Origin of the sequence: Massilia arenae, from assembly GCF_008014745.1 — a bacterium.
GTDB lineage: Bacteria > Pseudomonadota > Gammaproteobacteria > Burkholderiales > Burkholderiaceae_D > Telluria > Telluria arenae.
Map to the genome: position 1 here is coordinate 1 of NZ_VPFD01000019.1, position 57,671 is coordinate 57,671.

General features: G+C 65.1%; 41 protein-coding genes and 1 other RNA gene (1 of these 42 running past the window's edge). 16 read left to right on the forward strand and 26 right to left on the reverse strand.

From position 1 onward, the window contains the following. Nucleotides 1–582 precede the first annotated feature (582 nt). Nucleotides 583–891, reverse strand: coding sequence for a c-type cytochrome (locus tag FVD38_RS17380; RefSeq protein ID WP_123071839.1), 309 nt, complete (start codon nt 889–891; stop codon nt 583–585). 182 nt (nt 892–1,073) lie between these two features. On the opposite strand from FVD38_RS17380, the gene FVD38_RS17385 reads away from it, so the two are divergent. From FVD38_RS17385 to FVD38_RS17410, 6 genes are all read left to right on the forward strand, one after another. Continuing rightward, nucleotides 1,074–1,298 carry a TIGR04438 family Trp-rich protein gene (locus FVD38_RS17385; RefSeq protein WP_123071843.1) on the forward strand — a complete coding sequence of 75 codons (225 nt, stop codon included), beginning with the start codon at nt 1,074–1,076 and terminating at the stop codon, nt 1,296–1,298. Between the two features lie 50 nt (nt 1,299–1,348). Beyond that, on the forward strand, nt 1,349–2,251 hold the full coding sequence (locus FVD38_RS17390) for a LysR family transcriptional regulator (protein ID WP_147935981.1): 903 nt from the start codon (nt 1,349–1,351) through the stop codon (nt 2,249–2,251). A gap of 13 nt (nt 2,252–2,264) precedes the next feature. Then, nucleotides 2,265–3,074 (forward strand): prolipoprotein diacylglyceryl transferase, encoded by an 810-nt coding sequence (gene lgt / locus FVD38_RS17395; RefSeq protein WP_147935982.1) that lies wholly within the window; start codon nt 2,265–2,267, stop codon nt 3,072–3,074. Nucleotides 3,075–3,151: 77 nt separating this feature from the next. Next, complete coding sequence (locus tag FVD38_RS17400; protein WP_147935983.1) at nt 3,152–4,450, forward strand: c-type cytochrome; 1,299 nt, start codon at nt 3,152–3,154, stop codon at nt 4,448–4,450. Beyond that, nucleotides 4,447–4,926 (forward strand): (2Fe-2S)-binding protein, encoded by a 480-nt coding sequence (locus tag FVD38_RS17405; RefSeq protein WP_147935984.1) that lies wholly within the window; start codon nt 4,447–4,449, stop codon nt 4,924–4,926. Before FVD38_RS17400 ends, FVD38_RS17405 begins: the two co-directional genes overlap by 4 nt. Continuing rightward, nucleotides 4,923–7,106, forward strand: coding sequence for a xanthine dehydrogenase family protein molybdopterin-binding subunit (locus tag FVD38_RS17410; RefSeq protein WP_147935985.1), 2,184 nt, complete (start codon nt 4,923–4,925; stop codon nt 7,104–7,106). The genes FVD38_RS17405 and FVD38_RS17410 overlap by 4 nt, the downstream gene beginning before the upstream one ends. Here FVD38_RS17410 and FVD38_RS17415 read toward each other — a convergent pair. The 5 genes from FVD38_RS17415 to FVD38_RS17435 all read right to left on the reverse strand — a co-directional run bounded on the left by FVD38_RS17415 (nt 7,103) and on the right by FVD38_RS17435 (nt 9,299). Beyond that, a complete protein-coding gene (locus FVD38_RS17415) occupies nt 7,103–7,906 on the reverse strand; it encodes a sulfite exporter TauE/SafE family protein (protein ID WP_147935986.1) in 804 nt (267 codons plus the stop codon). The genes FVD38_RS17410 and FVD38_RS17415 overlap by 4 nt on opposite strands. Further along, a complete protein-coding gene (locus tag FVD38_RS17420; protein WP_147935987.1) occupies nt 7,907–8,377 on the reverse strand; it encodes an EVE domain-containing protein in 471 nt (156 codons plus the stop codon). Between the two features lie 89 nt (nt 8,378–8,466). After that, nucleotides 8,467–8,648, reverse strand: a non-coding RNA gene (gene ssrS, locus FVD38_RS17425) — 6S RNA. A 46-nt stretch (nt 8,649–8,694) separates the two neighbouring features. Then, nucleotides 8,695–9,006, reverse strand: a complete 312-nt coding sequence (locus FVD38_RS17430; protein WP_123071851.1) for a cell division protein ZapA — start codon at nt 9,004–9,006, stop codon at nt 8,695–8,697. Continuing rightward, entirely contained in the window at nt 9,003–9,299 is a 297-nt protein-coding gene (locus tag FVD38_RS17435; RefSeq protein WP_147935988.1) for a hypothetical protein, read from the reverse strand. Before FVD38_RS17435 ends, FVD38_RS17430 begins: the two co-directional genes overlap by 4 nt. Nucleotides 9,300–9,688: 389 nt before the next feature. Here FVD38_RS17435 and groES point away from each other — a divergent pair, with 389 nt between their 5' ends. Together groES and groL are read left to right on the forward strand one after the other, a co-directional pair. Next, a complete protein-coding gene (gene groES, locus FVD38_RS17440; RefSeq protein WP_147935989.1) occupies nt 9,689–9,979 on the forward strand; it encodes a co-chaperone GroES in 291 nt (96 codons plus the stop codon). A gap of 40 nt (nt 9,980–10,019) precedes the next feature. After that, nucleotides 10,020–11,666, forward strand: coding sequence for a chaperonin GroEL (groL, locus tag FVD38_RS17445; protein ID WP_147935990.1), 1,647 nt, complete (start codon nt 10,020–10,022; stop codon nt 11,664–11,666). Between the two features lie 114 nt (nt 11,667–11,780). Here groL and FVD38_RS17450 read toward each other — a convergent pair whose 3' ends face one another. Beyond that, entirely contained in the window at nt 11,781–13,064 is a 1,284-nt protein-coding gene (locus tag FVD38_RS17450) for a PEP-CTERM sorting domain-containing protein (protein ID WP_147935991.1), read from the reverse strand. 304 nt (nt 13,065–13,368) lie between these two features. Here FVD38_RS17450 and FVD38_RS17455 point away from each other — a divergent pair, with 304 nt between their 5' ends. Then, nucleotides 13,369–13,839 carry a hypothetical protein gene (locus tag FVD38_RS17455; protein ID WP_147935992.1) on the forward strand — a complete coding sequence of 157 codons (471 nt, stop codon included), beginning with the start codon at nt 13,369–13,371 and terminating at the stop codon, nt 13,837–13,839. Nucleotides 13,840–13,869: 30 nt separating this feature from the next. Here FVD38_RS17455 and FVD38_RS17460 read toward each other — a convergent pair whose 3' ends face one another. Both FVD38_RS17460 and FVD38_RS17465 read right to left on the reverse strand, forming a co-directional pair. Continuing rightward, nucleotides 13,870–15,720 (reverse strand): glucokinase, encoded by a 1,851-nt coding sequence (locus FVD38_RS17460; RefSeq protein ID WP_147935993.1) that lies wholly within the window; start codon nt 15,718–15,720, stop codon nt 13,870–13,872. Further along, nucleotides 15,720–17,360, reverse strand: a complete 1,641-nt coding sequence (locus tag FVD38_RS17465) for an alpha-glucosidase family protein (RefSeq protein ID WP_147935994.1) — start codon at nt 17,358–17,360, stop codon at nt 15,720–15,722. The genes FVD38_RS17460 and FVD38_RS17465 overlap by 1 nt, the downstream gene beginning before the upstream one ends. Before the next feature lie 257 nt (nt 17,361–17,617). Between FVD38_RS17465 and FVD38_RS17470 the strand changes: the two genes are divergently transcribed. The 3 genes from FVD38_RS17470 to FVD38_RS17480 all read left to right on the forward strand — a co-directional run bounded on the left by FVD38_RS17470 (nt 17,618) and on the right by FVD38_RS17480 (nt 22,410). After that, nucleotides 17,618–19,198: a POT-type proton-dependent oligopeptide transporter gene (locus FVD38_RS17470; protein WP_147935995.1), complete on the forward strand. Its 1,581-nt coding sequence runs from the start codon at nt 17,618–17,620 to the stop codon at nt 19,196–19,198. Nucleotides 19,199–19,325: 127 nt separating this feature from the next. After that, nucleotides 19,326–22,046 (forward strand): alpha-1,6-glucosidase domain-containing protein, encoded by a 2,721-nt coding sequence (locus tag FVD38_RS17475; RefSeq protein ID WP_147935996.1) that lies wholly within the window; start codon nt 19,326–19,328, stop codon nt 22,044–22,046. A gap of 181 nt (nt 22,047–22,227) precedes the next feature. Further along, the gene (locus FVD38_RS17480; RefSeq protein ID WP_147935997.1) at nt 22,228–22,410 is read left to right on the forward strand and encodes a hypothetical protein; all 183 of its coding nucleotides are present in this window, start codon (nt 22,228–22,230) and stop codon (nt 22,408–22,410) included. A gap of 258 nt (nt 22,411–22,668) precedes the next feature. Here FVD38_RS17480 and FVD38_RS17485 read toward each other — a convergent pair whose 3' ends face one another. The 13 genes from FVD38_RS17485 to FVD38_RS17545 all read right to left on the reverse strand — a co-directional run bounded on the left by FVD38_RS17485 (nt 22,669) and on the right by FVD38_RS17545 (nt 46,503). Next, nucleotides 22,669–24,630: a sensor domain-containing diguanylate cyclase gene (locus tag FVD38_RS17485; RefSeq protein WP_308617008.1), complete on the reverse strand. Its 1,962-nt coding sequence runs from the start codon at nt 24,628–24,630 to the stop codon at nt 22,669–22,671. A gap of 162 nt (nt 24,631–24,792) precedes the next feature. Continuing rightward, nucleotides 24,793–25,917 carry a glycerophosphodiester phosphodiesterase gene (locus FVD38_RS17490; RefSeq protein WP_229493762.1) on the reverse strand — a complete coding sequence of 375 codons (1,125 nt, stop codon included), beginning with the start codon at nt 25,915–25,917 and terminating at the stop codon, nt 24,793–24,795. Between the two features lie 71 nt (nt 25,918–25,988). Beyond that, a complete protein-coding gene (locus FVD38_RS17495; RefSeq protein ID WP_147936000.1) occupies nt 25,989–26,369 on the reverse strand; it encodes a VOC family protein in 381 nt (126 codons plus the stop codon). 10 nt (nt 26,370–26,379) lie between these two features. Next, nucleotides 26,380–28,257 carry a glucokinase gene (locus tag FVD38_RS17500; protein WP_147936001.1) on the reverse strand — a complete coding sequence of 626 codons (1,878 nt, stop codon included), beginning with the start codon at nt 28,255–28,257 and terminating at the stop codon, nt 26,380–26,382. A gap of 223 nt (nt 28,258–28,480) precedes the next feature. After that, nucleotides 28,481–29,506: an alpha/beta fold hydrolase gene (locus FVD38_RS17505; RefSeq protein WP_147936002.1), complete on the reverse strand. Its 1,026-nt coding sequence runs from the start codon at nt 29,504–29,506 to the stop codon at nt 28,481–28,483. Nucleotides 29,507–29,586: 80 nt separating this feature from the next. After that, nucleotides 29,587–31,443: a sensor domain-containing phosphodiesterase gene (locus tag FVD38_RS17510; protein WP_229493764.1), complete on the reverse strand. Its 1,857-nt coding sequence runs from the start codon at nt 31,441–31,443 to the stop codon at nt 29,587–29,589. A gap of 185 nt (nt 31,444–31,628) precedes the next feature. Further along, nucleotides 31,629–33,302 (reverse strand): alpha-amylase family glycosyl hydrolase, encoded by a 1,674-nt coding sequence (locus tag FVD38_RS17515; protein WP_147936004.1) that lies wholly within the window; start codon nt 33,300–33,302, stop codon nt 31,629–31,631. Between the two features lie 25 nt (nt 33,303–33,327). Then, on the reverse strand, nt 33,328–34,959 hold the full coding sequence (locus tag FVD38_RS17520) for an alpha-D-glucose phosphate-specific phosphoglucomutase (protein WP_147936005.1): 1,632 nt from the start codon (nt 34,957–34,959) through the stop codon (nt 33,328–33,330). A 138-nt stretch (nt 34,960–35,097) separates the two neighbouring features. Further along, entirely contained in the window at nt 35,098–36,432 is a 1,335-nt protein-coding gene (locus FVD38_RS17525; RefSeq protein ID WP_147936006.1) for an MFS transporter, read from the reverse strand. 422 nt (nt 36,433–36,854) lie between these two features. Next, nucleotides 36,855–38,702: a DEAD/DEAH box helicase gene (locus FVD38_RS17530; protein ID WP_147936007.1), complete on the reverse strand. Its 1,848-nt coding sequence runs from the start codon at nt 38,700–38,702 to the stop codon at nt 36,855–36,857. Nucleotides 38,703–38,916: 214 nt separating this feature from the next. Next, nucleotides 38,917–41,586 carry a TonB-dependent receptor gene (locus FVD38_RS17535; protein ID WP_147936008.1) on the reverse strand — a complete coding sequence of 890 codons (2,670 nt, stop codon included), beginning with the start codon at nt 41,584–41,586 and terminating at the stop codon, nt 38,917–38,919. Nucleotides 41,587–42,023: 437 nt separating this feature from the next. Next, nucleotides 42,024–43,535 carry a tryptophan halogenase family protein gene (locus FVD38_RS17540; protein WP_147936009.1) on the reverse strand — a complete coding sequence of 504 codons (1,512 nt, stop codon included), beginning with the start codon at nt 43,533–43,535 and terminating at the stop codon, nt 42,024–42,026. An 88-nt stretch (nt 43,536–43,623) separates the two neighbouring features. Further along, nucleotides 43,624–46,503, reverse strand: a complete 2,880-nt coding sequence (locus FVD38_RS17545) for a TonB-dependent receptor (protein ID WP_147936010.1) — start codon at nt 46,501–46,503, stop codon at nt 43,624–43,626. A 442-nt stretch (nt 46,504–46,945) separates the two neighbouring features. Here FVD38_RS17545 and FVD38_RS17550 point away from each other — a divergent pair, with 442 nt between their 5' ends. Beyond that, nucleotides 46,946–48,799, forward strand: coding sequence for a glycoside hydrolase family 13 protein (locus FVD38_RS17550; RefSeq protein ID WP_147936011.1), 1,854 nt, complete (start codon nt 46,946–46,948; stop codon nt 48,797–48,799). Continuing rightward, the gene (locus tag FVD38_RS17555; RefSeq protein WP_147936012.1) at nt 48,796–51,690 is read left to right on the forward strand and encodes an alpha-L-rhamnosidase-related protein; all 2,895 of its coding nucleotides are present in this window, start codon (nt 48,796–48,798) and stop codon (nt 51,688–51,690) included. Before FVD38_RS17550 ends, FVD38_RS17555 begins: the two co-directional genes overlap by 4 nt. A gap of 99 nt (nt 51,691–51,789) precedes the next feature. On the opposite strand, the gene FVD38_RS17560 is transcribed toward FVD38_RS17555, so the two are convergent. From FVD38_RS17560 to FVD38_RS17575, 4 genes are all read right to left on the reverse strand, one after another. Then, nucleotides 51,790–52,824: a diacylglycerol/lipid kinase family protein gene (locus tag FVD38_RS17560; RefSeq protein WP_229493766.1), complete on the reverse strand. Its 1,035-nt coding sequence runs from the start codon at nt 52,822–52,824 to the stop codon at nt 51,790–51,792. Nucleotides 52,825–52,859: 35 nt separating this feature from the next. After that, nucleotides 52,860–53,375 (reverse strand): GNAT family N-acetyltransferase, encoded by a 516-nt coding sequence (locus FVD38_RS17565; RefSeq protein ID WP_229493768.1) that lies wholly within the window; start codon nt 53,373–53,375, stop codon nt 52,860–52,862. Nucleotides 53,376–53,408: 33 nt separating this feature from the next. Continuing rightward, nucleotides 53,409–53,936, reverse strand: a complete 528-nt coding sequence (locus FVD38_RS17570) for a GNAT family N-acetyltransferase (protein ID WP_147936014.1) — start codon at nt 53,934–53,936, stop codon at nt 53,409–53,411. A 64-nt stretch (nt 53,937–54,000) separates the two neighbouring features. Continuing rightward, nucleotides 54,001–55,305 (reverse strand): amidohydrolase family protein, encoded by a 1,305-nt coding sequence (locus FVD38_RS17575; protein ID WP_147936015.1) that lies wholly within the window; start codon nt 55,303–55,305, stop codon nt 54,001–54,003. A 184-nt stretch (nt 55,306–55,489) separates the two neighbouring features. Between FVD38_RS17575 and FVD38_RS17580 the strand changes: the two genes are divergently transcribed. Together FVD38_RS17580 and FVD38_RS17585 are read left to right on the forward strand one after the other, a co-directional pair. Further along, nucleotides 55,490–56,218, forward strand: a complete 729-nt coding sequence (locus FVD38_RS17580) for a phasin family protein (RefSeq protein WP_147936016.1) — start codon at nt 55,490–55,492, stop codon at nt 56,216–56,218. Between the two features lie 100 nt (nt 56,219–56,318). Further along, nucleotides 56,319–57,671 carry the 5' portion of an ABC transporter ATP-binding protein gene (locus tag FVD38_RS17585; RefSeq protein WP_147936017.1) on the forward strand. It continues 408 nt past the right edge of the window, so 1,353 of the gene's 1,761 nt are visible here — the first part of the coding sequence; it begins with the start codon at nt 56,319–56,321; the stop codon falls past the right edge of the window.

Consider the following 57,671-nt stretch of genomic DNA (forward strand, 5'->3'; position numbering starts at 1 on the left):
GGCACTCGAGTCGTTCGGCATCACTCCGCCCGACCGCTTCGTCGCCATCATAGACCAGCTCCGCTGCGGTACCTTCAATATACGAGAGTCAAATTAATTTGCAATTTCCCTAAAACCTTACGAATTAATTAGGGTCAGAGTCGAATTCTTTGACAACTTTTCCCGCGCCGGCAGTCGTTCCAACGGCGCGTTGCCATACCAGTTCGTCGCAGTGCGACTTTGGACAAGCGATCGTTAGGCTGATTTTGATTTCGTCCAAAGCGATCACCTTCTGCCCGGCGACCTACATCTTCATGGCATCTAAAATCAATGGCGCCTTTCGTTCGCGCAAAAAGTTGTCAAAGAATTTGACTCTGACCCTAATTGATTTGTAAGGTTTTGGGGAAATTGCCGATTAATTCGACACTGACCCTACTGGGGAGGTTCGTCGATGAGTTGCAGTTCGTGCAAAGCCTTGGCAAGGGCGGGCGGCCAGCCAGCGGTTGCAATGCGCTGCGCGATCCCGTACAACAATTGAAGCCAGCCGTAAACGACAAAGCGCGCCTTGCTCACGCAGGCGCGCTTTTTACGGATGGGTGCTACTTATTTGGTGGCCAACACCCACTTGACCAGCGAACGCGCCTCGGCCTCGCTCACCTGCGGATTGGCCGGCATCGGGATCGGGCCCCAGGTGCCCGAGCCGCCTTTCAGCACCTTCTGCACCAGCTTGTCCTCGGCGCCCTTCTGGCCCGCGTACTTCTGCGCGACGTCCTTGTAGGCAGGACCGACCAGCTTGGTGGCGACGGTGTGGCAAGCCATGCAATTCTTGGCCTTGGCCAAGTCGGCCTGGGCGAATGCACCCGACGACGCGAAAGCCGACAGCACCACACACAACATCAGGGACCGCTTCATTTGTTTCTCCGAGTTTATGACTGATTGGATTCTACCCCCTTTCCCTGCGGGGCAATGAGGGCGATACACTCTGTAACCCGATCGCCACGTTTACCAATATCCTGTAACAAGAAAATAGCAACTTTTGCCCGTCGGCATTCTTTTTTTTGTAAGATGTGGGGCCTGAAGGAGCTTTTTACATCATGCCACTCATCCTCTTGATCGTCGCCCTGGCCGCCCTGCGTTTCTTCGAGGTCTGGCGTTTTGCCGAGCTGTCCTGGTGGGTCATCGCCGGGCTCTTCGTGCTCGCCTTCATCTGGTTCGAGTACATCGAAAAGATCCTCGGGCTCGACAAGAAGAAGGAACACGAGCTCCAGGACAAGCGCCGCAACGAACGCGTCAAGAAGACCCTCGACAAGCGCCGCTGAACCGGCCCTGTGATACATTGGACATATCACAGTCTTGTCCATCATCACCCATGCATCCCGAACTGCGCCAGCTGCGCCATTTCGTCACCGTGGCCGAAGAGCTGCATTTCGGCCGCGCCGCGCGCCGCCTGCACATGACCCAGCCGCCGCTGTCGCAGAGCATCGCCAATCTCGAAGAACTGTTCAAGGCCCCGCTATTCGTGCGCAACCGGCGCATGGTCGGCCTGACCGCGGCCGGCGCCGCCCTGCTGCCGGAAGCGCGCCGCATCCTCGAGGAGGCCGCCGCGCTGCCCGAGCTGGTGCGGCGCGCTGCCAGCGGCGAAGCGGGCCGCCTGGCCCTGTCCTTCGTCTCGACCGCCGGCCTCGGCATGCTGCCCGACGTGCTGCGCCGCTATCGCGCCGCCTATCCGGCCGTGCGCCTGGTGCTGCAGGAGGCGACCTCCGACGTCCAGTTCGACGAACTGCTCTCGGGCCGCATCGACGCCGGCTTCGTGATTCCGCCGCAGCCGGGCGCCGCCGACGTCATGGCCGACGGCGCCCTGGATTACCTCAAGATCGTCGACGAGCCGCTGGTGCTGTGCGCGCCGAGCGGCCTGGGGGCGCTGTCGAAACCAGGCCCGGTGCGCCTGCGCGACCTGCCGCCGCTGCCGCTGGTGATCTTCCCGCGCGCGGTGGCGCCCAGCCTGCACGATGCGATCCTGGCCTGCTTCCGCACGGCCGGGGTGCTGCCCACCATCGGCCAGGAAGCGATCCAGATGCAGACCATCGTCAGCCTGGTTTCCGGCGGCATGGGCTTGGCACTTGTGCCACAATCCGTGTCGAACCTGATGCGTCCCGGCGTAGAATACCGTGCCCTGCACGACCCGGCGCCGCTGGCCGAAACCGGCCTGGCCTGGCGGCGCGACAACGATTCGCCCGTGCTGAGGGGCTTCCTGGAATGTTTGAAGAATTGAAGAGAGACTGACTATGCTGATTCATCCGCAGCCGGACCCGATCGCGATTGCGCTCGGCCCGGTGCAAATCCACTGGTACGGCCTGATGTACGTGGTGGCCTTCGCCCTGTTCATCATCCTGGGCCGGGTGCGCATCCGCATGCCGCACGTGGCCGCGCAGGGCTGGACCCGCGACGACCTGGACGACATGCTGTTCTACGGGATGCTGGGCGTGATCGTGGGCGGCCGCCTGGGCGAAGTGCTGTTCTACCAGCCGCTGTACTTCCTCGAACATCCGCTCGAGATCTTCATGATCTGGAAGGGCGGCATGTCCTTCCACGGCGGCTTCCTGGGCGTGCTGATCGCGATGGCGCTGTGGGCCCGCAAACGCAAGCGCAACCTGCTCGACGTGTACGACTTCATCGCGCCGCTGGTGCCGCTCGGCTATGCCGCCGGCCGCATGGGCAACTTCATCAACGCCGAACTGCCGGGCCGCCTGGCCGACCCGAACCTGCCGTGGGCCATGCTGTGGCCCGGCGTGGTCGGCCCGCGCCATCCGTCGCCGCTGTACCAGGCGCTGGTCGACGGCGTGCTGGTGTTCGTGATCCTGTGGATGTTCGCGCGCAAGGCGCGTCCGCGCCTGGCGGTCGGCGCCATGTTCACCCTGCTGTATGGCTGCGCGCGCTTCTTCACCGAGTGGTTCCGCGTGCCGGACTGGGAAACCACCGTGTTCGGCCTGCCGATCACCTCGGGCCAGGTGCTGTCGCTGCCGATGATCGTCGCCGCCCTCGTCATGCTGGCCTGGGCCTATCGCCAGGCGCCGGGCCGTCCTGTAACCGCCTGATCCGCCTCTGAGTGGGCGAGCGCACAGAGCGCTCGTCCTTCACGCCCGACAATGAGGCTCCACGGATCGGAGCCCTCATGGATCAAACAAGGCGCAGGCGGCATACCGGATGGTGGCTGCTGCTTGCCGCCATCGTCGTATTGACAGGCATCGCCTTCGCCATCATGTGGCGGCCCGCACTGGCGCCGCAAGCCACGCCACCTTCCTTCGACCAGACCCGCATCGAGCGCGGCGCCAATCTCGCGCATCTCGGCATGTGCGCCTCGTGCCACACGGCCGACCTGTCCCGCCCCTTCGCCGGCGGCAAGCCAATGGAAACGCCGTTCGGCACCGTCCACAGCACCAATATCACGCCGGACCGCGATACCGGCATCGGCACCTGGACACTTGAAGCTTTTACTCGTGCCATGCGCGAGGGCGTCTCGCGCGACGGCCACCTGCTCTATCCCGCCTTCCCCTACAACCACTACGTGCGCATGACGCAGGCCGATATCGACGACCTGTACGCCTACTTCATGACGCGCTCCCCGATCGCCGCGCCGCCGCCCGCCAACGAGATGACCTTCCCCTTCGGTTTCCGGCCGCTGGTCGGCTTCTGGAACGTGCTGTACCTGGACGACGCGCCATGGCAACCCGACCCGCAACAATCCGCCGAATGGAACCGCGGCGCCTACCTGGCCGATGCCGTCGCCCACTGCGCCGCCTGCCACACGCCGCGCACGAAGCTGGGCGGTCCGGATATCAAGCGCCAGCTCGATGGCGGCGAAGCCGAAGACTGGTATGCGCCGGCCCTGAACCGTCACTCACCGTCGCCGCTGCCATGGACACGCGAACAGCTGCAGGCCTACCTGCGCACCGGCATGGCCGAGGATCACGCGGTCGCCGGCGGCCCGATGCAGGACGTGGTGATGCACCTGGCCCAGGCCGATGCAGGCGACGTTGCCGCGCTGGCCGCGTGGACCCACAGCCACCTGTCGCAGGCGCCGCTGCGCACGACGCCGGCGCAGCAGGGCGGAGCGCTCCCCGAACCCGCCGCCGACGATCCCGACCTGCCGCGCATGCGCCTCGGCTACGAACTATATGCCAATTCCTGCGCGCGCTGCCATGACGTCGGCCGTGCCCCGAGCTCGGGCACCGCCCTGCCGCTGCAGAAAGCGATCGCCCTGTACGATCCCGACCCGCGCAGCCTGATCCACATCGTCGACAGCGGCATCCTGCCACCGGATGGCGAGCCGGGACGCTGGATGCCCGGCTTCAAGGCGATCCTGAGCGACGAGCAGGCCGGCGCGCTGGCCGCCTACCTGCGCAAGTACGGCGCCGGCCAGCCGGCCTGGCCGGAACTGGACGAGCAAATCCGCAAAGCGAGAGCACCATGACGACCTACCGCCTGCAGGTGAACGGCAAGCGCCACGCCGTCGATACCGATCCCGACACCCCGCTGCTGTACGTGCTGCGCAACGACCTGGCCCTGAACGGCGCCAAGTTCGGCTGCGGCCTGGGCCAGTGCGGCTCCTGCACCGTGATCCTGGACGACAAACCGGTGATGTCCTGCCTGGTGCCGGTGTCGAGTGTCGGCACCCGCGCGGTGCGCACTGTCGAAGGCCTGGGCGACAGCGACAAGCCCGGCGTGCTGCAACAGGCCTTCATCGACGAGCAGGCGGCGCAATGCGGCTACTGCATCGCGGGCATGATCATGCAGGCCAGCGCGCTGCTCGAGCGCGAACCGAATCCGAGCGACGCCCGGATCCGCGCCCACATGTCACCCAACCTGTGCCGCTGCGGCACCCATATGCGCATCCTGCGCGCGGTGCGGCGTGCCGCCGACGTGCTGGCAAAGGGAGAAAAGCGATGAGCGCAGACCAGGGACGCCGCCGCTTCCTGGCCGCGGGCGGCGCATTGACGCTGTCGTTCGCCATGCCCGCGTGGTCCGCGCAAGACGCATTACCGAAAAGCCTCGAAAAAGCGCCCTGGCTCGACGCCTGGATCCGCATCGACGCCGATGAACGCATCACGGTCTTCACCGGAAAGGCCGAGCTGGGGCAAGGCATCAAGACCGCGCTGCTGCAGGTCGTGGCCGACGAACTACGCATCGCGCCAGGGCGCCTGACGCTCGTCACGGCCGACACCGCGCGCACGCCGGACGAAGGCATGACGGCCGGCAGCAACTCGATGAAGGACAGCGGCGCCGCGCTGCGCCATGCGGCGGGCCAGGTGCGGATGCGCCTGGGCGAACTGGCGGCGGCGCGCCTTGGAACGCCCGCGGCCGGCCTGGCGTTGAAGGATGGCGCCTTCATCGCCCCTGACGGCCGCCGCGCCAGCTTCGGCCAGTTGGTTACCGGCCAGGAGCTGCACCTGCGCGCCACGCCGCAGCCGGCGCCGCCCGCTCCTGGCCCGAAGACGGCGATCGGCCAGTCGCTACCACGCGTCGACATCCCGGCCAAGGTCACGGGCGGACGTGCCTACGTGCAGGACCTGCGCCTGCCGAACATGGTGCATGCGCGCGTAGTGCGTCCGCCATCGCAGGCGGCGACATTGACGGCGGTGGATACGGTCGCCGTCATGCGCCTGCCCGGTGTCTTGAAAATCGTGCGCGACGGGCGCTTCCTGGCCGTGATCGGGGACGCCGAATACCGCGCCGTGAAGGCCGCCGCGCTGCTCGCGCGCGCAGCGCGCTGGGAGACGCCGGCCGCGCTGCCGGCCAATGCCGACGTCAAGGCGCTGGTGATGGCGCAGCCGGCCGAACCGGCGACCATCCTCGAACGCGGCGCACGCGTGCAGGAAGGCACGCACTACAAGGCCACCTATACCCGCCCCTTCCAGCTGCACGCTTCCATCGGCCCGTCCTGCGCGGTGGCGCAGCTGGTGGAGAACCGCTACACGGTCTGGACCCACTCACAGGGCGTGTTCCCGCTGCGCAGTGCGCTGGCCGAGCTGCTGGGAACCCAGGAGGACGCAATCCGCTGTATCCACGTCGAGGGCTCGGGCTGCTATGGCCACAACGGCGCCGACGACGTGGCGGCCGACGCCGCCCTGCTGGCGCGCGCCTTCCCGGGCCGGCCGGTGCGGGTGCAATGGATGCGCGAGGACGAACACGGTTGGGAGCCATTCGGCGCGGCGATGGTGGCGCAGGTGGCGGCCACGCTGGGCGCTGACGGCCGCATCGCCGACTGGCAGTACGACGTCTTCACGCCTCCGCACAACACGCGTCCCGGCAAGGCCGGCAACCTGCTGCCGGCAACGCATCTGGCCAAGCCGTTTACGCCGCCAAGGCCGACACCCAGCCCGCAGCCGGAAGGCAGCGGCGACCGCAACGCGATCCCCTATTACCGGCTGCCGAACGCGCGCGTGACCCATCACTTCCAGCCGAAAGCGGTATTGCGTACCTCGGCCATGCGCGGCCTGGGCGCCTATTGCAATGTGTTCGCGATCGAGAGCTTCATGAACGAACTGGCGCGCGCGGCGAAGGTCGATCCGGTCGATTTCCGGCTAGGCCACCTGGACGATCCGCGCGCCATCGACGTGGTGAAGCTGGCGGCGGCGAAGTTCGGCTGGAAGGATTATAAAAAGCTTGTGCGCCGCGGCCGCGGTTTTGCATTTGCACGCTACAAGAACCTGGCATCCTATTGCGCGCTGGCGGTCGAGGTGGAAGTGGCGCGCGAAACAGGTCTGGTGCGCGTGACGCGCGTATCGAGCGCCGTCGATTGCGGCGAGATCGTCAACCCGGATGGTGTGCGCAACCAGATCGAGGGCGGCATCATTCAGTCGGCCAGCTGGACCTTGTTGGAACAGGTGCGCTTCGACGCCACGCGCGTGCTCACCGTAGACTGGGCCTCGTATCCGATCCTGCGCTTCGGCCAGGCGCCCGACAAGGTCGACGTGCACCTGATCGACCGCCCCGGCCAGCCCTTCCTGGGCACTGGCGAAGCGGCGCAGGGCCCGGCCGCGGCGGCGATCGCCAACGCGGTGTTCGACGCCTGCGGACTGCGCATGCGCGACCTGCCGCTCGACCGCGCGCGGGTCAGGAAAGCTTAATTAAAGGCTTTCCAGAACATATACACCGCCAGCGCATACAGGATCACGGCGAAGATGCGCTGCAGCTGGCGCACCGGCATCTTGTGCGCGGTGCGGGCGCCGAGCGGCGCCATGGTCACGCTGGCCAGCACGATGATGGCCAGCGCCGGCAGGTAGACGAAGCCCAGCGACCATGCCGGCAGGCCCGGCTCGCCCCAGCCATAAAACATATTCGACAGCGTGCCCGAGAGCGCGATCGGAAAGCCCAGCGCCGCGCTGGTGGCGACCGCGTTATGGATGCGCACATTACAGCGCGTCATGAACGGCACCGAGACGAAGCCGCCGCCGGCGCCCACCAGTCCCGACAGGATCCCGATCAGGCCACCGGTGGCGAACATGCCGGCCCGGCCCGGCAATTCGCGCGCCGCCGTCGGCTTTTTCCCGATCAGCATCTGGGTGGCCGAGAAGGCGACGAAGCAGCCGAAGAAGAAGGCCAGCACCGAGGTATTCATCTGCTTGCCGATCCAGGGTCCGATCCAGGAGCCGATCAGGATGCCCGGCGCCAGCAGGCGCACCACGGGCCACAGCACGGCGCCGTGCTTGTGGTGGGCGCGCACCGAGGACATCGAGGTAAACAGGATGACGCCGAGCGCGGTGGCGATCGCCATGTGGACCACCAGTTCGTCGGCGAAGCCGCGCGCGGTGAAGATCATGGTAATGAAGGGGACCAGCACCATGCCGCCGCCGATGCCCAGCAGGCCGGCCGCGAAGCCGCCGAAAGTGCCCATCGCCAGCAGGGCAAGGATCAGCCAGGGATCCATTCAGGCCTCCCTGGCGCGCACGAGTTCGACGACCGCATCCCATTCGGATCTGGTGACCGGCGAGATCGACAGCCGGCTGCCCTTCTGCAGCAGCACCATGCTTTCCAGCGCGGGAACGGTGCGCATCTCGGCCAGCGGCAGATAGCGTCCCACCTCGCGCGCGCGCACGTCGACCGAGATCCAGCGCGGCGTTTCCTGGGTGGCTTTGGGGTCGTAATAATGGCTGGAAGGGTCGAACTGGGTGGCGTCGGGATAGGGACCGCTCGCGATCTCGGCCAGCCCGGCCACGCCGGGAACGGCGCAGCTGGAGTGATAGAACAGGACGCCGTCGCCGACGGCCATCGCGTCGCGCATGAAATTGCGCGCCTGGTAGTTGCGCACGCCGAACCAGGCCACGGTCTGGGCGGGTGCGGACAGGACGTCGTCGAAACTGACTTCGTCCGGTTCGGATTTCATCAACCAATAGCGCATCGCGCCGTTCTCCCTGCAAGGCGCCGTCACGATTGACGCGCGCACAAAAAAAAGCGGCTGCGTACAAAGTGCGCAACCGCTTGTGTATCCTAGCCCCCGCCAGTGCCGTTTTTGCCGGCATCCTGAACCAAAACGGTTCAAGGCGGTCACGGTCAGATCAATTTCGGGTTCGTCAAACGAGTGACGCTCACTCCCATCGAACTTGTTCCACGACCTATGCGTAAGAATGGTTCAAGGAATATATGGCAAATCTCGAACACCGCAGGGTAGAGCGCAGTTTACTCTTTTGAAGCGGCATGTCAAACGGATTCGGCCTTTCAGAAAAGATTTTCCTGTGGCGTCAGCGCCTTGTCGAGCACCGTGTGCATCGCTTCCAGCTTTTGCTTGACCTCGAGGATCGACATGTCCGACAACGGTCCCTGTGGCGATTTCACCGACAGGAATTCCGCGGCGACGCTCAGCGCGGCCATGACGGCAATACGGTCGGTGCCCCTCACCTTGCCCGAATCGCGCAGCTGGCACATCTTGCCGTCGAGGTAAGCGACCGCCTCGCGCAGGGTGCGCTCTTCGCCGTCGCGGCAGGCCAGGCGGTAGGGCTGGCCCATGATGGTGACGTCGAGATGGATCATCGTTGCTCCTGACGGGCGGCGTGCGCGAGATGGAGCGGCGGCGGTTCATCCGGCCCGGGCTCGGGTTGACCACCCTCGCCTTCCGGTTCCGGTTCGCCCGGCGGCTTGGGCAACTCGTCGAGCACGGCCTCGACCCGGCGCTGGGCCTCGACCAAGCGCTCCTTGAACGCCAGGTTCTCGGCGCTGAGCAGGGTATTGGCCTGGCGCAGCAAATAGTTCTCGGCGCGCAACGACTGGGTCAATTGGGCGAGCCGGTCGATTTTGTCTGAGAGGTCTTGGAATTCGGAAATCATTCGACACTATAGGATCGAGATGGATTTTCCGTCAACCGAATCGCGCTGCGGTGCGGCAAGGCAGGCGTGGATGGCCATGCCGCGGCAGCCTGGCGTGCGGCAGGAAAGCGCCAGGCAGTGTACGCTGCCCGCCTCTTGCCTGTTCCGCACTTGTCGGCAAGAGATGCAAAAAACACATTGCACCGGACCTAGACTGGTTTGCGCTGTCTCAAGCACATAAAACTATATCTACCGCCGGGCGCTTGAAAAGGCAAGTTATCGTCCCTATAATTAGCACTCGTTAGCTGAGAGTGCTAACAACTCTTTGCAGATTGCCGCGGCACTTGAATACAAGGCCGGGGCGATGTCAAAAAACGCTAGTTAAACCACTGAATATTAAGGAGTTTTGCATGAACCTTCGTCCTCTGCACGATCGCGTTATCGTCAAGCGCCTCGACCAGGAAACCAAGACTGCGTCTGGCCTGATCATCCCTGATGCCGCGGCAGAGAAGCCAGACCAAGGCGAAGTTCTCGCCATCGGTAACGGCAAAGTGCAAGACAACGGCCAGGTCCGTCCGCTGGAAGTCAAGGTCGGCGACCGCGTGCTGTTCGGTAAGTACTCCGGCCAGGCCGTCAAGGTCGATGGCGAAGAACTGCTCGTGATGCGCGAAGAAGACATCATGGCCGTCGTCCAGCAGTAATTCCCTGACCCCATTCACGAAACATTCGGAGAAATAACAAATGGCAGCTAAAGAAGTAGTGTTCGGCGACGCAGCGCGCGCCAAGATGGTCGAAGGCGTCAATATCCTGGCCAACGCAGTCAAGGTCACCCTGGGCCCGAAAGGCCGCAACGTCGTGCTCGAGCGCTCGTTCGGCGCCCCGACCGTCACCAAGGATGGTGTCTCGGTCGCGAAAGAAATCGAACTGAAAGACAAGCTCCAGAACATGGGCGCGCAGATGGTCAAGGAAGTCGCTTCCAAGACCAGCGACAACGCCGGTGACGGCACCACCACCGCGACCGTGCTGGCACAAGCCATCGTGCGCGAAGGCATGAAGTTCGTTGCCGCCGGCATGAACCCGATGGACCTGAAGCGCGGCATCGACAAGGCCGTCGCAGCAACCGTCGAAGAACTCAAGAAGATCGCCAAGCCAACCACCACCACCAAAGAGATCGCACAAGTCGGCGCCATCTCGGCCAACTCGGAAACCTCGATCGGCGAGCGCATCGCTGAAGCGATGGAAAAAGTGGGCAAGGAAGGCGTCATCACCGTGGAAGACGGCAAGTCGCTGAACGACGAGCTGGACATCGTGGAAGGCATGCAGTTCGACCGCGGCTACCTGTCGCCGTACTTCATCAACAACCCGGACAAGCAAGTGGCCGTGCACGAGCAGCCATTCGTCCTGCTGTGCGACAAGAAGATCTCGAACATCCGTGACCTGCTGCCGGTACTGGAACAAGTCGCCAAGGCCGGCCGTCCGCTGGTCATCGTCGCCGAAGACATCGAAGGCGAAGCGCTGGCAACCCTGGTCGTCAACAACATCCGTGGCATCCTGAAGACCGTCGCCGTCAAGGCGCCTGGCTTCGGCGACCGCCGCAAGGCCATGCTGGAAGACATCGCTATCCTGACCGGTGGCCAGGTCATCGCCGAAGAAGTCGGCTTGACCCTGGAAAAGGTCACCCTGGCCGAACTGGGCCAGGCTTCGCGCATCGAAGTCGGCAAGGAAAACACCATCATCATCGACGGCGCCGGCCAGGCTGAATCGATCGAAGGCCGCGTCAAGCAGATCCGCGCCCAGATCGAAGAAGCGACCTCGGACTACGACCGCGAAAAACTGCAAGAGCGCGTGGCCAAGCTGGCCGGCGGCGTTGCCGTGATCCGCGTCGGTGCAGCCACCGAAGTCGAGATGAAAGAGAAGAAAGCACGCGTCGAAGATGCACTGCACGCTACCCGCGCTGCCGTGGAAGAAGGCATCGTCGCCGGCGGTGGCGTTGCCCTGCTGCGCGCTCGCGCCAACATCACCGTCAAGGGCGACAATCCAGACCAGGACGCAGGCATCAAGATCGTCCTGCGCGCCATGGAAGAGCCACTGCGCATGATCGTCCAGAACGCCGGCGAAGAGCCATCGGTCGTGGTCGCAGCAGTGTTGGCCGGCTCGGGCAACTACGGCTACAACGCCGCCAACGGCACCTACGGCGACATGGTCGAAATGGGCGTGCTGGATCCAGCCAAGGTCACCCGCTCGGCACTGCAGAATGCAGCGTCGATCGCCGGCCTGATGCTGACCACCGACTGCATGGTCTCGGAACTGGCTGAAGACAAGCCAGCCGGCGGCATGGGCGGCATGGGTGGTATGGGCGGCATGGGCGGCATGGACGGCATGATGTAAATCAGCCGGTCGCCTGGCGCGCCGCGGCAACGCCGGCGCGCCAGTCTTCCACGATAAAAAGCCCGCGAGGTTCACACCTCGCGGGCTTTTTTGTTGTTTGATGCAGCGGGAACCTCAGCTCCTGGCGCGCGGCCCCTTGCGACGCAGCCACAGCATCGCCGCGAAGGCCGCGCCGCCCAGCCACAGGGTGCCCGGCTCCGGCACGTCGACCGGGTCGTTCGGCTCGACCTCGATGTCGTCCGGCGGACCACCCGGGGTGCCGGGGATGCCAGGGATGCCGGGATTTTCCGGGGTGCCCGGAACGCCTGGGGTACCCGGTGTATCGGGGCCGTCCGGCGTGCCCGGCACGCCCGGCGTGAGTGGCGGCAGCTCGGGATTGGGTCCCGGGCCAGGATCGGGATCGGAGCCCGGGCCGGTGCCGGGGTCCGGCGTCGGCGTGGATGGCGTCGGCGTAGATGGCGTCGGCGTGCCGGGCTGTCCACCGCCAGGAGCGTCATTGCCGCCGGGGGTGTTTCCGCCGCCTGGATTGTCGCCGCTGCCGGCACTGCCATTGCCGTCAACGCCCGGCGTCGGCGTGCTGCCGACAGGCGTGCCGGTCGACGGCGTCGTCGCGCCATCGCCGCTGCCGCCGCCCAGCGTGCCGCCGTTCGAAATGGCCGAGCCATACCGGGCGGGCGGGCCGCCCATGAGGTCGGCCAGGCGCGACTGCGCAGCCGGCGCGGCGCCCGCCAGCAGGCCGGCGCCGTTCGGGAACACCTCGGTAGGATAGCGCTGTCCTGTGGAGGGAACGTCGTCGAGTCCCTCCAGGCCGGCTGCCACGGCCATCATCCCGCCGCCATCCTCGGTGACGAAGGAATCGAGTTCCGACTCGGTCGGACCATGGGCTTCGACCGGATACATCGGCACGTCGGAAATCCGGTTGGCGCAGCGCGCCCGCATCTCGTTCTTGCCATCGGTGAGCAGGGTTTCCCCCGGCGCCAGCATCAGCTTCTTTTTGGTCCAGTAAACCTGGTCGCCCTTGCGGTAAGACACGTACACGGCGCGCGGCGCGGTCACGGTGACCGCGCGCGCGTTCGCCACGTCGAAGCCGGCATAGTGCGCGGCGACCACGGCATCGGTGCGGATGACGCGCGCCAGTTCGTCCTTGTCCGCCACGCCGCCGGGGATGATCGAGAACGGATAGATGCGGCGCGCGGCGCCCTGTTCGGTGGCCGGCGCCGGGATCGACGCGGCCGGCGCCAGTCCGAAGCCGGGGCTTGCGCCGACGTGGGTGATCTCGTCCGGCTTGCGGTCCAGCCGCGTCCAGTCGACGTCCAGCGGCGGCGCCAGCACGCCGGCAACACCCACGGCGAGCCCCAGCATCGCGAGCGCGCCCAGGCGCTTTTCGCGTTGCGACACCTTGGCGAGGCGGCGAGTATAAGCAGAGCGGCGGCGGTCCATGAGGGGGGGGACGTCAGGTAGGAGTGGTCCTACAGAATAGCATTATTTCTATAAATAAATTCCGATTCCATAGTGAAAAAAGTGATTTCGTGGCGAAAAACACGAATTACTTTCTTTATGGAAATATATTGACCGGCGATCGCAAAACATCGTTGCAATGATCTTGCATTCACTGCAATTCATGCTGGTAGCGAACGGCGTCCCGTGTTGCTGGTCGAACACGCATGGTTTACCATGACCGCCTGCCTTCACGAGACCTGCCATGTCCACACGCGCCGCATCTTCTTCTCCCTTGCGCCTGACCATTGCCGCGTTGATGCTGTGCTGCGCCGTTGCCGGCTGCAAGCGCGCCGAGCGCGAAGCGCCGCCGGCGCCCGCGCCCGCCGCGCCCACGGCCCAGGCGCCGGCGCATACGAAACAGGATGCGATGGATTCGCTGCTGGCACTACCGGAACTGCAGGCCTGGTCGCGCCAGATCGAACAGCGCAGCCAGGGCAAGGCGCACGGCGCCGTGATCGAGGACGATCCGGTCCCGCGCGAAGTCAACGGCAAGAAGTATTACCAGCTGAGTTTTGTCGAGAACCGCGCCGACGATGCGCGTCGCCGCGAGAGCTTCCTGGTGGCCCAGGACGGCAGCGAGATCCTGGTCGACGACACTGGCTCGGACACCCTGCTCAGCCTCCAGGAATGGCGCCGCACCATCGAGCGCGTGGACATCAAGAGCGCCAACTGACGGCGCCCCGCCGACGATGCCGGCGAGTCTTCAGCTATCCAGGTGCGAGATGAGCAGCCGGCGCGGATCCTTGCCCGCCTCCGGCCCATGCTGGCCATCGACCGAAATCCCCACCGCCATGATGTCGATCAGCAGCAGCTGCAGGATGCGCGAGATCATCGACAGGAAGCTGGTGCTGTCCTCGCTGTGATCGACCGCCAGGCACACGCTGGCCTTGCGCGCCAGCGGCGACTGGCTGTTGCTGATGGCGATCACGTCGGCGCCGGCGGCGCGTGCGATGTCCACCGCCTGCAATAGCTCCGGCAAGCCGCCCGAATTCGATACCGCGATCACCACGTCGCCCGGTCCCAGCAAGCCTGCGGCCAGCGTGAACAGGTGGGCGTCGCCATACAGCGCGGTCGGGATCCTGAAACGGAAGAATTTGTGCTGGCCGTCCAGCGCCACCGCGCGCGAGTTACCGAGCGCGTAGAACTCGACGCGCCGCGCGCGGCTCACCAGTTCAATTGCGCGGTCGAGCGAGCGCACGTCGAGCTGGTCCCTGAAGCGCAGGATCGCCGACACCGTGTTGTCGATCACCTTGGCCGACAGGTCGTGGGTGCTGTCGCTCATGCGCACCTGGCTGTGGCGCACGGGGATCGCGCCGGTCAGGCTGCTCGCGAACTTGAGCTTGAATTCGGCCAGGCCCTGGAAGCCCAGCGAGCGGCAGAAGCGGATCACGGTCGGCTGGCTCACGTCGGCCAGCCGCGCGATCTCGGCGATCGGTTCGTTCAACACCGTGCGCGGATGCTCGAGCACGAGCGTCGCCACGCGCGCCTCGGCCGGCGACAGCTCTTCGCGCAGTTGCCCGATGCGTTCCATCAGCGTGTTGGCGCCGCTGCGGCCGCGCAGGTGCTCGGCCAGGATGGTCGCCACGCCGTGGAAGGCGGGATTCGGCGTGGTGATCACATAGGTCGGGATATCGGCCAGGTAGTCCGAAAAACGTCCCTTGGCCTCGAACCGCATGCGGAACGGCGAGCGCGCGAACCACTCGCCGAGGCGCGGCACGATGCCGCCGCCGATGAAGATGCCGCCGAAGGCGCCCAGGGTCACCGCCAGGTTGGCGGCGGCGCCGCCCAGCATGCCGCAGAAGCAGTCGAGCGTTTCCAGGCACAGCGGATCGTCGGCCTCCAGCGCGCCGGATACGATGGCGGCCGCGCTGCGCGCCGTGGCGTCGACGCCGTTACGGTCGGCCAGCGCGCGGTAGATGACTTCCATGCCGGGGCCCGAGATCAGGCGCTCGTTCGACACGTGCGGCCATTCGCGCCAGGCGTATTGCAGGATGGCGAACTCGCGCTCGTCGGCCGGCGCGAAGTTGACGTGGCCGCCCTCGCTGCCCAGGGTGACGAAACCGTCCGCGGTCGGGATCCCGCCCGACACGCCCAGGCCCGTGCCCGGCCCCAGCACGCCGATGACGGCGCCCTCTACCTTCGTGCCCGGCCCCACCTGCATCAGGTCTTCCTTGGCGAAGCCCGGCAGCGCGGTCGCCAGCGCGGTGAAATCGTTGACGATCAGGAGGGTCGACAGGCCCAGCTCGCGCCGCACCGCGTCGGTGGAGAACTCCCAGGCGCGGTTGGTCATGCGCACGTAGTCGCCGTTGATCGGGTTGGCGACCGCGAAAGCGCCGTGGTTCAGCCGCAAGTCCTCGTGGTCTGCCAGGTAATGGCGCAGCAGCGGGACGATGCCCTCGAAGTCGTCGCAGCGCAGCACCTGGACCGAGCGGAACACGCCCGGCGCGGTCTGCAGCGCGAAGCGCGCGTGGGTCGCGCCGATGTCGGCCAGCAGGCGCGGTCCGTCGGCGAACGCCGTGCGCGCGAACTTTTCAGGCCCCTGCTGGGTATTCATCAACCCTCCGCGCGGACCAGGCCGAACCAGGCGCCGTACGGCGGCAGGGTCACGCGGCCGCGCTGGGCTGCGCCGGCCAGGCCGTCGACGGCCATGTGATCGGCGCCTTCGGTCGCCGGCCAGTCGAACGTCACTTCTTCGTTCGACAGGTTGAAGGCCGCCAGCACGCTGCGCTCGCCCTCCAGGTCGCGGCGCAGGGCCAGTACCGGTTCCGGCGCGTCGATAAAGGCGATCTCGCCGCGCGTCAGTTGCGGCATGGTGCGGCGCAGGGCGATGAAGCGGCGCTGGAAGTTCAGCATCGAATCGGGGTCGGCGTCCTGCAGGTCGACCGCGGCGGCGGCGTGCGACGGCTCGACCGGCAGCCACGGCGTGCCCGCGGTGAAGCCGGCGTGCGGCGCGCCGGCCTGCCACGGCATCGGGGTGCGGCAGCCGTCGCGGCCCTTGAACTCGGGCCAGAAGGTGATGCCGTACGGGTCTTGCAGCAGTTCGAACGGGACGTCGGCTTCGTGCAGCGCCAGCTCGTCGCCCTGGTACAGGCAGGGCGTGCCCTTGAGCGAAAGCTGCATCGCCAGCACCAGCTTGGCGAAACCGGCGCTGGCTTGCGGACCACCCCAGCGCGTCATCACGCGGATCGCGTCGTGGTTGCCGACCGACCAGGAGGCCCAGCCTTCCTCGACGCGGCGTTCGAAGTCTTCCACTTGCGCGCGGATGTGCGCGGCCGTGAACACCGGCGTCAGGAAGTTGAAGCTGTAGGCCATGTGCAGCTTGTTCCCGCCTGCCATGTACTCGTTCATCTGGGCCAGCGCGTCGTCCGAGCTGATCTCGCCGATCGACACCGCGCCGAATTCGTCCAGCTGGGCGCGCAGCTTTTCCATGAAGGCGATGTTCTCGGGCTGGGTCTTGTCGTAGATATGGGCCTGCATGCCGTACGGGTTCACGTCGGTCACGGTCGAGGTGTCGCGCACCAGCGCCGGCGGATTGCTGCGCAGCTGGCGATCGTGGAAGTGGAACACGCAGGCATCCATGCGCACGCCGTCCACGCCGCGCTCGAGCCAGAAGCGCTGGGCCGCCAGGTGGGCCTTCTGCACGTCAGTGTTATGGAAGTTCAGCTGCGGCTGGCTCACCAGGAAGTTGTGCATATAGTACTGCTTGCGGCGGGTATCCCACTGCCAGGCCGAGCCGCCGAACACCGACAGCCAGTTATTCGGCGGGTTGCCGTCCGGGAGCGGATCGGCCCAGACATACCAGTCCGATTTCGGATTGTCGCGGTTGGAACGGCTTTCGACGAACCAGGGGTGGGTGTCGGCGGTGTGCGACATCACCTGGTCGATCATGATCTTCAGGCCCAGGCCGTGGGCCTTGGCCACCAGGCGGTCGAAGTCGGCCAGGTTGCCGAACATCGGGTCGACATCGCAGTAATCGGCGATGTCGTAGCCGAAGTCGCGCATCGGCGACTTGAAGAACGGCGACAACCAGACAATGTCCACGCCCAGGCTCGCGATGTAGTCGAGCTTCTCGGTGATGCCGGCCAGGTCGCCGATGCCATCGCCGTTGGTATCGAGGAAGCTGCGCGGGTAAACCTGGTAGATGATGGCGTCGCGCCACCAGTTCGGATTCGTCGTGGTCGAGATCTGGGTCATGGCTGGTCTCTGGTTTGGAATTCTAGGCAATATACAGGACGCAACAAAACTTGACAATTCCGGAAGTTTTCCGAAAATTCACGATTTATCCTTATGATTCAATGGCTTGAAACATCGAAAACGTTTCCAGCGGCATCGTCGTCGTAACTAAACTACGTCGGTATGTTTCTCGTTTGTTTCACAACAATATTTTTATTGCAAAGTGATACGCCCTCGTCATAGCATCGCGTCTGTTTGACATTTCAAGGAAGCGGTCGATGACTGATCTAGCAAAACCAGGTTCCGGGCGAATGCCGCGGCAGATTCCCTACATTATTGCCAACGAAGGCTGCGAGCGTTTCAGCTTCTACGGGATGCGCAACATCCTGACGCCCTTCCTGATCACGACGCTCCTGATGTTCCTGCCGGAAGACATGCGCACCGGCGAAGCCAAGCACGTGTTCCACACATTCGTCATCGGCGTGTACTTCTTCCCGCTGCTGGGCGGCTGGCTGGCCGACCGCTACTTCGGTAAATACAACACGGTGTTCTGGCTCAGCCTCGTCTACTGCGCGGGCCATGCCTGCCTGGCCATCTTCGAGGACAACGTCAACGGCTTCTACTTCGGCCTGTTCCTGATCGCGCTTGGCTCGGGCGGCATCAAGCCGCTGGTGGCCTCCTTCGTGGGCGACCAGTTCGACCAGACCAACAAGGACAAGGCGAAGGTCGTGTTCGACGCCTTCTACTGGATCATCAACTTCGGCTCGTTCTTCGCTTCGCTGCTGATGCCGCTGCTGCTGCGCGACTACGGTCCGGCCTGGGCCTTCGGCGTGCCCGGCATCCTGATGTTCATCGCCACCATGGTGTTCTGGAGCGGCAAGAAGAAATACGTGCACGTGCCGCCCTCGCCGCCGAATCCGCACTCCTTCATGCAGGTGGCCAAGACCGCACTGCTGACGAAGGCGCCCGGCCAGGGCCGTCCGGGCCTGAACGTGGCCCTGATCGGCGCCGCCGCTGCCGTGGTCTCGCTGGCGATGTCGGTGCAATGGGGCTTCGTGATCGGCGCCTGTACCGCGCTGGTGCTGCTGATGGCCTTCGGCGGCATCGGCGCCTCGATGCAGCTGGACCGCGCACGCGGCCTGCATCCGCAAGAAGCCGTGGACGGCGTGCGCGCCGTGCTGCGCATCCTGATCGTGTTCGCGCTGGTGACGCCGTTCTGGTCGCTGTTCGACCAGAAGGCCTCGACCTGGATCGTGCAGGCCAATGCCATGACCACGCAGGTCAGCTTCCTGGGCTGGACCTTCGACGTCATCCCGGCCCAGATGCAGGCCCTGAACCCGCTGCTGGTGATGATCCTGATCCCGGTGAACAACCTGCTGCTGTTCCCGATGCTGCGCAAGTTCGGCATCGAACCGTCGCCGCTGCGCCGCATGACCGCCGGCATCGTACTGTCGGCCGCCGCCTGGATCGTGGTCGGCAACCTGCAGGTCGCGCTCGACGCTGGCGACGCTGTCTCGATCGCCTGGCAGATCGCACCGTATGCGCTGCTGACCCTGGGCGAGGTGCTGGTCTCGGCGACCGGCCTTGAATTCGCCTACAGCCAGGCCCCGGCCTCGATGAAGGGCGTGATCATGGCCCTGTGGTACCTGGCCGTCACGGTCGGCAACCTGTGGGTGCTGATCGTGAACGCGAGCGTCAAGAACGAGTTGGTGGTGGGCTATATCGAAGGTACCGGCATGGGCGTGATGGCCGCGCAGATGTATTTCTTCGCCGGCTTCGCACTGCTGTCGGCACTGGCGTTCGGCTGGTATGCGACGCGCTACAAGATGGTCGATCATTATCGCGGCAACGCGGCCTGATCGCATTGCTGCACTGAACGCGTGGGCGGCTATGCCGTCCACGCGCTCAACATCCCTATCAACTGCCAATCATGGCGGTATTCTTCCGGCCGCTTGAACGCGTGGACGGCGGAGCCGTCCACCCTACATGAGCAAACTGCATCTCGCCCTCGTGGCGGCTTCACTCTCGACGTCCGCCTACGCCGCGGTTCCCCTCGCCACTTGCGACAGCGCCGGCTTCCAGGAAGTCCTGCAAGCCAATGGCGAACAAGTCGACGCGCGCGCCGTCTGGCTCGACAAGCGCCTGGTGCGCTGGCCCGGCGCCGCCGCTGACGGTGCCTATCGCCTGTACCACTCCTCCGCCGCATCGGTCAATGCCAAGCCAGGCACCAAGGTGACCGGCGCCACCGGCTCGATCAAGCTCGACATCTCGACCACCGCCGTCCCGCAAGCCGCGGCCGAGCGCTTCAAATGGGTCGCCACCGGCCCGACCCTGCGCGTGGCGGACGCCGATCTCGCGCGCCTGCCCTTTCTTCACCGCGAACAGCTGGTGCTGGTGCAGGAAGACGCGAAGGGCATAGTGGTCGCCGCCACCCGCATCCAGTCGGCCGGCGCGCTTGACGAGCTATACGCCGCCGCCGAAGCAATCCCCGATCTCGGCGCCACGCCAACTGCCAAGAAGACCGGTTTCAAGCTGTGGGCGCCGACCGCGCGCCAGGTGGCGGTGTGCACCTATGACGGCCCTACGACCAGGGCGAACGCCGTGCACGCGATGACGCTCGACGAGAAGACCGGCGCCTGGTCGGCCAGCCTGCCGCGCGACCTGTCGGGCACCTATTACAAATACGCGGTCGACGTCGCCGTGCCCGGCGCCGGCCTGGTGCGCAACCTGGTCACCGATCCGTATTCGGTCAGCCTGAACGCGGATTCGAAGCGCAGCTACATCGCCGACCTCGATGCGCCGAACCTCAAGCCGCGCGGCTGGGACGACACCCGTCCGCCAGCCACGGTGCAGGCCCAGACCGACATGGTCATCTACGAGCTGCACGTGCGCGACTTCTCGCTGATCGACGCGACCGTGCCCGCGCCCAAGCGCGGCAAGTACACCGCCTTCTCCGAGATGAACTCGAACGGCATGAAACACCTGCGCGCGCTGGCGAAAGCCGGCCTGACCGACGTGCACCTGTTGCCGGTGTACGACATCGGCAGCATCCCGGAAGTGGCTTGCGCACAGCCGCAACCATCCGGCGCGCCGGACAGCGAAAGCCAGCAGGCCCTGATCGGCAAGACCGCGCATACCGACTGCTTCAACTGGGGCTACGATCCGCAGCACTTCAATGCGGTCGAGGGCAGCTATGCCAGCGACCCGCAGGATGGCGCGCGCCGCATCGTCGAGTTCCGCGAGATGGTGATGAACCTGCACAAGGCGGGCCTGCGCGTCGGCACCGACGTGGTCTACAACCACACCTTCATCGCCGGGCAGGAAGAAAAATCGATCCTCGACCGCGTGGTGCCGGGCTACTACCACCGCCTGGATGAGAAAGGCGGCATCGAAACCTCGACCTGCTGCTTCAACACGGCGACCGAGAACACGATGATGGCCAAGCTGATGATCGACTCGTCGGTGCTGTGGACCCGCCACTACAAGATCGACTCCTACCGCTTCGACCTGATGGGCCACCAGCCGCGCGCGGCGATGGAGCGCCTGCAGAAGGACGTGAACGAGGCCGCCGGCCGCCACGTGCAGCTGATCGGCGAAGGCTGGAACTTCGGCGAGGTGCAGGACGGCGCGCGCTTCGTGCAGGCCTCGCAGCTATCGCTGAACGGCACCGGCATCGGCACCTTCAGCGACCGCGCGCGCGACGCAGTGCGCGGCGGCTCGCCGGGCGACTCGGGCGAGATCGTCATCCGCCAGCAAGGCTATATCAATGGCCTGGTGTACGACCCGAACGCGCTGGGCCACGAGCACGCGCCCGATGCCCTGCTGCGCGCGGCCGACCTGATCCGCGTCGGCCTGGCCGGCTCGGTGCGCAGCTTTTCCGTGCAGACCTTCGACGGCAAGGTGCGCCAGCTGCAGGACATCGTCTATGGCGGCAACCAGCCGGCCGGCTATGCGAGCCAGCCCGCCGAGGCGGTGAACTACGTCGAGAACCACGACAACCAGACCCTGTACGACATCAACGCGCTCAAGCTGCCGGTGGCGACCAGCGCTGCCGAACGCGCGCGGGTGCAGGTGCTGGGCATGGCGATCAATGCCTTCAGCCAGGGCGTGGCCTATTACCACGCCGGCATCGACGTGCTGCGCTCGAAATCGCTGGACCGCAACAGCTTCAATTCGGGCGACTGGTTCAACCGTCTCGACTGGACCTATCAGGACAACTTCTTCGGCACCGGCCTGCCGCCGGCCGCCGACAACGCCAAGGACTGGCCGCTGTTCAAGCCGCTGCTGGCCAATGCCGCGCTCAAGCCGGCGCCCGCCGACATCGCATTCGCGCGCGACGCCTTCCGCGACCTGCTGCAGATCCGCTCCAGCTCCACGCTGCTGCGCCTGCGCAGCACGGAAGACATCAACGCCCGCCTGCGTTTCTTCAATACCGGCCCGGAACAGGTACCGACCGTGCTGGCGGCCTGGATCGACGGCCAGGGCTATCCCGGCGCGAACTTCGCCGGCCTGGGCTACCTGGTGAACGTGGACAAGAAGGCGCACACCATCGACGCCACGCTCCTGCGCGGCAAGAAACTGCGCCTGCATCCGGTGCATACCGCGGCCGGCGCGGCGGACCAGCGCGCGCAGGAGGCGCGCTTCGACAGCGCGCGCGGCACGTTTACCGTGCCGGCGCGCACGGCCGTAGTGTTCGTGACTGAGTAAGCCTGATATGCCGCCATCTTTCCAGATTCATGGGAAGTGGCGGCGGCCGGAGCAATGACGTTCCGTATCATCCGGCTCATCTTGCGTGTGAGGCAGGTCATATTTGACGCACGCGATGACGTTGTCCGAACGGCATACGTTACAATGTGTCCTCTCCAGACATTCCGGTCTTACGGCTATCATGAAGAAAATCAGGACGTTGACGCTGGAAGATGTACGTCGCGTGAACCGTGATTTCATTACCGGACAGGCGCATAATGTGGCCGGCCTGTCTCCAGCGTCCCAAAAAATCCTTCGCGATTCAAAGTTCACACGCGACGAAATCAATCGCGCGTTCGCCATCGCCCGCCTCAGCACGACCTGACCGGTGATCGAGCATGTCCGCCGCGCCGTTGCGGAACGAATCGTATAGCTGGATATATCGCCAGCTCGTCACCAATCCGAATGACGCAGTCGGTGCGTTTGCCTACATCTCAACACCGGGGTCAGGTCTGACATTCGGACACGGCCTCGACAATCACTAGGCACCAATTGGCTGTCATGCGCTTTTCGAGAACTGTAACAAGCTTCGCAAAGGTTGAGCTCGTGTCCGAATGTCAGACCTGACTCCGGTTTTTCTCGGTCAGGCCACGGCGTCGAGCGCCAGTGCATCAGCCAGCCTTGCGATGGCAAAGGTATTGCGCCCCATCCCCTTTGCCTCGTACAGCGCGCCGTCGGCCAGCTCGCTGATCGCCTGCGCCGTGACGCCCGGCGCGTCGGCCAGGCCGACGCCGATGGTGGCGCCCACGGGAATCGCATGGCTGCCGACCACGAACGGCGCTTCCATCGCCTGCATGATCTTCTTGGCCACCAACTCGACGTCGCGCGGCGAACCGACTTCGTCGAGCAGCACGGTGAATTCGTCGCCGGCCAGGCGCGCCACCAGGTCGGAGCTGCGCACCACCTTGCGCACGCGGCGCGCGAACTCCACCAGCACCATATCGCCCACCGCGTGGCCGTGGCAGTCGTTGATCTGCTTGAAGTGGTCGATGTCCAGGTATAGCAGGGCGAAGGCGCGCTCGCGCTGCGGCGCGCGCTGCACCGCCGCCTGCAGCGCCAGCTCGAACTGGCGCCGGTTCGGGATGCCGGTCAGCGCGTCGGTGTGGGCCAGCGCGTGCAGGTTACGCTCGTGCATGCGGGCCGCAGTGGCGTCGGTGGTCAGGATGTAGACGCCGACCACCTGGCCGTCGCGTAGGTGCGGCAGGAAGGTCGAGTGCACGATGCGGATGTGCTTCTTGCGCACGATGTCGTGCTCGCACTGCGAGGCCTTGCCTTCCCAGGCATCCTTCAGGGCTTCCTGCTGCTGCGACCAGTAGTCCTCGCCGAAGGCCTCGACCATGGTCTGGCCCACCACCTGCTCGGGCGCCTTGCCCAGCCAGGACTGGTGCACCGCATTGGCGAACACGTAACGGTGGTCGTGGTCGAGATGCGCGATCAGCACCGGCAGGTTGTCGGTGATCGTGCGCAGGCGTTCTTCGCTCTCGACCAGCCGGTCCTTCGAAGCCTTCAGTTCGGTGATGTCCTTCATCGCCACCACCGCGCCGAGGGTCTTGCCCTGGGCATTGCGCAGCGGCCGGCCGCTGGCCATCAGCGTATAGGGAACGCGTTTGTTCGGCGCGATCACCATCGCGCCGTCGCGCACCACCTCGCCCTTGAGCGCGCGCACCAGCGGCACCTCGTCCATCGCCATCGGCGTGCGGCCGTCGGCGTGGTACAGCGAGTAGTACTGCGACCATTCGCTTGGCGCCACCGCCTTCAGGTCGAGGCCATGGAAATCGCGCGCGGTGCGGTTGAACAGCGTCAGGTTGCCGATGGCGTCGCAGGCGACCACGCCAACGTCGATCGATTCCAGCACCGCGTCCAGCAGCTCCTGCTTTTCTTCGAGCTGCTGGCGGATGCGCATGGACTCGGCCACGCGCTCTTCCAGCTCGGCGGTGCGAGCCGCGATGCGGGCTTCGAGTTCGGTGTTGAGCGACTTGAGCGCCTGCTCGGCGAGCATGCGCGCCATCACCGCCTTCATGTGATTCAATTCGGTTTCGACCAGCCCTGCCAGGTCCTTCAGCACCTGGCGCTCCTCGATGCTGAAGCTGCGCGGCGCGCTGTCGATGACGCACAACGTGCCCACCGCCTGGCCGTCGCTATAGACCGGCTGGCCGGCGTAGAAGCGGATATGCGGCTCGCCCGTCACCAGCGGATTGTCGGCGAAGCGCGGATCGCATGCCGCATCCTCCACCACCAGCATCTCGCTCGCCTGCACCGCGTGGCTGCAGAACGAGATCGAGCGCGGCGTCTCCTGCGCTTCGAGTCCGGCGCGCGACTTGAACCACTGGCGCTCGGCATCGACCAGCGACACCAGCGCGATCGGCACGCCGAAGGTCATCGCGGCGAGCCGGGTGTACCGGTCGAAGCGCGTTTCCGCAGGCGTGTCGAGGATTTGAAGCGCGGCCAGCGCGGCAAGGCGGGCCTGTTCGTTGTGTGCGTAGGTGATGATGATGGTGCTCTTCCAAATACCGGTTCTGGGGCGGCGGGTCGAGGCCGGGACAATGAGGGAACGCCGGGGATGAGGGCGTCCACGGCCGAATCTTACATGGGGTTCCTAGTGGAAACTACTGTTTCCGCCGACAGCGTTGCGTGGCGTAGACGCTTTTACGCGCAGGGCTAAGCGGTCGTCAATACGATGTGCCGTCCGGGGCCTGTGCAACACGAATCAATGTTTCCGTACGGCATCAACCGCAGTGCGTCCGGTCGCCGGATCGTCGGTGAATACCGCGTCCACGCCGGCTTCAAGGTAGGCGCGGATCTCGCCCGCCGCATCGCCGCGCTGGCTGGGCGAGTCCGCCGGGGCGGCGCGCAAGCCGGTCGGCAGGAACGGGTTCTCGGGCCGCATGGTCCATACATGGACAGCCAGTCCGGCGCCGCGCGCATCCTCGACGAAGCGCGTCGCCGCTCCCAGTTCTCCGGCGGCGTCACGCGGGATGACGATGGTCTTGTACGGTGCGACCACGTCGGCATAGCGCGCGATCGCGCGCAGTCCTTCCGGCGTGATCATGTCGGCATAGGTCAGGCCGTTGCCAGCTTCGATCGCATCGTGGGGCGCGCCACTCGGACTGACCAGCTGCACCAGGCGGTAGCCGGCCATCGCGCGCAACTCCTTCAGGTTGCCGGTTTCGAAAGACTGGATGAACACGGCCGCATCGCGGCCGCGGTAGCCGTTCGCCGCCAGCACATCCACCACGCGCCGTTCGAGCGGCAGGCCGATCGACTTGAAATAGCTCGGGTGCTTCAGCTCCGGGACCAGGCCGATGGTCTTGTTGCGCGCGCGGCTCTCGCTGTCGACCAGGTCAATGATTTCCTGCAGTGTCGGGATGGTGTACTGGCCGTCGTATTTCACATTGGCCGGCCGGTTGGCGGGGATGCGCTCGCGGGCGCGCAGCAGCTTGAGTTCGGCCAGGGTGAAGTCTTCGGTGAACCAGCCGCTGACCACGACGCCGTCGATGGTCTTGCTGGCCTTGCGCGCGGCGAACTGCGCCAGTTCGGCGACGTTGGTGGTGCCCGAGATCTCGTTCTCGTGGCGCGCCACCAGTACGCCGTCGCGGGTCGCGACCAGGTCGGGCTCGATGCTGTCGGCGCCGTCCTCGATCGCCTTGCGGTAGGCGGCCAGCGTGTGCTCGGGCCGCAGGGCCGAGGCGCCGCGATGGGCGATGACGCTGGGAGTAGTGGGCCAGGCCGGGCCCGGATTTTTCAGGTCATGACTGGCGCAACCAGCCGCCAGCAGCGCGACGAATGCCGCGCCGGTGAGGCGCAATGAAAGTGAACGGGCAAGATGCGACACAGGCCACCTCCGATGATCGGGCTTGGCGTTCATTGTCGGGGGTGACCGTGACACCGGTGTGACATCCGGCGTCAGGGCACCGGACCTTTGACCACCGCCTCGACGCGATAGCCGTCCGGATCGACCAGGAAGGCCGCGTAGTAATGCGGGCCGTAGTCGGGCCGCAGCCCCGGAGCGCCGTTATCCGCGCCGCCCGCGCGCATCCCGGCCGCGTGGAAGGCATCCACGGCCGCCCGCGTCGGCGCGGCGAACGCGAGGTGAAAACCGGGCCCAGGCGCCGCGGCGTCATCGCGCTGCTTCAGGCACAGGATGTCCTCGTCGTCCTCCAGGCCGTAGCCGATCGCCTCGTCGTCCTCGAACACGCGCCGGAAACCCAGCGCGCCAAGGATGCCGTCGTAGAAACGCATGCTGGCATGCAGATTCCGCACGCCGAGCGACAGGTGATGAATCATATGGGTCCTTCTAGATGTCCAGGTGCGAGATCAGCAGCCGGCGCTGCTCGATATCGTTCTGGCTACCCTGGCTGCCCTCCCCTTGCGCGCCAAGCGAGATCCCGACCGACATGATGTCGATCAGCAGCAGCTGCAGGATGCGCGAGATCATCGACAGGAAGGTGGTGCTGTCCTCGCTATGGTCGACCGCCAGGCACACGCTGGCTTTCTTCGCCAGTGGCGACTTGCTGCTGGTGATGGCGATGACGTCGGCGCCCTGCGCGCGCGCCGTGTCGACCGCCTCCAGCAGGTCGGGCAGCTGGCCGCCGGTGGAGATCGCGATCACCACGTCGCCCGGTCCCAGCAGGCCGGCGGCCAGGTTGAGCAGGTGCGAGTCGCCGTACAGCGCGGCCGGGATGCGGAAGCGGAAGAACTTGTGCTGGCCGTCCAGCGCTACCGCGCGCGAATTGCCCATCGCGTAGAACTCGACCCGGCGCGCGCGCCGCAGCAGCTCGATCGCGCGGTCGATCGCATGCACGTCGAGCGCATCGCGAAACTTCAGGATCGCCGACACCGTGTTGTCGATCACCTTGGCCGACAAATCATGGGTGCTGTCGGTGACCCGCACCTGGCTGTGCCGCACCGGGATGGTGCCGGTCAGGCTGCCGGCGAATTTGAGCTTGAAGTCGGCCAGGCCCTGGAAGCCCAGCGAACGGCAGAAGCGGATCACGGTCGGCTGGCTCACGTCCGCCAGGCGCGCGATCTCGGCGATCGGTTCGGACAGCACCTTGCGCGGATGGTCGACCACCAGGCTGGCCACGCGCTGCTCGGCCGGCGACAGTTCGTGGCGCAGCTGCTGCACGCGGTCCATCAGCGTATTGGCGCCGCTACGTCCGCGCAGGTGTTCGGACAGGATCGCCGACACGCCGTACAAGGCCGGGTTCGGGGTCATGATGACGAAGGTCGGGATCTGGGCGATGTAGTCGGTGAAACGGCCCTTGGCCTCGAAGCGGGCGCGGAACGGAGAACCGGCGAACCACTCGCCCATGCGCGGCACGATGCCGCCGCCGATGAAGATGCCGCCGAAGGCACCCAGCGTCACCGCCAGGTTGGCGGCGGCGCTGCCCAGCATGCCGGCAAAGGTTTCCAGCACCTCCAGGCACAGGGCGTCGCCGGCGTCGAGCGCACCGCTCATGATCTCGGCGGTGCTGCGCGCAGGCGCATCGGTGCCAAGCGCGACGCCGTTCCTGTGCGCCAGCGCGCGGTAGATCAGTTCGATGCCGGGGCCCGAGATCAGGCGCTCGTTCGAGACGTGCTTCCATTCGCGCCAGGCGTATTGCAGGATCGCGAATTCGCGCTCGTCGCTCGGCGCGAAGTTGACGTGGCCGCCCTCGCTGCCCAGGGTCACGAAACCGTCGATGGTCGGGATCACGCCCGATACGCCCAGGCCCGTGCCGGGACCGAGCACGCCCGACACCGCATGCGTCTGCGCTTGCCCGCCGCCGACCTGCAGCAGGTCCTTCGGCTGGAAGCCGGGCAGCGCCATCGCCAGCGCAGTGAAGTCGTTGACGATCAGGAGCGTCGACAGGCCCAGCGCGCGGCGCACCTCGTCGGTCGAGAACTGCCAGTCGCGATTGGTCATGCGGATCAAATCGCCGCTGATCGGATTGGCCAGCGCAAAGGCCGCGTGGCTGATGCGCTGGTTCGGATGATCGGCCAGGTAGGCATGCAGCAGCGGGACGATGCCGTCGTAGTCGTCGCAGCGCAGCACGCTGACCTGGGAGAGGACCCCGGGCGCGGTCTCGAGACCGAAGCGCGCATGGGTGGCGCCGATGTCGGCCAGCAGGCGCGGACCGTCGGCAAAGGCGGCGCGCGCGGGTTTCAGTTTGGTGTCTGGATCAACGGTCATCGTGTAAGGATACCATTGAACTAAATGCAAGAGAATGGGGGTTCGTGGGTGCTGCGAAGGGTGCGGGTGCGCTTGCAAACTTGGGTACCCGCCTGCGCGGGTACGACGTTCTGACGGTGTGGGCCACCGCAGTTACCGCAGTCCGCTACGCACGCACGTCGTGCCCGCGAAGGCGGGCACCCAAGTTAACGCAACGCAGCCGCAAGCGCGCAGTACACCACAATCAGCGCACCAATCCCTCCACCAGCGCCTTGTGAAACTTCACCGGTTCCTGCATCTGCGGCGCATGCCCCATGTCCGGGAAAGTGACCAGCTTCGAGCCCGGAATCGCCTCCTTCGTCTTCTGCGCCAGCAGCGTGTAGTTGCCGAGCTTCGGCCGGATCTCGGCCGGCGCCGCGTCCTTGCCGATCGCCGTCGTGTCCTTCAGGCCCATCAACAGGAAAGTCGGCACTTTGATGAGCGGGAACTCGTAGACCACCGGCTGCGTATAGATCATGTCGTAGATCAGCGCCGAATTCCAGGCCACGATTTCCTTGCCCTTGCCGCGGTACATACCGACCAGCATCTGCACCGGCACCTCGTACTCCGGCTTCCACTGGCCGTTGTAATAGGTGGTGCGCGAGTATTCGCGCAGGCGCTCGGCCGAGGTCTTCAGCTCGCGCTCATACCATTTGTCCACGCCCAGCGACGGCACGCCGAGGTTCTTCCAGTCTTCCAGGCCGATCGGGTTGATCATCACCAGCTGGTCGGTGGCTTCCGGATACATCAACGCATAGCGCGTGGCCAGCATGCCGCCGGTCGAGTGGCCGATGACGATCGCCTTCTTCACGCCGATCGATTCGAGCAGCTTGCGGGTGTTGTCGGCCAGTTGCTGGAAGCTGTACTGGTAGTGCTGCGGCTTGGTCGACTTACAGAAGCCGATCTGGTCGGGCACCACGACACGGTAGCCGGCCTGGGTCAGGGCCTTGGTGGTGCCGTCCCAGGTCGCGCCGCAGAAGTTCTTGCCGTGCATGAGCACCGCGGTGCGGCCGTTCGGCTTGGCCGGCTTGACGTCCATATAGGTCATCTGCAGGTCGACGCCCTGCGACTTGAAGCGGTATTGCTGCGTCGGTTCGGGATACTTGAACTCTTCGAGTTCGGGACCGTAGCTCGGCTCCGTGGTGGACTGCGCGAAGGCCTGGACCGGCAGCAGCGCGAAGGCGAGACCCATTCCCGCGACGGCACGGGCAATACGTGTAAAGACTGGCATGGCAATCTGTGCAAAGTTGACGGAACTTCCAGTCTATCCCAGTTTACGGGCGCTTCGATACCGTGATTTTCACGCCACCGTCAGGCCAATAATGCGCGCATCTCCGGCACCGACAAGGGCGCCGCCTGCGCCTCCTGGAAGCGCTGCAGCACCCGCTCGATCGCCGGCGCCGGCTGCGCGCGGCTGAAGTACCAGCCCTGCACGCAGTGCACGCCGCGCTCGGCCAGCCACGACAGGTCGGCCTCGTCCTCCAGTCCTTCGCACAGCAGCTCGGCGTCGAACACGGCGGCGATGCCCTGAATTAGCGCGAACACGCCGGCGGTGCGGGCGTCGCTCGCCACACCGTGCACGAAGCGGCGGTCGGCCTTGAGGCGATCGAAGGGGAAGCTGTTGAGCGCATCGAGGTTCGAGTAGCCGGTGCCGAAGTCGTCGACCGCCACCCGCACCCCGAGCGCGCGCAGCGCCGACACGCGCTGGTGCAGCAGTTGCGGCGAATCGAGCAGCAGGCTTTCGGTGACTTCGAATTCGAGCAGTTCTCCCGGCACGCCGGTGGCCTCGAGGATGTCGGCCAGGCGCGAAAAGATCTGGGTATGCATCAGCGAAGCGCGAGAAAAATTGAGCGCCACCGGCGGCACTTCGCGGCCACGCGCGCGCCATGCCATCAGGTCGTGGCAGACCAGGTTGAGCACGTGCATGTCGAGCTCGAAGATGCGGCCGGAGCTCTCGGCCTGCGGCACGAACATCGCCGGCCCTACCAGCCCATAGACCGGATGGCGCCAGCGCACCAGCGCCTCCAGTCCGATCAGGCGCCCCCGGGCGACGTCGACCTGCGGCTGGTAATGCACTTCCAGGTGGCCGAAGCGCAGCGCGCCGCGGATCGCCTCGCGCAGCTCGTAGCGCAGGCGCGCGCGCGCCATCAACGCCGCGTCGTACTCATGCACGGCGCTCACGTCCTGGTGCTGGCGGACCGAGGATGCCGCGATATCCGCGGTATCGAGCAGGCCGCCGGCGCTTTCCTCGCACGGCAATGCCTGGCGCCGCAAGCCGATGCGCGCGTGCAGCGTGTGCATATTGCCCGGCTCGACCTCGAACGGCTGGTCGATGGCGGCGCACAGCCGCTTGATCCAGGACGGCTCATCCTGCGGCGGCGACAGCAGCGCGAACACGAACTGGTCGGCGCCCAGGTGACCGAACAGCGCGCCGTCGACCCAGCCTTCGAGGCGCTTGCCCATCAGACGCAGGATGCGGTCGCCCGTCTCGCGCCGGAACAGGTCGTTCACCTGGCGGAATCCGATCAGGTCGACCAGGCCGACCGTGACCGTCTGCCCATCGTGGTCGGCCAGCATGCGCTGCAGGTGCTGCAGGAACACCGCACGGTTGAACATGCCGGTGACCGGATCGCAGTAGCGCAGCTCGAGCATGTCGACCACGATGCGGCCCATCAGCCGCAGTTGCGCGGCCTGGGCGACGTCGAGCTTGCGCGGCTCGGTGCCCATCACCCACAGATTGCCGAGCAGATGCTCGCTCTCGCCCCGCAGCGGCACCGCGGCATAATGGCGGTAATACGGCGCCTCGGTCACCAGTGGATTGCCGGCGAAACGCGGATCGAGGCTGGCGTCTTCCACCTCGAACCAGTCCTTGCCGTCCGCCACCGCGCTGTCGCAGAAGGAACCGGAACGCGGGAAGAAGCTGGAGTTGAGGCCGATGTGCGACGGCAGCCAGACCTGCGACTTGAACAACAGGCTGATGCCGCCGATGTCGGCGCCGGTGGCCTGCACCGCCAGCCGCGTGATGTAGTCGAGCTTGGGATCGGGCGAATCGGTCATGCCGACCTCGCCGACTTCCGGCAGGTGCAGGCCTCCATACGTATCGCCCCCGGGCGCCAGCCGGCGCGCCGTCCCCCGCACCAGGCGGTAGCTCATTCTCGCTCTTGCCATGCTGCCCATGCTCGCTCCCCTTCCGCGCCCGGTCACAGCGGCGCGCCACGGCCGCGCGCTCGGTCGGCGCGCGGTTCCGTAAAACCTGACTGTGTTGCCAGCTTAGCAGTCTTCGGACGAAGGCAGCGGACGCGCGGATGGGAATTCCGCGCGGCAGTTTTTATGCAACAAGCATGGTGAAGATCTTAATCCTGAGCAATCAACGCCACCGGAGCGGCGGTATCGAAACGCACCTTGCCGCCCTTGACCACGGCGGTCTTGCCGGTGTACCAGTCGCGCACGGTGGCGCCGTCATGGAACACACCGCCCACCTGGATCGTGGCCGGCTGGCCGCCCGGCAGGTCGAGCGCCACCACCACGCGGTCGCTTACCCCGTTCCGTTCCCAGGTGCGCTTGAAGGTGTAAGGACTATGGCTGATCATCTGGTGCACGCCGGCGCCGACCGCCGGGTGGGCGGCGCGGAAGCGTCCCAGGCGCGCCCAGTGCGCGCGGATGTCGGCCACGCGGTGCATGCCGCGTTCGGCGTTCGACTTCAACTCGTCCCAGTTCATGAAGGAGCGCAGGGTGGCGTCGCCCTCGGCGCCTTCGACGCGCAGGATGCGCGCGGTCTCGTCGCCGTAGTAGATCTGGGCGGCGCCCGGCGCCAGCAGCAGCTTGTTGGCCGATTCGAACGGGCGCTCGCGAAGCGGATCGAAGGGGCTGCTGTCGTCGTGCGAGCTGATGTAGTTCAGGACCGAATAGCCCTTCATCTCGCCTTGCAGGATCTTCGAGTAATCCGAGAAGATCTTTTCGTAAGGCTGCTTGGCGTCGCTGCGCAGGCTGAAGCTGATCATGCTGTCGAAGCCCTGGTCCAGGTAGTCGACATAATCGCCGCCGCCCAGGTCGAACTTACGCGCGTGCTTGATCTCGTAGTTGTAGACCTCGGACACCATCCAGAACTTGTCGTCGCCCAGGCGCTGCTTCGGATTGGCGCGCTTCCAGTCTTCGAAGGCGATGCTGGCTTCCTGCTTGAGTTCCTTCCACAGGCCAGGCTCGGTGTGCTTGACGGTGTCGGCGCGGAAGCCGTCGATGCCGTACTTGCGCACCCAGTCCGCATGCCATTTCATCAGGTAGTAACGTGGCGCGCGCGGATAGCCGGTACGCTTGAAGAAGTCGTCCAGTTCCTTGACTTCGCGCTCGTAGCGCCCTTCCTTCTTCCATTTCGCCACCAGGTGCGGCGGCAGCTCGACGTTGGCATTGCTGCCGGTGAGGAAGTCGGGCAGGTTCGCCACCAGCGTGCAATCCATCGTGGTGCGCGCGTCCTTGTAGGTGCACTGCGGGCCGGTGCGCACCCACGATGCCGGCCACACCGGATCCTGCTTCGTCACCGGGCCGGTGTGGTTCATCACCACGTCGAACACGATGCGGATGCCGTTCGCATGCGCCGTGTCGACCAGTTCCTTGAGTTCGGCCTCGGTGCCGAAGGCCGCATCCAGCGCGGTGAAGTCCTTCGCCCAGTAGCCGTGGAAACCATAGCTCTTGCCGGTGCCCTCGTCGGTCGAGCCGTGAATCTGCTCGACGACCGGCGTGAACCAGATCGCGTTCACGCCCAGGTCCTTGAAATACCCTTCCTTGATCTTCGCCGTGATGCCGGCGATGTCGCCGCCCATGAAACCGCGCATCGTCGCGGCATCGTCCTTGCGGCCATATGCCTTGTCGTTGGCCGGATTGCCGTTGTTGAAGCGGTCCGTCAGCAGGAAGTAGACGGTCGCGTTCTCCCAGACGAAGGGTTTTCCGGCAGGCGCCTTGATCTGTGCGGAGGCAGATGACATGGCGCCAAAGGCGAGCAACATGGAGGCGGCAAGGACGGGTAATTTCATGCGGTTTCCTGTAGGTGGGTGGGTGTCAGGTGATGACGGTGGGTTCGTTGCGGCCGGTGCGCCGGCGCAGGCCGGACACGCTCTCGGCCACGCCGATCAGGCCTTGCAAGGCTTGCTGGGTGTCGAGGTCGTGGCGCGCCGGATCGGCCTCGAAGCGTTCGAGATAAAGACGGACGGTGGCGCCTTCGGTGCCGGTGCCGGACAGGCGGAACACGATGCGCGAGCCGTCGCTCATGATGATGCGGATGCCCTGCTGGCTTGCGACCGAGCCGTCGACCGGGTCGGCGTATTCGAAGTCGTCGGCCTGCGCCACGTGATGGCCATCGAGCGTCTGGCCTGCCAGCTCGGGCAGGCGCGCGCGCAGCGCGTCCATCATGGCGGCTGCCGCCGAGGCGTCGACCGCCTCGTAGTCGTGGCGCGAATAATAGTTGCGGCCGAAGCGGGCCCAGTGCGCGCGCAGGATCTCCCCGACCGGCTGCTTGCGAACGGCCAGCAGGTTGAGCCAGAACAGCACGGCCCACAGGCCATCCTTCTCGCGGATGTGGAGGGAGCCGGTGCCATAGCTCTCCTCGCCACACAGGGTGGCGAGGTTGGCGTCCATCAGGTTGCCGAAGTATTTCCAGCCGGTGGGCGTCTCGAAGCAGGAGATGCCGAGCGCCTCGGCCACGCGGTCGGCCGCTTGCGAGGTGGGCATCGAGCGCGCGATGCCGGTGATGCCATCCGCGTAGCCCGGCGCCACGGTGGCGTTGGCGGCGATGATGGCCAGACTGTCCGACGGCGTCACGGCGATGCCGCGGCCCACGATCATATTGCGGTCGCCGTCGCCGTCCGAGGCGGCGCCGAAATCGGGCGCATCCGGCGCCGCCATCGCCGCGATCAGCTCGGCCGCATTGACCGGGTTCGGATCGGGATGGCCGCCACCGAAGTCTTCCAGCGGCTGGCCGTTGACCACGGTGCCGGCGGGCGCGCCGAGGATGTCTTCCAGCACCGCCGTGGCGTAGGGCCCCGAGACCGCGTGCATGGCGTCGAAGCGCATCCGGAAGCCGTTCGCGAACAGCGCGCGGATCGCGTCGAAGTCGAACAGGCGCGCCATCAGCTCGGCGTAGTCGGCCACCGGGTCGATCACCTCGATCGTCGTGTTCTCGATACGGGTGCTGCCCAGCCGGTCGAGGTCCACGGCCGGCGCATCGCTGATGCGGTATTCGGTCAGCGAGGTTGTGTGCTCGTAGATCGCGTCGGTGATTTTTTCCGGCGCCGGGCCGCCGTTCTCGATGTTGTACTTGATGCCGAAGTCGCCCTCGGGACCGCCCGGATTATGGCTGGCCGACAGCACGATGCCGCCGTAACAGGCATGCTTGCGGATCACGCAACTGACGGCCGGCGTCGACAGGATGCCGCCGCGGCCCACCAGCACCTTCTCGACGCCATGCGCGGCGGCCATGCGCAGGATGGTCTGGATCGCCTCGCGATTGAAATAGCGGCCGTCGCCGCCCACCACCAGGTGCCGGCACTTGCCCTCGCCCAGGGTCAGGAAGATGGATTCGACAAAGTTCTCGAGGTAGCCGGGCTGCTGGAACTCGGACACCTTCTTGCGCAGGCCCGAGGTGCCGGGACGCTGCCCGGCGAACGGGGTGGTCGCGACGGTCTGGATGGTCATGCTGTGCTCCTGTCTGGGTAAGTTTGCGCTCACATAGTCACCCCAGGCCGGGTCTGGCCGGGGCAAATATGTTAGTAAAACGTTACGATACGACAGCCGCAAAAATGACGGCGCGCGTGGACGGGAAACCCGCCTGGATCAGGCCTTCGAGACTGGGGCCGCCTTGTCGGTGACGAACAGGGTCAGCACCGCCGCGATCAGCATGCAGCCGCCGCCCAGCACCAGGGTCAGCACCGCGTGGCCGCCGAACAGGTACTTGGTGGCGCTGCCCAGCAGCAGGCCGCTGACGATCTGCGGGATCACGACGAAGAAGTTGAACAGGCCCATGAAGTAACCCATGCGCTTGGCCGGCAAGGAACCCGCCAGGATCGCGTACGGCATGGTCAGGATCGAGGCCCAGGCGATGCCGATGCCGATCATCGGCAGCATGAGCATCTGCTTGTCGGTGATCAGGAACACGCTGGCCAGCGACAGGCCGCCGATGACCAGGCAGGTCGCGTGCACGATCTTGCGCGAGGTCATGCGGGCGAACACCGGCAGGATGAAGGCCGACAGCGCCGACACGCCGCTGTACACCGCGAACATGATGCCGACCCAGTTGCCGGCGTCCTGGTAGGCGCTCGATTGGGGGTCGACCGTGCCGTAGACGTTATCGGCGATCGCGGTGCCGGTATAGATCCACATCGCGAACAGCGCGATCCAGGTGAAGAACTGCACGAATGCCAACTGCACCATGGTGCGCGGCATCTTGCCGAAGCCGCCCAGGATCTCGACGAACATCGTGCCCACGCCGCGCGAGGCCTTGCGCTCCTTGTGGAAGGCTTCCAGGTCGGGCGGCGGCAGTTCGTCGGCGAACAGCACGGTCCAGCTCACGGCCAGGAAGAACACCAGGCCGCCGGCGTAGAACGAGTAGCGCACGGTGTCCGGGATCGTGCCGCCGACGGCGGCGTTGGACACGCCCATGCTTTCGAAGAAGGTCGGCAGGAGCGAGGCGATGACAGCGCCGCAGCCGATGAAGAAGGTCTGCATCGCATAGCCGGCGGTCTGCTGGGCCGGGTCGAGCTTGTCGCCCACGAAGGCGCGGAACGGTTCCATCGACACGTTGATGGCCGCGTCCAGCATCCACAGCACGGCCACCGCCATCCACAGCGCGGTGGAGTTAGGCATCAGGAACAGCGCGATCGCGGCCAGCACGGCGCCGATGAAGAAGAAGGGACGGCGGCGGCCCCATTTCGGGTGCCAGGTATTGTCGCTCAGGTAGCCGATGATGGGCTGGACCAGGAGGCCCGTGACCGGCGCGGCCAGCCAGTACAGGGACAGGTTGTCAGGATCGGCGCCGAGGGTGGCGAAGATGCGGCTGGTATTGGCGTTCTGCAGCGCGAAGCCGAACTGGATGCCGAAGAAACCGAAGCTCATATGCCACAGCTGCCAGAACGACAGGCGTGGCTTCCCCACGGTCGATTGCATATCCATTGTGTGTCCCCAATCTGGCCCGGCGAAGCGGGCTTCTCTCGTGTGTGATTGCACGGCCGCTCGCGTGTGAGCGTGCCGTCAGTGCCTTGTACAGGATGCGGTGCGAGGCCGGAAGGGACGAAAACAGACGACTACAGTCCGGCTAGCGTATCTGTAGCAAAATAACATGGTGATTTCTGGGTGTCAATCGTGGTGTTCTCTAGTGAGAACGTCGTGCTGGGGAGTGTAAAGACTTTGTTTTGTAGTCAAACAACAGCGCTGACGAGCCATGATTTCATCCACCACCCCACAAACCGTCGTTCCCGCGAAGGCGGGAACCCAAGCTTGCATGCGTTGACGCCTTGTTTGAAGGTATCGGCCACATCAATGACTTAGGTTCCCGCCTGCGCGGGAACGACGGGTTGAAGCAGGTGGCTGGACAATCAGCCTTGGCTCGGTCCCTTGCGGTGCGGCTTCTTGGCGGCTGGCTTTTCGCCCATGCGACGCTCAACGCCCTTGGCCGCGTACGGCTTCTTGGCCGCCGGCGTCGCCGGCGTTTCGCCGTCGCGCGTGATGGCCAGCTGGCGGCCCGCGACCCAGATCGTCTTCAGGTGCTCGACCAGGTCCTTCGGCATATCGTCCGGCAGGTCGAGGGTCGAATAATCGTCATAGATCTCAATACGGCCGATATGCTTGGACGGGATATTGGCTTCGTTGGCGATCGCACCGACGATATTGCCTGGCTTGGCGCCATGGGCGAAGCCGACTTCGATGCGGAAGGTGGCCATGCCCGGCTCGGGATCGCGCATGACGCGCTCTTTCTTGAAGCCTGGCTCGCGTGCCGGACGCGCCGGACGCTCTTCCCAGTCGCCGCGCGGTGCGCGCGGTGCGCGCTCCTGCACGCCGCCGCCGCGCTCTTGACCAAATTCGCGCTGCGACGGCACGAACTCGGGACGCGCCTCACGGTCAGGCTTGGTCAGCAGCAGCGGCTCGTCGCCGCGCGCCAGCTTGGCCAGCGCGGCCGCGATATCGATCGCCGGCACATTGTCGTCGCGCTCGATGTCTTCGATCAGCGAACGGAACACGTCCAGGCCGCCTTCGGCCAGGGCCGCGCGGATCTGGTCCTTGAAGCGGGTAACGCGCACTTCATTGACCGCCTTGATGGTTGGCAGTTCGAGCGGCGCGACCGGCTGGCGCGTGGCGCGCTCGATGGCTTTCAGCAGGCTGCGCTCGCGCGGGGTGATGAACAGGATCGCGTCGCCGCTGCGCCCTGCCCGGCCGGTGCGGCCGATGCGGTGGGTGTAGCTCTCGGGATCGGACGGCACGTCGTAGTTGATCACGTGGCTGATGCGCTCGACGTCGAGGCCGCGCGCGGCGACGTCGGTCGCCACCAGGATGTCGATCTTGCCGTTCTTGAGCTGCTCGATGGTGCGCTCGCGCTGTTGCTGGGCCATGTCGCCATTGATGGCGGTGGCGGCGAAGCCGCGTGCCTGCAATTTGGTCGCCAGTTCCTCGGTGCCCAGCTTGGTGCGCGCAAAGATGATCATGCCGTCGAACGGCTCGGCTTCGAGGATGCGGGTTAGCGCGTCGAGCTTGTGCATGCCGGCCACCAGCCAGTAGCGCTGCTTGATATTGTCGGCGGTGCCGGTCTTGGCGGCCACGGTGACTTCTTGCGGATCGCGCAGGTAGGTCTTGGCGATGCGCTTGATCGCCGGCGGCATGGTCGCCGAGAACAGCGTGGTCTGGCGGCCTTCCGGCGTTTGCTGCAGGATCTGCTCGACATCGTCGATGAAGCCCATGCGCAGCATTTCATCGGCCTCATCGAGCACCAGGGTGGTCAGCTGCGACAGGTCGAGCGAGCCCTTCTGGATGTGATCGATGACGCGGCCCGGGGTGCCGACCACCACGTGCACGCCGCGGCGCAGGCTCGACAGCTGCGGGCCATAGCTCTGGCCACCGTAGATCGGCAGCACGTGGAAGCCCTTGATGTGGGCAGCATAGCTCTGGAAGGCTTCGGCGACCTGGATCGCCAGTTCACGCGTCGGCGCCAGCACCAGCGCTTGCGGCGCGGTCTTCTTGACGTCGATATTCGACAGGATCGGCAGCGCGAAGGCCGCGGTCTTGCCGGTTCCGGTCTGGGCCTGCCCCAACACGTCGCGCCCTTCCAGCAGCAAAGGAATGGTGGCGGCCTGGATCGGCGACGGCGTTTCGTAGCCGACGTCTTTCAATGCTTTCAGGACAGGCGCCGAAAGATTGAGGTCGGAAAACGATGGAATTGGGGTGTCAGACATAAAGGAGTTGCTCTTAAATAAGTAGAAACGAAAGCGGTAGTTTACACCGTCGCCCCGCGCAAGGCGCTAAATAGGACGATGCATGGACTAAACAGGCGTGGATTATGAGGCCAAAACCACAGAATCCGAAAAAAACAAAAAGCCCTTGCAGGCTAAACCTGCAAGGGCTGGCAGACGCCGCGCTGGGCGGCGTGCCGATAAACCAGTGTGTTGCTTACAGCTTGTAGTTCAGGCCGAGCAGCATCTGACGGCCGTACTTGCTGTAGCCGCGCGGACGATCTTCGGTGCCGGCGTAGCTGCGGAAGGCGGTGTCGGTCAGGTTATTCACCTGGAACAGCACCGACAGGCCTTCGATCTGCTTGAAGTCGTAACCCAGTTGCAGGTCGACCACTTTATCAGCTTTCACGTAAGTCAGCTCGGTTGCACCGCCGATGCCGCCGATTTCACCCACGAAGTCGCTGCGATAACGCTGGCTGACGCGGGCCGAGAAACCGTCTTTCTCGTAGTAGGCGGTGACGTTGAACACGCGCTTGGACAGGCCCGGCAGCGGGATCGCGAGGCTGCCGAAGCGCTGGTCGACGATCGAGATTTCGCTGCTGGTGAACGAGGCGTTGGCAGTGATGCCGAAGCCGTCCAGCATCGGGTGGATCATGTCCAGCGGGGTCGAGGCTGCGAACTCCAGACCCTTCAGGGTGCCGCCTTCGCCGTTCATCGGCTGGGTCATGGTGCCGATATTGGTCAGGGCGCCCTGCAGGTTGAATTCCGAGAAGTCACGCGGCACGGTCACGCTGTAGATGTACGAGGACAGGTCCTTGTAGAAACCGGCGGCCGAGATATAGCCCTTGTTGCCGAAGTATTTTTCGTACGACAGGTCGACCTGCTTGGCGCGCCATGGATCGAGCTGGGCGTTGCCGCCGTTACCCCATGGGGTGCCAGTGGTCTGCGCGGTCAGGCCCACTTCCAGGGCGGCGTTCAGCTGGTTCAGCTTGGCGCGCGCCAGGGTCTTGCCGGCGCCGAAGCGGATGAATTGCTGGTCAGGCAGGGCCCAGGCCAGGTTCACGCTCGGCAGGTAGTCGGTGTACTTCTTGCCGTCGGTCAGTGGCACCAGGTCGGCGAACGGCCAGGCACGCAGCGTGTTCGCGGTCGAGCTCTGGTCGGTTTCGATGACTTGCATGCCGATATTGCCGCGCAGTGGCATCGACATCAGTTCGGTGTCGATGTTCAGCTTGGCGTAGCCGGTCTTGACCTTTTCTTCGATCGACCAGTTCTTGGTCGCGCCCCACGGCACCAGCACCGTCGGGGTGAACGGGCCGAAGTTGTTGGCCAGCACGGCGTCGATGTCCCAGCTCAGCGAGTTCTGCAGCGCGTAGAGACCTTGCGAGCCATTCAGCACGCCCGGCGCGAAGGTGCCGTCGCCGATCTTCGAGAAGCCGGTTTCCAGGTGCTCTTTTTCCTTCTCGCGCTTGGAGTGGTTGTAGCCGACTTCCAGGCTGCTGAACGGACCGTCCGAGAACTTGCGCTCCAGGCTGACGCGGAACGACGTCATCTTGTCGACCATGTTCGGGGCATTCACGTAGCCTTCGCCGAACTGGCCGCCGATGGCGATCTGCGACGGATCGTCGTAGACGCCCGACAGCGACAGTTGCGGAATGGTGCCGCCGTTGTAGCTGTAGTCCAGGGTCTGGCGCACGGAGCGGCCGGCGTTGATCTCGACCAGCTGTTCCTTGTGGTCAGCCTTGGAACGGCTGATGTCGACGATACCGACCCAGTCGCCCGAGCTGTAGCGGTTGTTCCAGCCGAAGGCGGTCAGCTTGTCGTCGCGCGTCATGCGGTTGTTGCGCACCACCGGATTGACGTTGTTGGCGGTGCCGGCGATCGCGGTGCCGTTGACCACGGTCGCGTTCGAGAAGCGCACTTCGCCGTCGTCCTTCAGCGGCATTTCGATACCGCGGCGGATTTCTTCCTGGTCGAAGCGCGAGTGATAGACGTCGAAGGTCGAGCTGAAGTTGCGGTTAGGACGCCATTCCAGCACACCCATCAGGCCGTCGCGCACCTGGTCGCCGGTGGTGGCCATCGACTTCATGCCCTTCGGCACTTTGACGGTCGAGCCTGGCACGACATTGGTGTCGTCCACCCAGTCCCAGGTCTCGAATTGTTGATGCACGTTCGGCTTGTCCTGGCGCGCATAGCCGATCGCCACGCCGAGGGTGCGGTTGGCGAACTGGTCGATGTAGGACGCGCTGATGCGGCTGCCGGTGTCCGGCGAACCGGCGCTGATCGAGCCTTTCGAATTCTTTTCGCCGCGCACATTGACGGTGATGACGCGCTCGCGCAGCGACAGCGGCTTGATGGTCTGCAGATCGACCGTGCCCGACAGGCCCTGGCCGACGACTGCAGCGTCGCCGGTCTTGTACACGGTGACGGCGCTGATCAGTTCCGATGGGTACTGGCCATATTCAACGCTACGGTCCGAGCTGGTGGTGACCTGCTCGCGGCCGTTGAGCAGCGCGGTCGACAGGTCGCCCGAGGTGCCGCGGATGCTGATCTGCTGGGCCTGGCCATTGACGCGCTGGGCCGACAGGCCCGGCAGGCGGGCCAGCGATTCGGCGATCGACACGTCCGGCAGCTTGCCGATGTCTTCCGAGGAGATGGCTTCGACGATGCCGGTCGATTCGCGCTTGACGGCGATCGCATCTTCGATCGCGCGGCGGATGCCAGTCACGGTCACGGTGGTGACAGGCGCGTCCGGGTTCAGGGTGGCGGCTTCGCCGGTGCTGGCGGTTTGCGCGTGCGCGCTGCCGGCCAGGACCGTGACAAAGATGGCGCAGCCGGCGGCAACCGGGCTCAGCTGGAATGCGGCACGCTTGGTGGCGATATTTTTCATGTGTCCCCTCAGATAGAACGATGTAGTCCCGAAATCACCTGCTTAGCAGACCGGGATCGGCTTTTTGCGACAAAATCAACGTTGGGCGGAATTTTGTATTAAAACTAGATGCACTGTCAACGGGAGTTATTTTGAGCAAGGATTGCGGGATCGATTTCGCTAATACCTTGTAATTTAACGGGTTTTTCGTTGTTTAAGAGCGACAAGGCAATGTAGTGGCTCTGTAGTCGGGCTACAAATGCCCTTAAAACCGGCAGTTTTTTATTGCCTCGCACCATCTTGGTGCGCTTCCTGTAGTAAATCATTCAAATCGGCGACGCTTCTGCTTGCAGACTGAAAATTTGCTACACAGATAAGTTCCACGGCCTGATGTAGCCTTACAACAGGCGAAAAAAAAGCCGCCCGAAGGCGGCCGTGCGGCTGAGTTGACGAAGGGGTCAGGATTTTTTGGCCGCGCAATGCTTCGCGATGTACTCTTCATGCGACGGCATCACGTCCACGCATTTGCGGATCACGTCGCGCACACTGCCCATGTAGTCGGCGATATCCGCCTCGGACTGCGTATCGGCCAGCGGGTGGTAGCCGTCGATCGGCATGTTCTGCCCTTCGAACACCTGCAACCAGCCGACTTCCGAAAACAGCTCATTATCGACGCGCACGATCTTGCCGCGCGAACGGTACAGGTCCATCTTCTGGCGCAGGGTTTCCGGAATCGCCATATGCGCGCACTCGGTCCAGTAGGCCGAATCGGTGCGCTGGTTCAGGTGGTAGTGCAGGATGATGAAGTCGCGCACGCGCTCGTATTCGAAGCGCGACTGGCGGTTGAACTCGATGCGGTCGGTCTCGCTGAAGCGGCGATCCGGGAAGAATTCGACCAGGCGCGCGATGGCCGACTGGATCAGGTGGATGCTGGTCGACTCGATCGGCTCCAGGAAGCCGCCCGCCAGGCCGATCGCAACCACGTTGCGGTTCCAGGCCTGCTTGCGCATGCCGGTGCGGAACTTGATCATGCGCGGCTCGGCCAGCGCGCGGCCGTCGAGGTTCGACAACAGGGTCGCGGTCGCCTCGTCGTCGCTGATGAAGCGGCTGCAATACACATGACCGTTGCCGGTGCGGTGCTGCAGCGGGATGCGCCACTGCCAACCCGATTTATGCGCCGTGGCGCGTGTAAACGGCGTCATCGTCGGCACCGATTCGCACGGCACGGCCAGCGCGCGGTCGGCCGGCAGCCAATGGTTCCAGTCCTCGTAGCCGGTCTCCAGGGTCTGCTCGATCAACAGGCCGCGGAAGCCCGAGCAGTCGACGAACAGTTCGCCCTCGATGCGCTGGCCGCCTTCCAGCTCGACCGCTTCGATGAAACCGTCCGGCTCGCGCTGGATGGCGCGCGCAATCTTGCCCTCGATGCGGGTCACGCCGCGCGCCTGGCACAGTTTTCTCAGGTATTTCGCGTACAGGCTGGCGTCGAAGTGATAGGCGTAGGCGATGTCGCCCAGCGGCGAATTCGGTACGTCGGTGCGCGCCGGCATGAACTTGCCGGCCTTGGCCGCCATGCGCGTGATCGAGTATTCCTCGAGCGGCGCGGCCTTGCCCAGCGCGCGCATCTTGTGCCAGTACTGCTCGAACGGCACGGTGGCCAGGTCTTGCCCCATGCGCCCGAAGCCGTGCATATAGCGCTCGCCCAGCTTGCCCCAGTTGACGAACTCCACGCCCAGCTTGAAGGTGCCCATCGTCTCGCGCATGAACTCTGCCTCGTCGATCCCGACCACGCGGTTGAAGCGCTGGATCATCGGGATGGTCGCCTCGCCCACGCCGACGATGCCGATCTCGTCCGACTCGACCAGCCGGATGTTGTAGCGGCCATTGAGCATGCTGCTCAACGCCGCCGCCGTCATCCAGCCGGCGGTGCCGCCGCCGACGATGACGATGTCCTTGATTGCCTGGTGTTCCATATTTTTATTCCTGCTGTCTCGTCCAAGAAAAACAACCCCCGGGGCCGGGCGGCCGCGAGGGTTGCATTGTAGTCCTGCCTGCCTGCGCTTAGAACTTGTAGTTGGCGCCGAACTGATAGGTGCGGCCGTACTCCACGCGACGGGTGATCGAATCGCTGTTGTCGGTGTACTCCTGGTACGGCGCGTTGTTCCAGTTGTTCGCCTGGGCGAACACCGACATGCCTTTGGCGAAGCCCTTCTGGATCTCGTACGAGATCTGGAAGTCGACGATGGTCTCGCCCTTCACGAAGGTGTACTGCAGCGTGTCCGAGAAGTCAGGCGACTGGCCCAGGAAGTCCGAACGCTTGCGCGCCGCGGCGGCGATCTGGAAGCCGTTCTTCTCGTAGTACAGGCGCAGGTTGCTGACCTTGCGCGACAGGCCCGGAAGCGGGATGGTGGTCGCCGCCGTCTGCACATTGCCGAAGCCCAAAGCCGGCAGGTCGATCTTCGACGTGGTGTTCGAGTGGTTGGCCAGGATGCCGAAGCCGTCCAGCCATGGATGCACCATCTCGAGCGGCACGTTGATCGCCAGCTCGTAACCGCGGATGGTGCCGCCGTCGCCGTTTTCAGGACGGTTCAGTACACCGATGGTCGAACCGGCGAACGAGCCGGAGGTCGGCAGCGGCGTGGTCTCGGTGACCCACGGCGCGAAGTCGTATTCCGACGGCGTACGCAGGATGAAGGTGTCGAGCTTCTTGTAGAAGCCGGCCGCGCTGATATAGCCCTTTTTGCCGAAGTATTTTTCGTACGACAGGTCGAACGACTTGGCCTTGAACGGCTCGAGCATCGGGTTGCCGCCGCCGCCGCTGAGGAAGGGGTTGGTCACGCCGGTGTTGACGCCGAAGCCGATGCCGCCGCGCAGGTCGTCCAGGGTCGGACGCGACAGCACTTGCGCCACGCCCATGCGCAGCACCTGGTCGTTCTTAAGGTCGAACGACAGGTTCAGGCTCGGCAGCACATCCCAGTAGTCGTGCTCGCCGGTAGTGCGCACCACCGGGCAGGTGTCGGCGGTCTCGCCGGTGCAGTTGCCGCTGTTGTAGCCGCCGCCCATCTGCTTGGTGTGCACGAACTGGGTGCCGACGTTACCGCGGTATTCCAGGCCGAACAGCTCGCCGTTCAGGTCACCCATGACGTAGGCGGTCTGCACGGTTTCCTTGACGTCCCACATCTTGGTGAGGATGTCGGCATTGACCTTCGGCGCCAGCTCGTACACCGAGCCCAGCGAGCCGAGCGGATTCCAGGTGGAGATCGGGATGCCGCTGGTGCCGGCCGTATTCGGCGTGGCGCCCGGCATCGCGACGGCGCCAAAGCGGTCGCCGCCGATGATCATCAGGCGGCCTTCGTCGCCGGTACGGGCTTTTTCGCGGTCGGTGAAGTTGTAGCCGAACTGGATCGCCGACATCGGGCCCCATTCGACGTTGCGCTTGGCGTTCAGGCGGATCGACTTGAGCGTGTCTTCGATATACGGCTGGGCCAGGTAACCAGCCTGGGCCAGCGGATTGTCGGCCGTGCCCGACCAGCCGTTGACGTCGGTCAGACGGGCGACGTTGGGGTCGGCGTAGTTCAGGCCGGTGCGCCAGGCGATGTCGGTGAAGTTGCCGCCGTTAAAGCCGGTCCACGAGATCGTGTCCAGGTTGGCCGCATTGCCCGGCAGGCCGGCGCTGGTTTCATAGCGCGAGCTCAGCTTGGTGGCCTTGGACCAGGTGATGTCGGCGCTGGTATTCCACTCGCCCAGTTTCAGCTCATTCTTCCAGCCGACGGTCTTCAGGTCGTCGTCCGCCGATTCGATGTGGTTGCGGACCACGGCCTTGTAGTTGGTCAGGGTGCCGCTGGTGGCGATGCCGTTCTGCACGGTCACGTTTTCCAGCACGCCGGCCGGGTCGTACAGGCCCGAGGTGTTGGCGCCGACGGCGCCTTCGATGCCGCTGCGCTTGTAGCCGGTTTCACCGGCCGAATAGAACAGGTCGACCGTCGAACGGAAGTTGCGGTTCGGGCGCCATTGCAGCGAGGCGAAGGCGCCGTCGCGGTTGTGGTAGCCGGTTTCGGTGTCGGCGGTGAAGCCCATCGGCAGGATCACGTCGCGGCCCTGGTAAGGCAGGACCGAGGTCTGGCCTCCCCAGGCGTCGAACTTGCGCTGCTCGCCGCCAGTTTCGTCGTACGAGGTCAGGCCGACCGCCACGCCGATCGTGCGGTTGGCGAACTGGTCGATGTACGACAGCGAGAAGCGGTCGCCGTCGCCTTCTTCGGCGGTGCGCACGCCCAGGCGGCTCTTCTTGTAGTTGACGGCGATGACGCGCTTGCCGAAGTCGAGCGGCTGCACGGTCTTGAGGTCGATGGTCGCGGCCAGGCCCTGGCCGATCACGCTCGCGTCCGGGGTCTTGTAGATCACCACGCCGCCCATCAGCTCGGACGGGAACAGGTCGAATTCAGGATTGCGGGCGTTACCGGTCGAGGCCATTTCGCGGCCGTTGAGCAGGGTGCCGTTGAAGCTCGGCGACAGGCCGCGCACCGAAATTTCGGACGCGCGTCCCGAACCGCGGCTGCGTTGGGCGGTCACGCCCGGCAGGCGCGCGATCGATTCGGCAACCGAGGAGTCCGGCAGCTTGCCGATGTCTTCGGCCGAAATCGCTTCGACGATGGAATTGGAATTGCGCTTGACCGAGATCGCCGCCTCGATGCCCTGGCGGATGCCGGTCACGGTGACGGTGGAGACGCCTGGCGCCGGCGCCGGGGTGGCGATGACTTCGCTGGTAGCGGCCGCGGTCGGGGTATTCGGTGCGACGGCGGTCTGCTCTTCGCTGCCGGACGCCTGGGCGAAGGCCTGGCCAGCCAGCGCCGACAGCAGGACGGCGCAGCCCGCGGCGAACGGGTTCAACGGGAATGCGGTACGCGCCGACTTGCCGGCGCGCCTGGTGGCGGTAGCTTTCATGTGTCTCCTCGGTGAAAGGCGGTTTCCCGCGGCGCGGCGTTGCCGCTGCCGGGGTCATTGCCTCGACAATTTTTATCAGCCTCGATAGAACGTCTGTACTAAAACTAGATGTTGCAATCGAAAAACTGTGTGTATCGACAATAATGGCAGGTTTCGCGAAAAACAGTGTTTAGCGCGTTGTAACTGGGCTACAGAAATGGGCGTGTTCGGCGATGCGGAAGGGGATTTCGTACTGTTTCTAAAGGAAATCTTAAGATTCATCGACCGCGTTTCCGTGTAGTTCCACTAGAGACGGGTCGGGGTGTATTGATTGTTAGCGGTCATTTTCTATAGTACTCTTTCGCCAACACAACAACATTTCGCGCCAACTCCGTAGTCATCCTGCATGGTTTTGTAGTCTTACTACCTGAACAGCTGATAGCGGTAACGGCGCTCAATAATCATGAGACAACTCCTCGCCAGCATCGTGCTCGGCGGCGCTTCGCTTGCCGTCCACGCCCAGACTCCCGACATCGCCCGCATGGAGCCGCCCTTCTGGTGGGCCGGCATGCAGCACGCCCAGGTGCAGTTGATGGTGTATGGCGACAAGATCGCCGACCTGGACCCGTCGCTGGCGTATCCGGGCGTGCGCATCGCCTCGGTCACCCGCACCCCGAACCGCAACTACCTGTTCATCGACCTGGTGCTCGACCCGAAGGTCAAGCCAGGCAGCTTCGACATCGCCTTCAAGGGCGCCAACCGCACGGCCAGCTACACCTATCGCCTGCTGGAGCGCGAAGCCGGCTCGGGCGAGCGCCAGGGTTTCAGCAGCAAGGACGCGATCTACCAGATCATGCCGGACCGCTTCGCCAACGGCGACCCGTCCAACGACAGCGTCGAGGGCATGCCCGACAAGCTTGACCGCAAGGGTGGCCTGGGCCGCCACGGCGGCGACATCAAGGGCATCATCGACCGCCTCGACTACGTCGCCGGCCTGGGCTTCACCCAGCTGTGGCCGACGCCGCTGATCGAAAACAATATGCCGGGCTACTCCTACCACGGCTATGCGGCGACCGACCTGTACAAGATCGACCCGCGCTACGGCAGCAACGAGGACTTCAAGCGCCTGTCGCAGGAAGCGAAAAAACACGGCATCGGCATCATCCAGGACGTGGTGCTGTCGCACATCGGCAGCCACCACTGGTGGATGAAGGACTTGCCGACGCCGGACTGGATCAACTACAGCGACAAGTTCGTGCCGACCCACCACTACCACACGGCGGTGCAGGATCCATACGGCTCGAAGGAAGACGCCGACAACTTCACGCGCGGCTGGTTCGTCAAGAGCATGCCCGACATGAACCAGTCCAATCAGCTGGTGTCGAACTACCTCATCCAGAACAATATCTGGTGGATCGAGTACGCTGGTCTTTCCGGGCTGCGCATCGACACTTTCGGCTATTCGGACAAGGCCTTCCTGGGCGAGTACACGAAGCGCCTGATGACGGAGTACCCGAACCTGAACCTGGTCGGCGAAGAGTGGAGCACCAAGGTGCCGGTGGTGGCCTACTGGCAGCGCGGCAAGCAGAACTTCGACGGCTACCAGGCCTACACCCCGAGCCTGATGGACTTCCCGGTGGCCGAGGCGATGCGCAAGGCGCTGGCCGATAAAAAAGGCGGCAACGTCTTCACCGACGTCTACGAGACGCTGTCGCTCGACTACCTGTATCCGGAGCCGGGCAACCTGGTGCTGTTCGCGGACAACCACGACATGTCACGCATCTACAGCGAAGTGGGCGAAGACTTCGACAAGTACCGCATGGCCATGATCTTCATGATGACGGCGCCGCGTATTCCGCAGTTCTACACGGGCGACGAAATCCTGATGACCAGCGCCGTCGGCGAGCGCAACGATGCCACCTACCGCACCCCGTTCCCGGGCGGCTGGGCGGGCGACAAGATCGATGCGTTCAAGGGTATCGGTCTCACGTCCAAGCAGCGCAATGCGCAGGATTTCGTGCGCAAGCTGGCCAACTGGCGCAAGGGCCAGCCGGTCATCCACAGCGGCAAGATGATGCATTACGGCCCGCAGGACAACACCTGGGTCTACTTCCGCTACAACGATGACAAGAAGGTGCTGGTCGCCTTCAACAACAACGCCAAGGAGATGTCGCTGGACGTCGTGCGCTTTCGCGAAATGCTCTCCGGCGTGGCCAGCGGCACCGACGCGCTGACCGGCAAGACCTATGACTTGCGCGAGAAGCTGGTGCTTCCCGCACGTGCCGCAGTCCTCCTCGAACTGGACGCGCCACGATGAAGCGCCATGCCATCGCCCTCGCCGCCCTGCTCTCTTGCGGGTCTGTTCTCGCCCAGAACGTCGACGGCCTGTACGTGCGCGGCGCCTTCAATGGCTGGGGCACCGCCAGTCCGCTGGCGGCCAGGGGCGATGGCATCTACCAGGCCGACGTCGAGGTCATGCCCGGCAACCACGCCTTCAAGCTGGGGACGGGCGACTGGAGCGCCGAGTGGGTGATCGATCCCGATAAAAGCACCAGCGTCAGGCCGGATACCGACTACCGCCTGGAGCGGCAGTCCGGTCCCGAGACCTTCCTGTTCGTGCGCCAGCCGGGCACCTACCGCTTCACGATCGACGCGCGCGATCGCGCAAAACCCGTGCTGAAGGTGGCGCGCATCGCCGACACCCAGCGTGGCGCCGGCCCCGATCCGCATGCCGGCCACGCGGCCCAGGCAAGCCAGCAATGGCCGACCTGGGACGGCAAGATGGAAACCGTGCGCTACTCGACGCCGGATGCGGATGCGCCGCTGCGCCGCTACGTCCAGTCGAGCACCATGCTGCTGCGCGACCCCGGTCCGCAGCACGTCAAATATGCCGAAGAAGAGGGCCTGCCGCGCGTACGCAGCGGCAACCTGGCCTTCGACGCCCTGTTCGCGATGGCCGGCCGCGAGATGCGCCAGAATTCGGTCAGCCAGATCAATGACGGCAACTACAACGGCGGCAATGCGATCGACTGCGCGTGCTTCGCCACCGGCGAGAAATGGGCTTATGTCTGGACCCGCGACCTGTCGTATGCGGCCGACCTGGGCCTGGCCCTGCTCGACCCGCAGCGGGTGCGCAATTCACTGGATTTCAAGCTCTCGGGCTGGCGTCCGGACATCACCGCCGCGCCGCAGATCCCGGGCACGCCGGACGGCCTGCAGATCGTGCAGGACACCGGCAGCGGCGGCAGCTGGCCGGTCAGCACCGACAGGCTGACCTGGGCCCTGGCGGCCGAGGAAACGCTGCGCACCCTGCCCGTTTCCGAACGCGCCGCGTTCGCCGCGCGCGCCCTGAAGGCGCTGGCGAACACGATCGAGATCGATCGCGTGGCGGCCTTCGATCCGGTGTCCGGCCTGTACACGGGCGAGGAATCCTTCCTCGACTGGCGCGACCAGACCTACGCCGCCTGGATCCCGGGCGACCTGGCCTCGATGGCCAGTTCCAAGGCGCTGTCGACCAACGTCGTGTATTACCAGGCGCTGAATCTGGCCGCGAAACTGGCGCGCGAGCACAAGGATGACGACAAGGCGCAGCGCTACACGCGCTGGGCGCAAGAACTGAAGCGGGCGATCAACGAGCGCCTGTGGTTGAAAGACGCTGGCATGTACAGCAGCCTCACTGCCGGCCACCTGGACGACGCGCCGCTGCACAAGTTCGACTGGCTGGGCCAGGCGCTGGCCATCGTCAGCGGCGTGGCCGACGAGCGCCAGGCGCGCTCGATCCTGGCACGCTATCCGCATGGTCCGCTGGGTGCCCCAATGATCTGGCCGCAGCAGATTGGCGCGCCGGTGTATCACAATCGCTCGAGCTGGCCGTTCGTGACCGCCTATGGCCTGCGCGCGGCGGCACAGGGCAAGAACGCGGCGGTGGCCGACGTGGCCTACGCTGGGCTGATGCGCGGCGCGGCGGTGAACCTGTCGAATATGGAAAACCTCGAGTGGCTGTCCGGCCAGCCGCTGCTGCTCGACGAGGACAACCCGGGGCTGAGCGGTCCGGTGATCAACTCGCGCCGCCAGCTGTGGTCGGTCGGCGGCTATCTCGGCATGGTGATCGGGAATGTGTTCGGCGTGGAGACGCTGGACGACGGCATCGCATTGAAGCCTTTCGTGACAGCGAAACTGCGCCGCGAGACCTTCGGTGGCACGAACGAGATCGCACTGCACGACCTGCGCCTGCACGGCAAGCGCATCGACGTGCGCCTGCAACTGCCTGCCGCGAGCGAGAAGGATGGCTATTACGCTGTCGAGCGCATCGTCCTGAATGGCAAGCAGGTCAGCGGCGCGATCCACCTGGACGCACTGGCTGACAGCAACCGCATCGAGATCGTTCTCGGCAATCTGGTGGCCGGCCAGCAGGACATCCGCCGCGTCAACGCCAATCCCTATGAAGAAGCAAGCGCCGTCTTCGGCCCGCGCGAGCCGACCATCGACAGCCTGGCGCGCGCAGCCTCGGGCCCTGTCACCTTGCAGATCGGCGCCAACGGCAACGCCGCCAACGTGAGCTACCGCGTCTACCGCGACGGCAAGCTGGTGGCCGACAAGCTGCCGGCCGGGGCCTGGGTCGATCGCAAGGCAGGCGCCACCTCATGCTATGCGATCGAAGCCTTGTACACCGACAGCGGCAACGTCAGCCACCACAGCCAGCCGCGCTGCGTCGATGCGGGTATCGAGATTCCCGTAACCGATGCGCGTGTACACGCGAACCTGAAGGTGACAGCACCCGATGCGCGCTTCACGCAGGCTCACCTCAAGGACTGGGGCAAGCCGGACGACCGCTTCGCCGTCGACGGCATCCGCATCGAGCGAGCTGGCGATTACCGCATCCAGGTGCGTTACCACAACGGTGCCAACCAGGTGAACCTGGGCATCAGCGGCGGCGTGAAATGGCTGGCGCTAAAGGATGGCAGTGGCAAGGTCGTGGCCCAGGGCGTGATCCAGCTGCCGCATGCGCCGCTGCTGCAGAAGGATACGCCGAGCGTGTACTCGACGCCGCTGGCGGCGCGCATCAAGGCGGGCAGCTACCGTCTCGAGATGACGGACTTCTACAATATGAGTTATCTCGACAGTAACCGCAGCTTCACCGGCGCCGGCGGCGCGGAGACGTCGAACCGGTTCGATATTTATGGGGTGCGCTTGTTGCGGGTGAAGTAAAGCCCGGCCAGATAGTCAGCTACCACGTCGTTCCCGCGAAGGCGGGAACGACGTGCTGGCGTCAGCAAAGAAGGTAATCGTTAGCTTGACGCTCAGGCTTCAGGCAGTCTCGAACGTGCCGCCCGCACTCTCCACGGGCCTCGGCTCACCGCGTCCGCTGGAAGACACCAGCAGCTTGAGCCGCCCTTCAAGCACCCTGAATTCGAACGGCGTAGCCATCTTGCTCACCTCGCCGTCGGCCGCCACCTTCAGGCGCTTGCGGCCATAGAACGACGGCGTGCGCACCGTCATGCTCTTGAACGCGAAGGCGATGACGTCGTCGCCCGCGCCGAGCTTGCCAAAAGCGCCGCGGATCAAGAGGCCCAGCAGCCCGAGCTTGCCCATCGGCTTGGGCGCCAGCGCCACCAGCTGACCTTCTTCCACCGCCTCGGTCAGGCCTTCCATCCCGACCTGCTCCATCTGCAGGCGATTATTACCCACGAACAAAGTTGTGGTGCGTAGGTGTTTTTGCTTGCCGTCGAGTTCGAGCGTAATGCGCAGGTGGCGGTGTGGACGCAGCGCCATCTTGATCGCCGACAGGAAGGCGACGAGGCGGCTGCGGCCATATTCGCGCTTGTCGTGTTCGCGCGCCTCGAGCAGCGCCGGATACAAGCCCACACTGGCATTGACCAGAAAGATCTTGTTGTTGAGCATGCCGATCTGCACCGGCCTCACCTCGGCGCGCAGCATCGCGTACACCGCCTCGGCCAGGTCTTCCGGAATGCCGTGGGTGCGGCCAAAGTAATTGAAGGTTCCCTGCGGCAGCACGCCGAACAGGCAGCCGGCCAGCACCGCCTGGTGCGCCACCGTGTTGATGGTGCCGTCGCCGCCGGCCGCGACCAGTACGCCGCCGTCAGCAAGGGCCTTGGCGGCCATTTCGCGCGCGATGTTTTCCAGTCTCTCTGGATCTTCGACCACTTCCAGGTGGCAGACCCGGCCCGACTGGTCGATGACCTCGCGGATCGTCGAGATGCGCTCCTCGGTCTCGGAATGCCCGGAACCGGCATTCAAGACAATGTAGAAATGGGCGTCTGGCGGCAACTCATTGGATGGCATCGGTGTCGTTTCGGTCAGCAGGCGTTGGAGATGCGCCATCGTACCATCGTCAATACCCGCACAAGGTGCGCTACTCAACCATCCAGATCGGCCAGGTAGACGTCCACCTCGGGCTGGCCGGGAGCCAGGCTGGCGCGGCGTTCCAGGCGCAGTCCCAGGCGCTGCAGGAGCGCGATCGAGGCCGCATTGCCGGGAGAGACGATCGCCGCCAGGCGCCGGATGCCCAGCCGCACTGCGAGACCCACCACCGCCTGCCCCGCCTCGAAGGCATAGCCGCATCCGCGGTACGCGGGCAGGAAGGCATAGCCGATGTCCACGTGCTCCAGGGTGTCGCGCTTGACCAGCCCGGACAGGCCGATCGGCGCGCCATCCGCCAGCCGCTCGACCAGGTACAGCGAATGGCCGTATTTCTCCTGCATCGCGATCGGCCCCTCGACCAGGCCGCGGCGCGCGGCGTCGACGGTGCGCAGCTTGCGGTCGCCGATGTGCTCGATGAAGGCGGGGTCGTTGGCCAGCGCCAGGTAGAACGGGGCGTCGTCCTCGGTGACGAGGCGCAGGCGCAGGCGGTCGGTGGTGAGGATCTCGGTCATGGCCGGGATCATATCGCGCTTAGCTAAGTTCTACTACTCGTCCGCGGTCGGCCAGTGGTCGGGGTCCTGCAGCAGCTGGTACATCACATAGGCGTCGACATAGCCCAGCCGCTTATGGCGGAAAGCCTTGGGCAGGGTGCCGACGATGGAAAAGCCCAGTTTCTTCCACAGCCCGATGGCGGCGGCATTGGTGCTGACCACGTGGTTGAACTGCATCGCCAGGAAGCCCAGGCTGCGCGCCTCGTTCAGGCTGTGTTCACCCATCTGGCGGCCGATGCCCGCGCCTTGCGCCGACGGGCTGACCATATACGAGGCGTTGGCCACGTGGTGGCCGCGTCCGACCTGGTTCGGCACCAGCCGGTACATGCCCAGCACCCGCCCCGCCGCGCTCACGGCGACGAAGCTGCTCACACCCTGGCCCAGCCAGTAATGATGGCCGGCCTCGCGCGAGGTGGCGGTGGTGAAGACGTAGCTTTCACCGGCCACCACGTGGGCGCAAAAAATGGTCCAGATCGCCTCGAAGTCGGCTTCGACGGCGGGACGGATTTCAATATCTCTCACAACGGTCAGTATGCAAATGCCAGAACCCGGCGGTCAGTTATTTTGCCTGAAAACTCACAAATAATCACGGAGCCCCCGGATTTTCGGGCTTGTTGCCCTGGAGCATCCGGAAGTCGACGCCATCGGGCCTTCCGTCGAGATACAGGCGGCTGGCGGCGGCCGGCGCCTCGGCCACCACCCGGCCGCGCCGCAGCACGAGCCGGCGCGCCGCGCGCAGGCGGATCGCCTCGACCGGAGAACCGGCGTCCAGGATCACCAGGTCGGCATGGCAGCCCGGCGCCAGTCCATAGCCCTCGAGGCCGAGGATGCGCGCCGGCGTCGCGGTGATCGCGTCGAAGCAGGCCTCTATCGCCTCCAGCCCCGTCATCTGCGCCACGTGCAGGCCCATATGCGCCACTTCGAGCATGTCGCCCGAGCCCATGCCGTACCAGGGATCGAGCACGCAGTCGTGGCCGAAGGCGACGTCGACGCCGGCCGCCATCAGCTCTGGCACGCGGGTCATGCCGCGCCGCTTGGGATAGGTGTCGTGGCGGCCCTGCAGGGTGATGTTGATCAGCGGGTTCGCGATCGCCGCCACGCCGCTTTCCGCGATCAGCGGCAATAGCTTGCTCACATAATAATTGTCCATCGAGTGCATCGAGGTCAGGTGCGAGCCGGCCACCCTGCCCTGCAGGCCGAGGCGCAGGGTCTCATGCGCCAGCGTCTCGATATGGCGCGACAGCGGATCGTCGCTCTCGTCGCAGTGCATGTCCACGCGCAAGCCGCGTTCGGCCGCGAATTCGCACAGCAGGCGCACCGACTCGGCGCCCTGCGCCATGGTGCGCTCGAAATGGGGGATGCCGCCGACCACGTCCACACCCATGTCGATCGCGCGCTTCAGGTTGTCGAAGGCGGTCGGGCTGCGCAGCAGGCCATCCTGCGGAAAAGCGACCAGTTGCAGGTCGAGATACGGCGCCACCCGGCGCTTGACTTCCAGCAGGGCTTCCACCGCCAGCAAGCGGTCGTCGCAGACGTCGACATGGCTGCGGATCGCCAGCAGGCCGCGCGCCACCGCCCAGTCGCAATAGCGCAGCGCGCGCTCGACCAGGGCGTCCTGGGTCAGCGTGGGCTTGAGCTCGCCCCACAGCGCAATACCTTCGAGCAAAGTGCCGCTGCAATTCACGCGCGGCAAGCCATAACTCAGCACCGCATCCATATGGAAATGGGCGTCGACGAAGGGCGTACTGACCAGGTCGCCGGCGGCATCGATTTCGCGCGCGCCCCTGGCCGCCAAGCGCGGCTCGAGGGCGGCGATGCGGCCGTCGGCGATGCCGATGTCGATGTCTCGCCGGCCGTCGGGCAGCGTCGCATTGCGAATCACGAGGTCCATATCAACTCCATCCTTGATTGGTCATTGTAGCAATTCAGGAACACGCTTCTTGAGCTAAATCAAACAATGCTGCGATGCAATATTACCCTTAGTAAATAAGCCACCTTTGTGCGTTGCAACACCCGCAAATCGTGGTTACACTGGTCGATATTGCAGCGCGCCATACTGACCGATAGGAAATCCAATGACTTCACTTCCCGAGCAATTGTCCGCAGCATCTACCAGGCAACTGAGCGCCCAGCTGGATGCGCAGTTCCGCTTCTTCAATACTTTCGCCACGCAGGCGCTGGACAACGCCAGCCGTCTCATGTCGCTCAACCTGTCGGCCTCGCGCGATTCGGTCGAGCGCTCCTCGCACACCCTGCGCCAGCTGATCGGGGCAACCCAGCCGCGCGACCTGCTGGTACTGCGCACCCACGCCGAAGAACAGGTACGCAGCCTGTTCAACTACGGCCGCGAACTGGCCAACATCACCGCCAATGCCCAGCCATACGGCTTACGCACGATCGCGCCCCAAGCAGCATCCCCTGCCGCCGTCGCGCCGGTCGTTCAGACAGCGCTGATTGCCGAGGCCGTGCAGGAAGCGCCGAAGGAGGCTGTCCAGGCTGCCGAAAAGGTCACCGAGAAAGCAGCTGAGCAGATCGAGCAGGCTGCCGAGCAGATACCCGAACCGGCAGCCGCGCCGGAGCCATTCGTAGTCGAGCAAGCCGAGCCGATTGCGACGGCGGCAGAGGTGCAGGCGACTGTCCTCGAAGAGCCTGTTCCCGTGTCCGAGCAGAAGCCGATCGCCAAGGCCGTCGGCAAAGGCGCCTCGAAAGCGGCCGCGGTGCCGCAACCGCTTGCGGCCCCGGTCGAAGACAAGGATTCGGCCACCGTCACCCGCATCGGCACGTCGTCGAAGCGCCGCAAATAGGATGGCGAAATAGCGCAGCGAAATGCGCCGGATAGGCAAAACGACTACACTAGCGGGCTCTGGCCCGCTTTTTTTTCGGGCGCATTTCCAAGGATTTCGAATGAGTTTGTCCAGGCTGATCGGCGGCTTCGTGCGCCGACATTGGCAATCCTATGCCTCGTCGGCCGCGATGCTGGTCGGCGTCGCGATCTGCACCGTCCTTATCCCGCGCAAGGTCGGCGCCATGGTCGACGCCCTCGCCGCCAACCGCCTCGGCCAGCACGACCTGCTGCTCGGGATCGCCGAACTGGTCGCGCTGGGCGTGGCGATCTACGTGCTGCGGGTCTGCTGGCGCATCCGGCTGTATTCGGCCGCCTACAACCTGGGCGTCGAGCTGCGTACCCGCCTGTACGCGCGCCTGGCGGCGCAAGGCCCGGCCTTCTACCAGCGCCAGCGCACCGGCGACCTGATGGCGCTGGCCACCAACGACATCGACGCCATCGAGATGGCGGCCGGCGAAGCCTTGCTGGCAGCCTTCGACGGCACGCTGACCCTGGTGATGGTGCTGGGGATCATGATGCTGGGCGTCGACTGGCGCCTGACCCTGGTCGCGCTGCTGCCGTTCCCGCTGATGGGGCTCGCGTTCTGGTACATCTCGACCCATATCCACACCGCCGAAGGCGATGCGCTCAAGCGCTTCTCGGCCCTCAACGACCACGTGCAAGAGTCGCTGTCCGGCGTGCGCACCCTGCGCGCCCTGGGCCTCGAAGGGCGCAGCGCGAACCAGTTCGGCGAGCTGGCCGGCAATGCCGCGCAAGCCAGCCTGACGGCGCAGAAATGGGAAGCCGCCTACGAGCCGGCGGTCGGCCTCACGCTCACCGCCGCCACCGGCCTCACGCTCGGCCTGGGCGGCTACCTGGTGTGGCAGAACGAGCTCACCGTGGGCGCCCTGACCAGCTTCACGATGTACCTGGGCCAGCTGATCTGGCCGATGTTTGCGGCCGGCTGGGTGTTGACCCTGATCGAACGCGGCCGCGCCGGCCTGGCGCGCCTGCAACCGCTGCTCGACGCCCCGCTCTCGGTCGAGGACACCGGCACGGTCGAACAGGTCGGCCAGGGCCCGCTGGTGCTGGACAAGGTCACCTTCGCCTATGGCGGCCAGGGCAATCTGCAGCCGCCGGCGCTCGATGGCGTGTCGCTGCGGCTCGAGCCGGGCCAGACCCTGGGCCTGGTCGGCCCGACCGGTTCCGGCAAGTCGACCCTGCTGCGGGTGCTGCTGCGCCAGGCCACGCCGCAGTCCGGCCGCGCCGAATGGGCCGGCCAGGCGTTGGACGCCTATCGCCTGTCGGCCTTGCGCAGCGCGACCAGCTGGGTGCCGCAAGAATCCTTTTTGTTCTCGGCCACGATCGCCGAGAACATCGCGCTGGCCCGTCCCGGCGCCTCGCGCGCCGAGGTGATCGCGGCGGCGCAGATG

Excerpts from the sequence above, each read along its gene's own strand:
- FVD38_RS17380 (WP_123071839.1), bottom strand. The coding sequence starts at position 891 with ATGAAGCGGTCCCTGATGTTGTGTGTGGTGCTGTCGGCTTTCGCGTCG.
- FVD38_RS17385 (WP_123071843.1), top strand. The coding sequence starts at position 1,074 with ATGCCACTCATCCTCTTGATCGTCGCCCTGGCCGCCCTGCGTTTCTTC.
- FVD38_RS17390 (WP_147935981.1), top strand. The coding sequence starts at position 1,349 with ATGCATCCCGAACTGCGCCAGCTGCGCCATTTCGTCACCGTGGCCGAA.
- lgt (WP_147935982.1), top strand. The coding sequence starts at position 2,265 with ATGCTGATTCATCCGCAGCCGGACCCGATCGCGATTGCGCTCGGCCCG.
- FVD38_RS17400 (WP_147935983.1), top strand. The coding sequence starts at position 3,152 with ATGGATCAAACAAGGCGCAGGCGGCATACCGGATGGTGGCTGCTGCTT.
- FVD38_RS17405 (WP_147935984.1), top strand. The coding sequence starts at position 4,447 with ATGACGACCTACCGCCTGCAGGTGAACGGCAAGCGCCACGCCGTCGAT.
- FVD38_RS17410 (WP_147935985.1), top strand. The coding sequence starts at position 4,923 with ATGAGCGCAGACCAGGGACGCCGCCGCTTCCTGGCCGCGGGCGGCGCA.
- FVD38_RS17415 (WP_147935986.1), bottom strand. The coding sequence starts at position 7,906 with ATGGATCCCTGGCTGATCCTTGCCCTGCTGGCGATGGGCACTTTCGGC.
- FVD38_RS17420 (WP_147935987.1), bottom strand. The coding sequence starts at position 8,377 with ATGCGCTATTGGTTGATGAAATCCGAACCGGACGAAGTCAGTTTCGAC.
- FVD38_RS17430 (WP_123071851.1), bottom strand. The coding sequence starts at position 9,006 with ATGATCCATCTCGACGTCACCATCATGGGCCAGCCCTACCGCCTGGCC.
- FVD38_RS17435 (WP_147935988.1), bottom strand. The coding sequence starts at position 9,299 with ATGATTTCCGAATTCCAAGACCTCTCAGACAAAATCGACCGGCTCGCC.
- groES (WP_147935989.1), top strand. The coding sequence starts at position 9,689 with ATGAACCTTCGTCCTCTGCACGATCGCGTTATCGTCAAGCGCCTCGAC.
- groL (WP_147935990.1), top strand. The coding sequence starts at position 10,020 with ATGGCAGCTAAAGAAGTAGTGTTCGGCGACGCAGCGCGCGCCAAGATG.
- FVD38_RS17455 (WP_147935992.1), top strand. The coding sequence starts at position 13,369 with ATGTCCACACGCGCCGCATCTTCTTCTCCCTTGCGCCTGACCATTGCC.
- FVD38_RS17460 (WP_147935993.1), bottom strand. The coding sequence starts at position 15,720 with ATGAATACCCAGCAGGGGCCTGAAAAGTTCGCGCGCACGGCGTTCGCC.
- FVD38_RS17465 (WP_147935994.1), bottom strand. The coding sequence starts at position 17,360 with ATGACCCAGATCTCGACCACGACGAATCCGAACTGGTGGCGCGACGCC.
- FVD38_RS17470 (WP_147935995.1), top strand. The coding sequence starts at position 17,618 with ATGACTGATCTAGCAAAACCAGGTTCCGGGCGAATGCCGCGGCAGATT.
- FVD38_RS17475 (WP_147935996.1), top strand. The coding sequence starts at position 19,326 with ATGAGCAAACTGCATCTCGCCCTCGTGGCGGCTTCACTCTCGACGTCC.
- FVD38_RS17480 (WP_147935997.1), top strand. The coding sequence starts at position 22,228 with ATGAAGAAAATCAGGACGTTGACGCTGGAAGATGTACGTCGCGTGAAC.
- FVD38_RS17495 (WP_147936000.1), bottom strand. The coding sequence starts at position 26,369 with ATGATTCATCACCTGTCGCTCGGCGTGCGGAATCTGCATGCCAGCATG.
- FVD38_RS17500 (WP_147936001.1), bottom strand. The coding sequence starts at position 28,257 with ATGACCGTTGATCCAGACACCAAACTGAAACCCGCGCGCGCCGCCTTT.
- FVD38_RS17505 (WP_147936002.1), bottom strand. The coding sequence starts at position 29,506 with ATGCCAGTCTTTACACGTATTGCCCGTGCCGTCGCGGGAATGGGTCTC.
- FVD38_RS17510 (WP_229493764.1), bottom strand. The coding sequence starts at position 31,443 with ATGGCAAGAGCGAGAATGAGCTACCGCCTGGTGCGGGGGACGGCGCGC.
- FVD38_RS17515 (WP_147936004.1), bottom strand. The coding sequence starts at position 33,302 with ATGAAATTACCCGTCCTTGCCGCCTCCATGTTGCTCGCCTTTGGCGCC.
- FVD38_RS17520 (WP_147936005.1), bottom strand. The coding sequence starts at position 34,959 with ATGACCATCCAGACCGTCGCGACCACCCCGTTCGCCGGGCAGCGTCCC.
- FVD38_RS17525 (WP_147936006.1), bottom strand. The coding sequence starts at position 36,432 with ATGGATATGCAATCGACCGTGGGGAAGCCACGCCTGTCGTTCTGGCAG.
- FVD38_RS17530 (WP_147936007.1), bottom strand. The coding sequence starts at position 38,702 with ATGTCTGACACCCCAATTCCATCGTTTTCCGACCTCAATCTTTCGGCG.
- FVD38_RS17535 (WP_147936008.1), bottom strand. The coding sequence starts at position 41,586 with ATGAAAAATATCGCCACCAAGCGTGCCGCATTCCAGCTGAGCCCGGTT.
- FVD38_RS17540 (WP_147936009.1), bottom strand. The coding sequence starts at position 43,535 with ATGGAACACCAGGCAATCAAGGACATCGTCATCGTCGGCGGCGGCACC.
- FVD38_RS17545 (WP_147936010.1), bottom strand. The coding sequence starts at position 46,503 with ATGAAAGCTACCGCCACCAGGCGCGCCGGCAAGTCGGCGCGTACCGCA.
- FVD38_RS17550 (WP_147936011.1), top strand. The coding sequence starts at position 46,946 with ATGAGACAACTCCTCGCCAGCATCGTGCTCGGCGGCGCTTCGCTTGCC.
- FVD38_RS17555 (WP_147936012.1), top strand. The coding sequence starts at position 48,796 with ATGAAGCGCCATGCCATCGCCCTCGCCGCCCTGCTCTCTTGCGGGTCT.
- FVD38_RS17560 (WP_229493766.1), bottom strand. The coding sequence starts at position 52,824 with ATGGCGCATCTCCAACGCCTGCTGACCGAAACGACACCGATGCCATCC.
- FVD38_RS17565 (WP_229493768.1), bottom strand. The coding sequence starts at position 53,375 with ATGACCGAGATCCTCACCACCGACCGCCTGCGCCTGCGCCTCGTCACC.
- FVD38_RS17575 (WP_147936015.1), bottom strand. The coding sequence starts at position 55,305 with ATGGACCTCGTGATTCGCAATGCGACGCTGCCCGACGGCCGGCGAGAC.
- FVD38_RS17580 (WP_147936016.1), top strand. The coding sequence starts at position 55,490 with ATGACTTCACTTCCCGAGCAATTGTCCGCAGCATCTACCAGGCAACTG.